Annotated in this window: 53 protein-coding genes (1 of these 53 cut by a window edge); 19 read left to right on the top strand and 34 right to left on the bottom strand. The window is 58.2% G+C overall.

What is annotated here, in order from left to right:
- Nucleotides 1–327: 327 nt before the first annotated feature.
- From nos to JZX89_RS21360, 7 genes are all read right to left on the bottom strand, one after another.
- A complete protein-coding gene (nos, locus tag JZX89_RS21330) occupies nt 328–1,566 on the bottom strand; it encodes a D-nopaline dehydrogenase (protein ID WP_045231695.1) in 1,239 nt (412 codons plus the stop codon).
- A 505-nt stretch (nt 1,567–2,071) separates the two neighbouring features.
- A complete protein-coding gene (gene ocd, locus JZX89_RS21335) occupies nt 2,072–3,136 on the bottom strand; it encodes an ornithine cyclodeaminase (protein ID WP_045231694.1) in 1,065 nt (354 codons plus the stop codon).
- 47 nt (nt 3,137–3,183) lie between these two features.
- Nucleotides 3,184–4,266 (bottom strand): NAD/NADP octopine/nopaline dehydrogenase family protein, encoded by a 1,083-nt coding sequence (locus JZX89_RS21340; RefSeq protein ID WP_045231693.1) that lies wholly within the window; start codon nt 4,264–4,266, stop codon nt 3,184–3,186.
- A gap of 75 nt (nt 4,267–4,341) precedes the next feature.
- On the bottom strand, nt 4,342–5,298 hold the full coding sequence (gene rocF / locus JZX89_RS21345; protein WP_080803215.1) for an arginase: 957 nt from the start codon (nt 5,296–5,298) through the stop codon (nt 4,342–4,344).
- Between the two features lie 47 nt (nt 5,299–5,345).
- Nucleotides 5,346–6,764 carry an FAD/NAD(P)-dependent oxidoreductase gene (locus JZX89_RS21350; protein WP_045231692.1) on the bottom strand — a complete coding sequence of 473 codons (1,419 nt, stop codon included), beginning with the start codon at nt 6,762–6,764 and terminating at the stop codon, nt 5,346–5,348.
- Complete coding sequence (locus JZX89_RS21355; RefSeq protein WP_045231691.1) at nt 6,761–7,054, bottom strand: (2Fe-2S)-binding protein; 294 nt, start codon at nt 7,052–7,054, stop codon at nt 6,761–6,763. The genes JZX89_RS21350 and JZX89_RS21355 overlap by 4 nt, the downstream gene beginning before the upstream one ends.
- Complete coding sequence (locus JZX89_RS21360) at nt 7,051–8,169, bottom strand: NAD(P)/FAD-dependent oxidoreductase (protein ID WP_045231690.1); 1,119 nt, start codon at nt 8,167–8,169, stop codon at nt 7,051–7,053. The genes JZX89_RS21355 and JZX89_RS21360 overlap by 4 nt, the downstream gene beginning before the upstream one ends.
- A gap of 602 nt (nt 8,170–8,771) precedes the next feature.
- On the opposite strand from JZX89_RS21360, the gene JZX89_RS21365 reads away from it, so the two are divergent.
- Together JZX89_RS21365 and JZX89_RS21370 are read left to right on the top strand one after the other, a co-directional pair.
- Nucleotides 8,772–10,808, top strand: coding sequence for a hydantoinase/oxoprolinase family protein (locus tag JZX89_RS21365; RefSeq protein ID WP_045231689.1), 2,037 nt, complete (start codon nt 8,772–8,774; stop codon nt 10,806–10,808).
- A 3-nt stretch (nt 10,809–10,811) separates the two neighbouring features.
- Nucleotides 10,812–12,767, top strand: coding sequence for a hydantoinase B/oxoprolinase family protein (locus tag JZX89_RS21370; protein ID WP_012654954.1), 1,956 nt, complete (start codon nt 10,812–10,814; stop codon nt 12,765–12,767).
- Between the two features lie 118 nt (nt 12,768–12,885).
- Here the strand turns inward: JZX89_RS21370 and JZX89_RS21375 are convergent, their stop codons facing one another.
- The 5 genes from JZX89_RS21375 to nocP all read right to left on the bottom strand — a co-directional run bounded on the left by JZX89_RS21375 (nt 12,886) and on the right by nocP (nt 17,121).
- On the bottom strand, nt 12,886–13,806 hold the full coding sequence (locus JZX89_RS21375) for a LysR family transcriptional regulator (protein WP_012654955.1): 921 nt from the start codon (nt 13,804–13,806) through the stop codon (nt 12,886–12,888).
- 114 nt (nt 13,807–13,920) lie between these two features.
- Nucleotides 13,921–14,646: a nopaline ABC transporter permease NocM gene (nocM, locus tag JZX89_RS21380; RefSeq protein ID WP_012654956.1), complete on the bottom strand. Its 726-nt coding sequence runs from the start codon at nt 14,644–14,646 to the stop codon at nt 13,921–13,923.
- Nucleotide 14,647: 1 nt separating this feature from the next.
- A complete protein-coding gene (gene nocQ, locus JZX89_RS21385; RefSeq protein WP_012654957.1) occupies nt 14,648–15,358 on the bottom strand; it encodes a nopaline ABC transporter permease NocQ in 711 nt (236 codons plus the stop codon).
- Nucleotides 15,359–15,430: 72 nt separating this feature from the next.
- Nucleotides 15,431–16,282, bottom strand: coding sequence for a nopaline ABC transporter substrate-binding protein NocT (nocT, locus tag JZX89_RS21390; protein WP_012654958.1), 852 nt, complete (start codon nt 16,280–16,282; stop codon nt 15,431–15,433).
- A gap of 65 nt (nt 16,283–16,347) precedes the next feature.
- Nucleotides 16,348–17,121 carry a nopaline ABC transporter ATP-binding protein NocP gene (gene nocP, locus JZX89_RS21395; protein WP_012654959.1) on the bottom strand — a complete coding sequence of 258 codons (774 nt, stop codon included), beginning with the start codon at nt 17,119–17,121 and terminating at the stop codon, nt 16,348–16,350.
- A 253-nt stretch (nt 17,122–17,374) separates the two neighbouring features.
- On the opposite strand from nocP, the gene JZX89_RS21400 reads away from it, so the two are divergent.
- Nucleotides 17,375–18,277 (top strand): LysR family transcriptional regulator, encoded by a 903-nt coding sequence (locus tag JZX89_RS21400; RefSeq protein WP_041723969.1) that lies wholly within the window; start codon nt 17,375–17,377, stop codon nt 18,275–18,277.
- A gap of 231 nt (nt 18,278–18,508) precedes the next feature.
- Here JZX89_RS21400 and trbI read toward each other — a convergent pair whose 3' ends face one another.
- From trbI to traI, 12 genes are read right to left on the bottom strand one after another with little or no spacing between them, the layout of a single operon-like run.
- Nucleotides 18,509–19,819 carry an IncP-type conjugal transfer protein TrbI gene (gene trbI / locus JZX89_RS21405; protein ID WP_012654961.1) on the bottom strand — a complete coding sequence of 437 codons (1,311 nt, stop codon included), beginning with the start codon at nt 19,817–19,819 and terminating at the stop codon, nt 18,509–18,511.
- A gap of 12 nt (nt 19,820–19,831) precedes the next feature.
- Complete coding sequence (gene trbH / locus JZX89_RS21410) at nt 19,832–20,308, bottom strand: conjugal transfer protein TrbH (protein WP_012654962.1); 477 nt, start codon at nt 20,306–20,308, stop codon at nt 19,832–19,834.
- Complete coding sequence (gene trbG / locus JZX89_RS21415) at nt 20,308–21,162, bottom strand: P-type conjugative transfer protein TrbG (RefSeq protein ID WP_041724026.1); 855 nt, start codon at nt 21,160–21,162, stop codon at nt 20,308–20,310. Before trbG ends, trbH begins: the two co-directional genes overlap by 1 nt.
- 17 nt (nt 21,163–21,179) lie before the next feature.
- Nucleotides 21,180–21,842 (bottom strand): conjugal transfer protein TrbF, encoded by a 663-nt coding sequence (locus tag JZX89_RS21420; RefSeq protein ID WP_012654964.1) that lies wholly within the window; start codon nt 21,840–21,842, stop codon nt 21,180–21,182.
- A 14-nt stretch (nt 21,843–21,856) separates the two neighbouring features.
- Nucleotides 21,857–23,053 (bottom strand): P-type conjugative transfer protein TrbL, encoded by a 1,197-nt coding sequence (gene trbL, locus JZX89_RS21425; RefSeq protein ID WP_012654965.1) that lies wholly within the window; start codon nt 23,051–23,053, stop codon nt 21,857–21,859.
- Nucleotides 23,047–23,265, bottom strand: coding sequence for an entry exclusion protein TrbK (trbK, locus tag JZX89_RS21430; RefSeq protein WP_012654966.1), 219 nt, complete (start codon nt 23,263–23,265; stop codon nt 23,047–23,049). The genes trbL and trbK overlap by 7 nt, the downstream gene beginning before the upstream one ends.
- A complete protein-coding gene (trbJ, locus tag JZX89_RS21435; RefSeq protein WP_012654967.1) occupies nt 23,262–24,071 on the bottom strand; it encodes a P-type conjugative transfer protein TrbJ in 810 nt (269 codons plus the stop codon). The genes trbK and trbJ overlap by 4 nt, the downstream gene beginning before the upstream one ends.
- Nucleotides 24,043–26,511 carry a conjugal transfer protein TrbE gene (locus JZX89_RS21440; RefSeq protein WP_207135308.1) on the bottom strand — a complete coding sequence of 823 codons (2,469 nt, stop codon included), beginning with the start codon at nt 26,509–26,511 and terminating at the stop codon, nt 24,043–24,045. The genes trbJ and JZX89_RS21440 overlap by 29 nt, the downstream gene beginning before the upstream one ends.
- 10 nt (nt 26,512–26,521) lie before the next feature.
- Nucleotides 26,522–26,821, bottom strand: coding sequence for a conjugal transfer protein TrbD (locus JZX89_RS21445; RefSeq protein ID WP_012654969.1), 300 nt, complete (start codon nt 26,819–26,821; stop codon nt 26,522–26,524).
- Nucleotides 26,814–27,221, bottom strand: coding sequence for a conjugal transfer pilin TrbC (gene trbC / locus JZX89_RS21450; RefSeq protein ID WP_012654970.1), 408 nt, complete (start codon nt 27,219–27,221; stop codon nt 26,814–26,816). Before trbC ends, JZX89_RS21445 begins: the two co-directional genes overlap by 8 nt.
- A complete protein-coding gene (trbB, locus tag JZX89_RS21455) occupies nt 27,211–28,182 on the bottom strand; it encodes a P-type conjugative transfer ATPase TrbB (RefSeq protein WP_012654971.1) in 972 nt (323 codons plus the stop codon). Before trbB ends, trbC begins: the two co-directional genes overlap by 11 nt.
- A complete protein-coding gene (traI, locus tag JZX89_RS21460) occupies nt 28,179–28,814 on the bottom strand; it encodes an acyl-homoserine-lactone synthase (protein ID WP_041723972.1) in 636 nt (211 codons plus the stop codon). Before traI ends, trbB begins: the two co-directional genes overlap by 4 nt.
- A gap of 363 nt (nt 28,815–29,177) precedes the next feature.
- On the opposite strand from traI, the gene repA reads away from it, so the two are divergent.
- The 3 genes from repA (at nt 29,178) to repC (ending at nt 33,169) form a co-directional block, all read left to right on the top strand.
- Nucleotides 29,178–30,395 (top strand): plasmid partitioning protein RepA, encoded by a 1,218-nt coding sequence (gene repA, locus JZX89_RS21465; RefSeq protein ID WP_041724029.1) that lies wholly within the window; start codon nt 29,178–29,180, stop codon nt 30,393–30,395.
- 229 nt (nt 30,396–30,624) lie between these two features.
- Entirely contained in the window at nt 30,625–31,635 is a 1,011-nt protein-coding gene (gene repB, locus JZX89_RS21470; RefSeq protein WP_012654974.1) for a plasmid partitioning protein RepB, read from the top strand.
- A gap of 214 nt (nt 31,636–31,849) precedes the next feature.
- Complete coding sequence (repC, locus tag JZX89_RS21475; RefSeq protein WP_207135309.1) at nt 31,850–33,169, top strand: plasmid replication protein RepC; 1,320 nt, start codon at nt 31,850–31,852, stop codon at nt 33,167–33,169.
- An 8-nt stretch (nt 33,170–33,177) separates the two neighbouring features.
- Here repC and JZX89_RS21480 read toward each other — a convergent pair whose 3' ends face one another.
- Nucleotides 33,178–34,119, bottom strand: a complete 942-nt coding sequence (locus JZX89_RS21480; RefSeq protein WP_045231688.1) for a recombinase family protein — start codon at nt 34,117–34,119, stop codon at nt 33,178–33,180.
- Nucleotides 34,120–34,401: 282 nt separating this feature from the next.
- On the opposite strand from JZX89_RS21480, the gene JZX89_RS21485 reads away from it, so the two are divergent.
- Complete coding sequence (locus tag JZX89_RS21485; RefSeq protein ID WP_010974841.1) at nt 34,402–35,511, top strand: RHE_PE00001 family protein; 1,110 nt, start codon at nt 34,402–34,404, stop codon at nt 35,509–35,511.
- Between the two features lie 180 nt (nt 35,512–35,691).
- Here JZX89_RS21485 and JZX89_RS21490 read toward each other — a convergent pair whose 3' ends face one another.
- Together JZX89_RS21490 and JZX89_RS21495 are read right to left on the bottom strand one after the other, a co-directional pair.
- Nucleotides 35,692–38,202, bottom strand: a complete 2,511-nt coding sequence (locus tag JZX89_RS21490) for a DEAD/DEAH box helicase (protein WP_010974842.1) — start codon at nt 38,200–38,202, stop codon at nt 35,692–35,694.
- A 202-nt stretch (nt 38,203–38,404) separates the two neighbouring features.
- Nucleotides 38,405–39,592, bottom strand: a complete 1,188-nt coding sequence (locus JZX89_RS21495; protein WP_156550877.1) for a phage exclusion protein Lit family protein — start codon at nt 39,590–39,592, stop codon at nt 38,405–38,407.
- 233 nt (nt 39,593–39,825) lie between these two features.
- Here JZX89_RS21495 and JZX89_RS21500 point away from each other — a divergent pair, with 233 nt between their 5' ends.
- The 4 genes from JZX89_RS21500 to JZX89_RS21515 all read left to right on the top strand — a co-directional run bounded on the left by JZX89_RS21500 (nt 39,826) and on the right by JZX89_RS21515 (nt 42,631).
- Nucleotides 39,826–40,542, top strand: coding sequence for an antitoxin Xre/MbcA/ParS-like domain-containing protein (locus tag JZX89_RS21500; protein ID WP_172691194.1), 717 nt, complete (start codon nt 39,826–39,828; stop codon nt 40,540–40,542).
- A gap of 92 nt (nt 40,543–40,634) precedes the next feature.
- A complete protein-coding gene (locus JZX89_RS21505; RefSeq protein WP_233279036.1) occupies nt 40,635–41,135 on the top strand; it encodes an RES family NAD+ phosphorylase in 501 nt (166 codons plus the stop codon).
- A gap of 2 nt (nt 41,136–41,137) precedes the next feature.
- On the top strand, nt 41,138–42,130 hold the full coding sequence (locus JZX89_RS21510) for a hypothetical protein (protein ID WP_046033745.1): 993 nt from the start codon (nt 41,138–41,140) through the stop codon (nt 42,128–42,130).
- A complete protein-coding gene (locus JZX89_RS21515) occupies nt 42,131–42,631 on the top strand; it encodes a hypothetical protein (RefSeq protein ID WP_233279037.1) in 501 nt (166 codons plus the stop codon).
- A 28-nt stretch (nt 42,632–42,659) separates the two neighbouring features.
- On the opposite strand, the gene JZX89_RS21520 is transcribed toward JZX89_RS21515, so the two are convergent.
- Complete coding sequence (locus tag JZX89_RS21520) at nt 42,660–43,052, bottom strand: hypothetical protein (protein ID WP_010974848.1); 393 nt, start codon at nt 43,050–43,052, stop codon at nt 42,660–42,662.
- A gap of 323 nt (nt 43,053–43,375) precedes the next feature.
- A complete protein-coding gene (locus JZX89_RS21525; RefSeq protein ID WP_172691193.1) occupies nt 43,376–44,272 on the bottom strand; it encodes a LysR substrate-binding domain-containing protein in 897 nt (298 codons plus the stop codon).
- Between the two features lie 117 nt (nt 44,273–44,389).
- Here JZX89_RS21525 and JZX89_RS21530 point away from each other — a divergent pair, with 117 nt between their 5' ends.
- The 8 genes from JZX89_RS21530 (at nt 44,390) to JZX89_RS21565 (ending at nt 53,426) form a co-directional block, all read left to right on the top strand.
- Nucleotides 44,390–45,262: a PhzF family phenazine biosynthesis protein gene (locus JZX89_RS21530; RefSeq protein WP_010974850.1), complete on the top strand. Its 873-nt coding sequence runs from the start codon at nt 44,390–44,392 to the stop codon at nt 45,260–45,262.
- A gap of 646 nt (nt 45,263–45,908) precedes the next feature.
- Nucleotides 45,909–46,634 carry an ABC transporter permease gene (locus tag JZX89_RS28655; RefSeq protein ID WP_233283095.1) on the top strand — a complete coding sequence of 242 codons (726 nt, stop codon included), beginning with the start codon at nt 45,909–45,911 and terminating at the stop codon, nt 46,632–46,634.
- Nucleotides 46,631–47,434 carry an ABC transporter ATP-binding protein gene (locus JZX89_RS21540; RefSeq protein ID WP_010974851.1) on the top strand — a complete coding sequence of 268 codons (804 nt, stop codon included), beginning with the start codon at nt 46,631–46,633 and terminating at the stop codon, nt 47,432–47,434. The genes JZX89_RS28655 and JZX89_RS21540 overlap by 4 nt, the downstream gene beginning before the upstream one ends.
- Before the next feature lie 26 nt (nt 47,435–47,460).
- Complete coding sequence (locus JZX89_RS21545; RefSeq protein WP_010974852.1) at nt 47,461–48,423, top strand: aliphatic sulfonate ABC transporter substrate-binding protein; 963 nt, start codon at nt 47,461–47,463, stop codon at nt 48,421–48,423.
- A 164-nt stretch (nt 48,424–48,587) separates the two neighbouring features.
- A complete protein-coding gene (locus JZX89_RS21550; RefSeq protein ID WP_046033746.1) occupies nt 48,588–49,469 on the top strand; it encodes an LLM class flavin-dependent oxidoreductase in 882 nt (293 codons plus the stop codon).
- On the top strand, nt 49,466–50,713 hold the full coding sequence (locus JZX89_RS21555; protein ID WP_172691192.1) for an LLM class flavin-dependent oxidoreductase: 1,248 nt from the start codon (nt 49,466–49,468) through the stop codon (nt 50,711–50,713). Before JZX89_RS21550 ends, JZX89_RS21555 begins: the two co-directional genes overlap by 4 nt.
- A gap of 157 nt (nt 50,714–50,870) precedes the next feature.
- Nucleotides 50,871–51,641, top strand: coding sequence for an SDR family NAD(P)-dependent oxidoreductase (locus JZX89_RS21560; protein ID WP_010974854.1), 771 nt, complete (start codon nt 50,871–50,873; stop codon nt 51,639–51,641).
- A gap of 159 nt (nt 51,642–51,800) precedes the next feature.
- Entirely contained in the window at nt 51,801–53,426 is a 1,626-nt protein-coding gene (locus tag JZX89_RS21565; RefSeq protein ID WP_010974855.1) for a GMC family oxidoreductase, read from the top strand.
- Between the two features lie 134 nt (nt 53,427–53,560).
- Here JZX89_RS21565 and JZX89_RS21570 read toward each other — a convergent pair whose 3' ends face one another.
- The 5 genes from JZX89_RS21570 to JZX89_RS21590 form a co-directional block, all read right to left on the bottom strand.
- Nucleotides 53,561–54,457, bottom strand: coding sequence for a haloalkane dehalogenase (locus tag JZX89_RS21570; RefSeq protein ID WP_049783284.1), 897 nt, complete (start codon nt 54,455–54,457; stop codon nt 53,561–53,563).
- 14 nt (nt 54,458–54,471) lie between these two features.
- Complete coding sequence (locus JZX89_RS21575) at nt 54,472–55,095, bottom strand: peroxidase-related enzyme (RefSeq protein WP_080868248.1); 624 nt, start codon at nt 55,093–55,095, stop codon at nt 54,472–54,474.
- 139 nt (nt 55,096–55,234) lie between these two features.
- Nucleotides 55,235–56,440, bottom strand: a complete 1,206-nt coding sequence (locus tag JZX89_RS21580) for an acyl-CoA dehydrogenase family protein (RefSeq protein ID WP_010974857.1) — start codon at nt 56,438–56,440, stop codon at nt 55,235–55,237.
- A gap of 53 nt (nt 56,441–56,493) precedes the next feature.
- The gene (locus JZX89_RS21585; RefSeq protein WP_010974858.1) at nt 56,494–57,063 is read right to left on the bottom strand and encodes a peroxidase-related enzyme; all 570 of its coding nucleotides are present in this window, start codon (nt 57,061–57,063) and stop codon (nt 56,494–56,496) included.
- A 155-nt stretch (nt 57,064–57,218) separates the two neighbouring features.
- Nucleotides 57,219–57,466 carry the end of an ABC transporter permease gene (locus tag JZX89_RS21590; protein WP_010974859.1) on the bottom strand. The gene runs 787 nt beyond the window's last position, so the window shows 248 of its 1,035 coding nt (coding positions 788–1,035); its start codon lies off the right edge, out of view; the stop codon is at nt 57,219–57,221.

The following is a 57,466-nucleotide window of genomic DNA, read 5'->3' on the forward strand; positions in this document are numbered from 1 at the left end:
GTTTTTGTATTGTAATATAAAGTAATTCCGGATTGTGATAATTAGTAGTTAAGAATGTCTGTGTGAGGGGATTTCCTCTAGGAAAAATTTGATTTTATACGAAATTAACATCCTTTATTTTGTTGCTAGATTAATATAGAAAACATAAAAATAACAAAGTCGAAAGCACAAAAAACACACTTGATAAGAAAAATACGCGTTACATTTTACATAAATATGATAATTCAACAGAAATTATATTAGATGCATCGCAATACGGTGATAGGGGTGCGGACTTATGAACTTTATTACAAGAGGTTGGAACGAACTGCGTGGCGCACGTCTTCTTTACTTCATCATCTCATCCTTAACAAGTATGGTGGCACCAAAGCGGATCAAGTCTCCTGACCTGAAGTTACCAATCACGCTGGATGTTTTGTCAGTTGGCGGAAAGTTTGCCTTTCCCGCATGAATAATATTGATGAACGCGCGGGTGAGGGGCATCTCGATTTTGGTAATAGTTGCAATTGCCGCGATATCCTCCAATGAGCATAATTCCTCAGAAAAATAACGATGTTCCATGTTGTCAGGGCATGCATAATGCACGTTATGAGGTGATGGTGCGAGGCAATATTCCCTTAGGGTCGCATAATTAGTGCCATATTCATCATTGCATTCCTGCAAGAGAGAATTGAGATGCAACCCACACGCTTTGGCAACCTTCCGGCGCTCTTGGTCTACCTGCTCTTGAACATTGCAAACGTAAGTGTTGGATCCTTCACCATAAAAGAAAAAGTCCGTCTCGGCTCGTGGGGTTCGCTCGTCTAGTTCAAGAAGCCACTGCTCAGCTCTTTTGGTAAGGGAATTGACAGGGTCGCGCAATCTTCCGATGTTCATAACAGCGGCAATCGCATGAGTGATATAGTTGGAAAAGAACAGCACCTGCAATGGTGGGATGGGGATGATCCTAGCCGTAAATAGCTGGGCGAAGATGATCTTGATATCTTCGGGTAAATCGATGACGCCAACATCATTTCGATGAATTGGGAAACACGACAGTCCGAAAGAAGCTTTCATTTCCTTGATGTTGACCTTACATTTTTTTTTATCCGATAGCTTAGACGTTGTGGGCGAATTATCCGTCTCGAGTATTCGCTTGCATTGCAGCTGCCTCTCGTACTTCATGGAAAACCCATGGCCGCAGACGACGAGAATATCCTTTTCTGCGAGTTCACCGTTGAAGTTGGCTAGTTCACTGACGAAGCTGTCGTGAACGTCCGCACGGGTGACAATAATCAGTAGATGGCTGGAGCGAATAACTGCGAGCAGATCATCAGAGGCTGAGACCGTAAATGAACCGTTGATCACTCCCTCGGTGGTGACGACTCCTTCGTTGGCTTTGATTGCTGAGATCGATCCTGGATGATCCGCTGGTGCCCACAGAGCCGTGGAAACGTGCCGAGAGGCGAACCAAGCCGCTAATGCAGTCCCAGCGTGACCAGAACCGAGGACACCTACAGTCAAGGGAAGCGGATGATGACCTGCGGCTGGGACAGGTAGAGAAGTTGAGGATGAAGCGAGAGCCATTATCGAATATTTTGGTTGAGAGAGAATATGAGATATCTGATTGAGTTCCGAAAGGAATTTATGTCAAACGTCAGTTGCGTTGTGGCAAGAAACTCTTGCTGGCTGACAGTGACCTGAGGCGACTTTTGTACGCCCAACAGTGGTTTCTGACGTACGTGCTTAGCTCATTAAAACTCTAGCAGCCGGCGGCTGAGTGGCTCCTTCAACTTTAAAGTTCAATCCATCCCAAAATTAAAACGGCTTGTCCAACGTCATCGCCCCGGTCAATAGCGTGGCTGCCTTAAATTTTGCGCTCCTGATCGGTTTGTCATTTTCCGTAATCAATTGTAAATATCCAGTGTTTGACAGGATATATTGGCGGGTAAACCTAAGAGAAAAGAGCATTTATTAGAATATTTGTATGTTTGTAAGAGCGTGAAAGACTCATTCGATCGTTCGTTTGTATGTGCAAGCCCCATAGAGCCCGTTCTAGATGCTCGACGGTCCACGCGCTATTGGCATCTCTTCAACTTCCCAAAGTTCGGAAAGCCTGACGACGCAGCAACATTCCAAAGAGATCTCGAGGCTCGTCCGGATCGGCTATTAGGTCGAGTGGGCTGCTGTGGCTTGATCCCTCAACGCGGTCGCGGACGTAGCGCAGCGCCGAAAAATCCTCGATCGCAAATCCGACGCTGTCGAAAAGCGTGATTTGCTTGTCGCTCTTTCGGCCGACGTCCTGGCCAGTCATTACGCGCCAAAGTTCCGTCACAGGATGATCTGGCGCGAGTTGCTGGATCTCGCCTTCAATCCGGGTCTGTGGCGGAAACTCCACGAAAATATCCGAACGCAGCAAGATATCGCGGTGCATCTCGGTCTTGCCTGGGCAGTCGCCGCCGACGCCGTTGATGTGGACGCCGGGCCCGATCATATTGTCGCTCAGGATCGTGGCGTTGTGCTTGTCGGCCGTCGCTGTCGTAATGATATCGGCACCTTCGACCGCCTGTTCCGCAGAGGTGCACGCCTCGATCTGAAACCCGAACCGCTGGAGATTGCGGCTGCAGCGAGCTGTTGCCTCCGGGTCGATATCGTAAAGCCGTATCCGATCGATATGGAGCAGCGCCTTGAAGGCGAGCGCCTGGAACTCGCTCTGGGCACCGTTGCCGATCAGCGCCATCGTGCGCGCATCTTTACGCGCCAGATATTTTGCCGCGATCGCGGAGGTTGCGGCCGTTCGCAAGGCCGTCAGGATTGTCATTTCCGACAGCAGCAGCGGATAGCCGCTATCGACATCGGAGAGCACGCCGAACGCGGTCACCGTCTGGCGTCCCGACTTCGTGTTTTTCGGGTGGCCGTTGACGTATTTAAAGCCGTAGAGGGTGCCGTCGCTCGTCGGCATGAGTTCAATCACGCCGTCCCGCGAATGCGAGGCGATGCGTGGAATCTTGTCGAAGCTTTCCCAGCGCCGGAAATCTTCTTCAATGTAGCCGGCCAGTTGAACAAGGAAGTTCTCGACCCCGGTGCTGACCACCAGGTCCATCATGTTCTCAACACTGATGAACGGAACGATGTTGAGGTTGGCAATTGCGGGCATCTTTTGGCCCCCTTCATTGGTTTGATAGACTGTCGGACGAGCCCGGATCACACGGGTTCGTCCGTGATCGCGTACCCGGCGATTACCCGTTTCCTGAGCGTGGGCAGATCGAGCGGGCCGAGGTCTGGAAGCAGGTCGTTTTCTTCGGAGAAGTCGCGTCCGTAGCAGGCGCTTAAGATCTGCACGCCGCTTTCATGCAAGGGTGCAGACAGGCCGGCTGCTTTTGCCAGATGCAGGGTCGGGATCAGACCGAAGGGAACGTCCTCGAGCACGTAGCGAGTATCAACGCTCTTTGGGCCTGCCGGGTCGCTTCCGCGCTCGACCAGGATCGACGATATTTCCGAAACGGATTGGCCGGATATGTCGAACGACAATCGGAAGTGATCGAAGGTGGATCGGACCGTCTTGCCGAAGGCGGAAGCGATTGCCAGCCTCTCCAGATCGAGCGCCTCAAGGAAGCGGCCGACGGCAGGCGTGACGTTGGTGTTCTGACCCCATTCCTCAGCTCGCTCGATACGTGACAGATTGCACAGCGCGATGCCCATATGGTCCTGGGGATTGAGATTGCTCAATGCGATCGTGAGGATATCGTCCTTCACGTCGAAGCGATCACCGAACAGAGCGACACAGGTTTCGTGCGCCCGTCCTGCGAAACGTGCCGGCACGGTCGCCATATCGACCTTTGCCCGGATGGCGCCGATGTTGAACGTATCCGCCTCCCGCAGCTTGCATGTCAGCACAGTTGTGCTCCATGCCGTGATTGGGATCTCGATTCCACGCTCGGCCAACCCTTTGGCGAGGTAGAGCGCCGCAAAGGAAAGATGGGCGCTGATGATCACCGAATGACGTGCGCTGAGGTGCGGCAGAAGAGCGTCGAGAACAAAGCGGTGACCATAGGCGGGCAGCGCCAGCACGATCACATCGGCTTCGGCCAATTCCTGGGCGTTCGTGCAGATATGCGGGTGGAACTCCGTGATGATCGCACCCGTGATCTTCACCGGTGCGCCGGCAGAGAAAGCAGCAGTTCTTTCGCGTGAACGCGACCAGATCAATGGCTCATGTCCATTCTGCAAGAGGAACGCCGCATACCCAATGCCGATCGATCCTGCTCCGGCGATTCCAACCTTCATCTTCTTCCTCCTGGTTTCGAAGGGTTGTCTCAATGCGAGAGGCAAACCTCGATCGCACCGGGCCACACCCGGTGGTCAAAATGCTGTTGTCACCCTGTCGAACACGCGCCGGCCGAACAGGCTCGCGGCAAGATCGGTCATCAGTCGGGCCGTGCGCCCTCGCTCGTCCAGAAACGGATTGAGCTCCGCAAGGTCGAGCGAGGTGACGAGACCGCTGTCATGGAGCATCTCCATGATGAGGTGTGCCTCTCGGAAAGTCGCCCCGCCCGGAACCGTGGTGCCCACCGCCGGCGCAATCCCGGGATCGAGGAAGTCGACGTCGAGGCTGACGTGCAATCTGCCCTTGGCCTTGCTCACGCGGTCAAGAAAGACGCCCAGCGGGCGTATGACCCCTTGCTCGTCCAGAACCCGCGTGTCGGAGACTTCGATACCGATCTCGGCAACCCGGCGCCTTTCTTCCGGGTCGACCGAGCGAATTCCCATCATGGATACGTTGCGGGGATCCACACGCGCGGCCAGCGGCGGTAGTCCTTCGAAGCCAGGCTGGCCCGTATAGTAGGCGACCGGCGTGCCATGAAGATTGCCGCTTGCAGTCGTGTGTAGGGTATGCAGGTCTGGGTGCGCGTCCAGCCAGAGGACGAATTGCTCCCTGCCGAGTTCGGCCGCTCGTTCGGCCTCCCCGGAAACGGTACCGGCAGACATTGAGTGATCGCCGCCGAGAAAAACCGGAAGATCGCAGCTGCGGGCCATCTCCAGCGCCTTTTTGGAGAGACTGCGCGTCCATCCCACCAGAGCATCGAGGTTCTTCACCGCGGAATTGGTGTGACTGATTTCGGGCTCCGCCGTCGGCGTCGCATCTCCGAGATCAGTGACGGCCCAGCCCAGTTCCGTCAAAGCTCGCGACAAGCCGGCAGTCCGAAACGCATCAGGCCCCATCAGGCATCCGGGTTGGGATGCGCCGCTTTGAACGGGGGCTCCCGGGATTTGGCACGTCTTCAACTCATTCTCCTTGCGACGCCGTGAGGCGTTCATTTCTTGACTGCAAATCTGGTCACCACGCTGTGGCGATGTCAGAACGATCACTCATGTATCGACGCTGAAACGACTTCCTCGGCCTGCTGAGCTGCAAGCATCGATACCGTTAAGGGAACGAAGGGAGGCCGCGGATTGAACAGGCCGACCTCGCCAGCGGTCAGACCGGCGACGGACTTCACCAGTTCGTGCACCGGGTAGCCGCACTGCCTTCCCTGACAGGGACCCATGCCCGCGCGTGTAAAACTCTTCAGCTGGTTAGGGCCTCGGCAAGCGCCACGGACAGCAGCTTCCCTCAACACGCCCGCGCTCAACTCCTCGCACCGGCAGACGATCGTTTCGTCGTCCGGCTGGGTCCGCGCAATATTCGGCGGGTAGGCCCCATCCAGAAATCGCCGGAACGACTTTTGCCGGCCATGCTGTGCTCTCAGCGGTTTTGTCTCGGTATTCGCCTGAGCGGCCGTCAGGGCGCCGTCACGAAGAAGGATACCGGTCGCGGCGATCTCTCCTTCGATCTCGGCATTGACGGCGCCGCCGATCCGAGCACCGTCCCCGGCTATGTACAGTCCGTCCGGACCTGCGTTCATCCACTCGTCGCGCTCAAGCCGGAACGCTGACTGGCCGACATCCCACATCAGTTGCGCGCCGACCGACACGGCCAACTGATGGCTTGGCACCAGCCCCTCGTGTACAAGAAGGGATTTGACCTCCAATCGGTCGGACCTGCCGTTTGAAGTTTCGAACCGTACAGTTTCCAGTCGTCCGCTTCCTTCGGCGCTGATTTTGACCACGTTGCGTACGTGCCGAACGCCACTGAACTGCGGTAACCAGGCAATCCCTTTCAGGATTTGGCCGGGCTCCTTTAGCGCCCCGCGAAAACCGCGCAGCGAACGGCTGATGAGACCCCGAGGGGTCGTATCGAGATAAGCGACGGGCTTTGTCCCGGCGAGCCGCATCTGCTGCATGTATAGTAGGGGAAGAGGTCCGCTCCCGACCACGGCAACTGGCCCCCGTGGCAGTTGGCCCGCCGTCTTAAGGAGAATCTGTGCGGCGCCGACCGTCATGATGCCGGGTAGCGTCCAGCCGGTGAACGGAACCGGGCGTTCCTGTGCGCCCATAGCGAGCAAGAGATGCCGTCCCATGACAGAACGAATTTCTCCACCCTTTACATATTCCACCGTCCAACCCTGGCTGAGCCTGCTTACCTGAGCCTCCGGAATGTAGTCGGCGCCGCTGGCCAGGAATGCTTCGATTTGCCGGATGCCGCGTCGATATTCCGCCCCCAGAACGTTTATGACCGGGCTCGTCGCGTTGCTGCCGGCATTACGCCAGATCTGACCTCCGGGCTGTGATTGCGAATCCAGCAAGACGACGGATAGGCCGCCGCGCACAGCTCGCCTCGCGGCGGCCATGCCAGCGGGGCCAGCTCCGACGATTAACAGGTCGGCGCTCGAATTCGGGTTCATTTCAGCCTCTTCGGATGGTCATGGCGTTCGACCCTCATGCCGGCTTGAACCGTTTGCTGACAGCTTCGGATCGTGCCGATGTCTTCGATGTACACGATACATTCGAAACAGACGCCCATCATGCAGTAGGGCGCCCTGGGCTGGGCGGAAGGAAAGGAGGTCCGCGTATGGATGTCGTCCAGACGCAGAAAGACGGCGGCCAGAGGCTCCCCATCACGAGCGGTCACAGTTCGACCGTCGATGGTGATTTCCACGCTTGGGCCGGAGGGAAAGAGAACTTCACTCGTCACGCCGCGATCCCCATCTTGAATCTGCTGCCGCGGAAAGCGTCGTAGGATGGCTCCCTTCCATCGGCTGCCAACCAATCGGCAAAAGGACCCGCATGCAGAGCGGCAAGGGTGACGCCGGAATGGCATGCGACGACATGGATGCCGGGGTATCGCCGCGACCGATCGTAGACCGGCACCCCATCCGGGGTCAGCACGCGGAGTCCCGCCCATTGCCTTATGACACGCAACGCGCCGACGTCAGGCATCACACTGATCGCGCGATTGGCGATATGACGTGCGCCGCCAGCTGTCACATCGGTAGACCGGCCCACACGTTCATTCGTAACGCCGAGCTGAAACGTGCCCGTCATAGTCTGACGAATACCGCTGGCGGCGTAAGGAAATACCGGGGCGACCCGTTCCGTGATGAGAAGCTGCCCCTTTTCCGGAACGAGCAGAAGTGGAAGGTCCAGGCTCTTGGCAAAAGCCATGGAGTCATTTCCCGCTGCAATAATCACCCGCTCCGCTTCTATCGTGAGGCCATCCGTTGCCAGTCGGAAGCCACCAAGCGTGGGCGCGATGCTGTCGACGTGTTCGCCCGTCACCAAGGTTCCACCGAGGCGCACAAATCCCTCCAGCAAAGCGCGAAGGACCAGGAGAGGATTGACGTCACCGTCCATATGACTGAACGACGCTGAACACACCTTCGGCCCGAGACGGATGTCGGGAAGCATGCGCTCAAGGCGCGAGCGCTCCAGCATCTCGAAACGATAGTCAGGATGAATGGCAGCCATCTTTTCGCCGATGGCTTTTTCTTCTTCCGCCTGAGCTTCCGACACACAAAAGAGCAAACCACCGTTGCGGCGGTACTCTACGTCGACACCGGTCAGCTCTTTCAACTCGGAGGCAAAACCTGGCCACAGCTCAGCGCTTTGCCGCGTGATGCGATGATATTCAGGATATTCGTCGCCCTTGCCTTGAACCCAGATCAGGCCGAAATTTGTTCGGGACGCACGCAGCGCATCGTCCGCGCCATCGATGATGATCACCCGGCGCCCCAACTTGGCTAACCCGTATCCAATTGCGGCGCCCACTACGCCGCCGCCAACAATGGCCGTCTCGAACTCGTGATCCATTTAACCTTCTCACAATACGAAGGCTTCCGTGCCCGGGCGAAACGTTCGATCCGTGGCCATTAGCCCCCAGTGAGCCAGACGCATCCTTCAATCCTCGTGCGGTCGGCTATACAGTGTGTCCAGCTGTCGCCGTTTGACGGCCAAGTTTTGAGGACCTTCTTTGCTTCGGTTTCATCAGTCTTGAACAGATGATCACCATGTGAAGCGGGTCGATTGCAGATCTGGCTATCTTGGAATTCTTGCCTTCCAGCTTAGGGATAAGGCGTTGCCGTCCATGCTACAAGGGTAGTAATAGGCATACGGCGATGTTCAAATGTTATGAAGGCGGCATGGTCCTAGGGCCGTCGCGAGCGACAGGACGCGATCTCAGTCACCTTCGTCGCCCTCAGTTTCTATAAAGCAGGCGAGTCTCATCCGTTCCGATTGATTGCCGTTGCCAATCAATCGGTGGGATATGCAAATTCTCCAAGCGGAGTGAGCAGCGTATTCATCGCTGAAATATCGCGATGATCATTCCAGAACGGAGACAGGTTTCATGCAGATCAGAATAGATCGAAATACCCCGCAGGCCGACCAACTGAAGAAGCGAGGGTGAGCGGCAGATGCTTAGAATCGGCGTTGATATCGGTGGGACGTTCACAGATTTTTGCGGGTGGCGTGAAGGAGAGGACAGGATCGTCACTCTGAAGGTTCCTTCGACTCCTCCCGCTTTCGAAAACGGTTTCCGCGAGGGATTTGAAAAACTACTGGAACGGCTCGCGCCCGAGCCGGGCGAGGCGGCCTTCGTCATGCACGGCACCACGGTCAGCACGAATGCCGTAATCGAGCGAAAAGGCCCGAAGATCGCGTTCTTCGTAACGAAGGGATATAGGGATCTGCTCGAACTGCAGCGGATCGGCGTCCGCAACCCTCTGAACCTGTTCGAGACCCGAACCAGGCCGCTGATCGATCGCGAGATGGTTTTCGAGGTTGAGGAACGACTGCTGCGCGGCGGCTTGGTTCGAACCTCGATCGACGAGGCAGCAGTCGAGGCACTTGCCCGTCGTGTAGCCGACGCAGGTGCTGCCGGCTATGCGGTCGCGCTGCTTCACAGCTACGCCAACCCGCAGCATGAACAAGCGGTCGCGCGGGCTATCCGTAAAGCGGTCGGCGAAGATGCCGAGGTCAGCCTGTCCAGCGAGATCTGGCCGCGGATCGGAGAATACGAAAGAGCGATCGTCAGTGTGCTCAACGCTTTCGTGAAGCGCCGGATGAACGAGTATATCGGCGCGGTCGAAACTTATGTGGCTGAACGGTTGCCAGGGTCGCAACTTTTCGTCACACGCTCGAACGGTGGTGCGATGGCCGCCAGTGAGGCGCGCAACTTCCCCATCCATACACTTCTGTCGGGTCCGGCGTCTGGCGTGACGGCTGTGCAATATCTCGGCCGCGCCTTGCGCGAACACAACATCCTCACCATGGACATGGGTGGCACCAGCACTGACATCTCGCTCGTGCGCGATGGCGAAGCTCTCACCTCGACTTCGGCCGAGGTGGGTGAGTTTCCGGTTGTCATGCCAGTTACCAGCATCGAGGCGATCGGCGCAGGCGGCGGTTCGGTCGTCACGATTGATGGCGGGGTGTTGCGTATCGGCCCGCGCAGTGCTGGGTCCTATCCTGGCCCTGCCTGCTTCAGCCGAGGCGGCACGGAACCCACGCTGACCGATGCCTTTTTACTTGCGGGCTATTTGCCTGAAGCCCTTCTTGGCGGCGATATGCAGCTCGATCGTCATGCCGCCGAACGCGCTATGGCGCCGATTGCGGAGACTCTCAAGACGGACGTGCTCAGCGCCGCGGAAATGTGCGTCACCGTCGCAAGCTCCAACATGGTGGCCGGTGTCTTGCCTTATCTCGCACGCCAGGGCGTCGATCCCGAAGATCTGACGGTGCTCGTTTACGGCGGAGCTGGCGCGATCCAGGGGCCGCTCCTTGCGGCCGAGATCGGCGTGAACCGCGTTCTTGTGCCGGCGACACCTTCCGTATTCTGTGCCCTCGGGGGCCTTGTCTCTGATTTGAGCAATGACGCGCTCGAAACCGTCCACGGCCTTGATATCGATGGTTCTCTCATCGCGAAGAAGTTTCAGGTCCTTCGCGAGCAGGGAGCCGAATGGTTATCGCGGCAGGCACCGCCGGAGCGTCTCGTGTCGAAAACGTTCGAGTGCTGGGCTGAGATGCGCTACGTCGGGCAGTCCTTCCAGGTTGACGTGCGGCTGCCGGATACGGCGATCGAAGCGCACGACATTGCCGCAATGCATGCCGCCTTCCACCAAGAGCACGAACGGATCTACAGCCATGCCGACAAAGCGGCGCCAGTCGAATTCGTCGACCTGCGCATGCGCGTGCGTGGATCGATGTCGATACCTCAGCCCACAACACCTGAAACGTTCGGGGCTGGCGGTGCGCTCAAAACGGTTCGTTCGATGCGCTTCCACAACAAACTCATTCCCGAGGTACGCGTCTTCGATCGCGCATCTCTCACCCCCAACGATGCGATCCAGGGGCCGGCCGTCATCGAGCAGCGTGATGCGACGATCGTCGTTCCGCCAGAGTTCGTTGCCCGCGTTGGAGCCTTTGGCGCAATTCTCATGACCCGGAGCTGATCAATGGATGCCGTTCGTACTGCCGTCATGAACAATCGATTCAACGCGATTGTCGAAGAAGCCTCTGCCGCGATCTACCGCACCGCCCACACGACTTTCGTTAAGATCGTGCAGGATTATCAGTGTGCGATTGCGACTGCCGAAGGCGAAATGTTCGCTTATCCGATGTTGTCTGGCGTCAATGTCTTCGTCGGCTCCCCGTTGAAGCCGACGCTGGATGCCATCGGCCGGGAGAACCTGAAGCAAGGCGATATCATCATCACCAACGATCCCTTTGCCACGGACGGTCTGGTGACGCACCTGATGGACGTTACGCTGCTTTATCCGATCTTCTACGACGAGAAGCTGATCGCGATCGGCTGGGCATTTGTCCATGCGTCCGATATCGGCGGCGCCGTTCCAGGAAGTATCTCGCCAGCCTTCACGGAAGTATTCCAGGAGGGCCTCCGTGTCAGGCCAATGAAGCTCTACGAAGGAGGGGTGTTGAACGAAGCGATCAAGTCGATCTTCCAGGACAACAGCCGAATTCCGACCGAGTTGTGGGGCGACATTCAGGCCATGATCTCGGGCCTGAAGAGCATGGACCGGCGCGTCAGCGAGCTTTGCGAGCGATATGATCGTGAGAGTGTCGAGGAGGGGATGCAGGACGTCATCAACTACGCGGAGACCAAGGCCCGCGCGGTGATCAGGACGATTCGGGACGGTGTATATACCTTCTCGGACTATCTTGAAGGGATCCATGATGGTCAGCTGGCCTATTTCAGCGTGACCATGACGGTGAAGGACAGCGAGATCGAGGTTGATTTTACCGGCACGGATCCGCAATTGGCGGCCGCCTACAACCTGGTAACGGGGGCAACCACCCACCCCTACATTATCCAGTGCCTTTACGCCTACATCCTGACCGTTGATCCGCTGACGCCGCGCAACTCCGGTATCTTGCGGGCGATCCACGGCCATGCTCCGCGCGGCACGGTTCTCAACGCGGTCTATCCCGCATCCGGCGGGTCTCGTGCTGCATCAGCGACACGCGCCTACGACGTTATCCTGGGGTGCCTCAATCAGGCACTACCGGAGGGCCTTGCCGCAGCCGGTGGCGGTATGAGCGGGGTTATCGTCGTTTCGGCTCCCGATCCTCGTACAGGCCGTGACCGTGTCAACGTGGTGGGTACGATCGACGGCGGCGGCGGTGCCCGCCGTGGCGTTGACGGCCTGGACGGATCGGAAGTACGCTACTCACAGCGCAGCGTGCCAGTCGAAGTCATCGAGATCGAAACGGTGCTGGTCATGCGGGCGCTCCGCCTCGTGCCGGACAGTCGCCGCGCGGGAAGATTCGCCAGCGGCGCCGCGCTCGAAATCGAAATGGAAAACACGTCAAATCGCGCGGTCATAACGGTCAGAAACCTGAACCGGTTTGTGTTCGCGCCGTGGGGCTTCAAGGGGGGAGAGATCGGTCTTCTGGGTAAGGCAATCGTCAATCCTGGCCGACCCGATGAGCGATCGGTCGGCAAGATCTCGGTGCTGGAGCTCGGACAGGGCGATATTCTCAGGATCACCAGTTCCACAGGCGGGGCGTTCGGCGAACCTCTTGAGCGGGATGTGGCGGCGATCGCGCGCGAGATCGAAAACGGCATGATTTCCCCGGAGCGGGCCGCCGACGTCTATGCTGTCGTCTTCGACCGGGACGGTAAGATCGACGAGGCGGCGACCGCGGAACAACGCCGCGAACGCGGGAACCGAAAGTCAGACGACTTCAATTTCTGCATCGAACGCCAGCGTCAGGACCAGGTGTGGTCGCAGCAGACACGCAGGGAACTGGCATCGCGGGCATTGACCTATGAACAGCGCATCCGCAGCCAGCTCGTCGATCGCGTTCATCACCGCCTGTTGGCGAAAGGTGAACGGGTTGATGCCGGGAAACTGGATCAAGTCATCGCCGAAGAAGCCGGCCGGTTGTAGCGGCAATGGTCCTGTGATGGTAATCAGTTAGTATGAACGGTCGTCTGAAAGTGCGGCTATTGGAAGGGATGCCTCCTCCAGGGGCTCCCTTTGTTCATTCAGAATTTCACAAGCGCCGCTATTTTCGTGCTGAAATCAGGTTTTGCGCAGCCAACGTCGCAAACTCGACGAAAGGCAGTATCCCTGGAACCGGGCAATCTGGATTCCAGCCCACGGCCATCGAAATCTCGACGGACATATCGTCCACAACTCGGGTAACAACGCCGTCGGGGGCCATCGCAGACACCCACTCCGGCAGGAACGTGATCCCGACGCCGGCAGTCACCAGGGCCAGAGCTGTATTGGTGTCGGAGACCGCTATGTCGTTCTCGATCAGCAGGCCGGCGCCGACAAGTTGTTCGTATACAGTCTCAAAACACGATAGCTCGAAGCGCTTGAGCGCGAAAACACCGTGTCCGGCGAAATCTGATAATTTCAACGCGGTTTTTCTCGCAAGTACCGATTGGCGGGGCATGACGGCAACAAATCGTTCCGACAACAGGTGCTGAAACCGTACCAGATTGCTGTTGGATGGCGGTCGCATCAACCCGACATGGAAGTCACCGCGCTCGATCCCTCGCAGAAGCTCTATGGAATCGACCTCTTTGATGACAAGCCTAGTCCTGGGAAACCTTTGCCGGAAACGGCTCAAGATCAAGGGGAGCAATTGACTGGTGGCCGGGCTGATCGCTCCGATGATCAGCTCTTCTCCGCCGGGACTGAGACCGCCGGCTTCCAGCTTGGCATTGAGGATCGCCTCGTCGATTTTCAAAAGGATCTCGCGCGCGTGATCAAGGAATGATGCTCCCGCACGCGTCAGCTCCACGCGCCGCGTAGAGCGGATGAACAGTTGCACCCCCATAAGCTCTTCAAGCCGCTTGATCTGCTGGCTGAGCGTTGGCTGCGACATGTTCAGTCGGATCGCGGCTCTGCGGAAATGTAGTTCTTCAGCGGCAACGACAAAACAGCGGATGCTTCCAATTTCTATTTGATACGACATCTCCGCTCACCAATACAAAGCGACGTAACATTCAAACCCTAAGATTTGAATGTTACGTCGACATTCGCCCGAGCGCACTCTTTCGATCGGTAACCCAACGGGGATTTCCAAGTTCTAATGCGTCTCCACGGCCTTCGGAGCCGTTCCGCCCACCCGGGCGCGCATGTGCGGATTGAGCCACCACTCCGCCAGAATGACCAGGCGGCTGACAATGAACGTGATGAACAGGTAGATCGCACCGGCGACGATGAACACTTCGACCGGGCTGTAGGTGGCCGAGATGATCTGCTTCGCCAGACCGGTCACTTCGACGATAGTGATTGTCGAAGCAAGCGACGTCGATTTGATGATGAGCATGACTTCGTTGCCATAGGCCGGCAACGCTTGCCGGATGGCGATCGGGAACACGATTCTCCTAAACTGGAGAACTGTGGACATGCCGACAGCGCGCGCCGCTTCGATCTGCCCGAGAGGAACCGCCTGTATGCCGCCCCGGATGATTTCGCTGGTATAGGCCGCGGTATTGAGGGCCAGAGCGAGGATCGCACAAAACCACGGTTCGCGGAACGACGACCACAGACCAATTTCCGTGAGAAACCCTCTGAACTGAGCCGACCCGTAGTAAATCAGGAACATCTGCACCAGAAGTGGGGTCGATCGGATCAGGTAGACGTAGCCGTATGCTACCGAAGAAACGATGCGGTTTTTCGAAAGCCGCATAAGCGCGACAGGTACCGAAACAACAAATCCGATGAGGAGCGATATGAACGCGAGCGCCAGCGTCGTGGGGACGGCAGCAATGAGTTTGGGGAACGACTCGATGATGAGTTGAATATCCATATTATTGGCTCCTCACACCGCGGTTCGCCCACTTTTCAGCTTTAAGAAAGCCCCGATTTGACACGGAGGAAAGAACAAGGAAGATCACGAAGGCGGTGATATAGAAGGTAAAGGGCTGCTTCGTCGAACCTGCCCCCATCGCCGCTGTCCGCATGATTTCGACCAGGCCGACAACGGAAATTAGCGACGTGTCCTTGAGCGTGAACTGCCAGACATTTCCAAGGCCTGGGAGGGCGAACCTAGCCGCTTGTGGGATCAGCACCCGCCGCAGCCGCAGCCACGGACCCATCCCAATGGACTTCGCCGCTTCGATCTGGCCGGGGGGAACAGCGAGAACGGCAGCGCGAATGACCTCGGTGGCATATGCTCCGGCACTCACACTGATGCAGAGTACGCCGATCACGAAGATTTGAGGCTCGATGTACCCCTCGTATCCGAACAGTCCATTGGCGATGGTGCGCAGGAGTGTGCCGCCACCGAAGAATACCAAAAAGATGATGAGCAGTTCAGGGACGCCGCGAACGACCGTCGTATAGACGTCACCGAGCAGGCGTAGTGACCAGAAACGGGATAGTTTTGCCGCAGCGAAAATCGAACCAAAGATGATTCCGAAAAGGTACGAACAGGCTGCGACGACAACAGTCATCATCGCCCCGCGCACCAATTCATCGCCCCAGCCGGCATCTCCCCATTGCAATAGTGTCAAGTCCATCGACCACGCCTCAAGCTTGCTAAACAGATAGAGCGCCGGCCACACGAGTGCCGACGCTCCTATTGAAAGTAATTACTGCTTGGGAGACGCGTCGTAACCGAACCACTGTTGAGACAGCTTCTGAACGGTCCCATCGGCAATCGCGGAATCAATTGCTTTGTCGAACAAGGCTTTGAGATCGGTATCCTCTTTGCGGATGCCAACGCCGACACCCTTGCCGAACACTCCCCCCGTCATCCTCGGACCAAACATCTTCAGGTCCTTGTTGTCAGGCTTGTCCGTTAGCGGCTTCAGGAAGCTGACCGAAGCCAGGCTCGCGTCGATACGGCCGGCCTTCAGATCCATTACGACATTGTCGATGGTGTCATAGGTGGAAATCTGCACGCTCGGCATCATTTGTTTCATGAACGCTTCATGAGATGTACCGGCTTGAACGCCAAACTTCATGCCTTCGAAAACCTTGGTGAACTTATCCAACTCGGTTTTCTGCTCGGGGGTGATATTGTCGAGCGGAAGGTTCTCGAGTGCCACCGGGGTCTTCAGAAGTGGACTGTCCGCTGTCGTCAGGAACGTCATCGGCGTGAGGAGATACGGGCGGGAGAACGAAATGACCTTTTCGCGCGCCGGCTGAATTCCCATCGCCGCCATAATGGCATCGTAACGACCCGCCGTGAGAGAAGGAATGATCCCGTCCCAAGCCTGCTCGACGAATTTACATTCGATGTTCATGCGCTTGCAAAGGTCGTTTCCGAGATCGATGTCGAAGCCGATCAGTTTTCCGCCCGCATCCTTGAAGTTGTACGGCGCATAGGATCCTTCGGTTGCAATCGTAATGCTCTTGTAGTCCTTGGCCTGTGAGGGGCCTGCCGCGACGAGGACGCCGGTCACAACTGCCGCAAGCGCATTTAAGTTGAAGAATTTCATAACGTTCACCTCTGTTGCTGTTATTTTTTTATTTCGAGTGTTGACTCTTCTGCGCGCTTGCGCGCTCACAGAACGCTGGAGAGAAAGGCCCGACACCTTGGTGACGTCGGGTTCTGGAACACTTCTTGCGGCGTTCCCTGCTCTTCGATTTGCCCCTTTTCGAGAAAGAGAACCTTGCTCGATACGTCGCGAGCAAAACCCATTTCGTGCGTCACCACGACCATCGTCCGCCCCTCCTCGGCGAGCTTCCTGATCACCTTCAGGACTTCACCCACCAATTCCGGATCGAGGGCAGAGGTTGGTTCGTCGAAGAGAAGCGCGCTCGGCTGCATAGCCAGTGCGCGTGCGATGCTGACGCGCTGTTGTTGCCCACCTGACAATTGAGACGGGTAGGCGTCGTGCTTGTCGGCAATACCGACCTTGTCCAGGAAATCCATTGCACGGTCGCGCACGTCGCCCTTGGGCTGCTTGAGAACGTGTACGGGGCCTTCCATGACGTTCTGCAGGACAGTCATATGTCCCCACAGATTGAAGCTCTGAAACACCATGCCGAGTTGCATCCGCATGCGTTCGATCTTTTTGCGATCGACGCCGATCAATCGGCCAGCCGCATCCGTTTTGACGACGACCTCTTCCTGCCCGACAGCGATACGGCCCTTGTTCGGGGTTTCGAGGAAATTCATACAGCGCAGGAAAGTACTCTTACCGGACCCGGAGCTGCCGATAATCGAAACCACATCGCCTTTATTGGCCGTGAGTGAAATGCCCTTCAGAACTTCAAGCGTTCCGAAGTTCTTATGGATATCTTCTGCCACCAGGGTGGGCTGCGTACCGTCCATTCGCGTTCCCTTGTTCTATCATTCCCTATCCCTTGCGATGCAGCGAAAAACCGTGCCGTTAGCACGGCCGAGAATGGCGCAGCCGGCACCTGTCCGGCTTTCATTCTCAAAGGTGAAACACGTGTTCACGTGGCCACCGCGGTACATTCTTCGAGAGTAGGACCCAGTTTTCTATTGTTACTAAAAGCTTGCCTTCCATATCGCAAGGGCAGTAATAGGCATGCGCCCATGTGTATTTGTTATGGAGAAAGCAATGATTCAATCGCGTCAGTTAGAAGCGTTCCGGGCAGTCATGCTGACAGGAGGTATGACGTCAGCAGCGAATCTGGTGAGGATCACGCAGCCCGCGATCAGCCGGCTGATCAGGGATCTCGAAGAGGAAATTGGGATCAGCCTCTTCGAAAGAACGGGCAACCGGTTACGTCCTACGCGGGAGGCCGGTATTCTGTTCAAGGAAGTGTCGCGACATTTCAACGGGATTCAGCACATCGACAAAGTCGCGGCTGAACTGAAGAAGTCTCACATGGGGTCTCTAAGGGTCGCCTGTTATACGGCGCCGGCTCTGAGTTTTATGTCCGGCGTCATCCAGACGTTCATCGCCGATCGGCCCGACGTGTCGGTCTACCTCGACACGGTTCCCTCCCAGACGGTCCTCGAATTGGTCTCGCTCCAGCACTACGATCTCGGAATATCGATATTGGCTGGCGACTATCCTGGTCTCACCATTGAACCTGTCCCTTCGTTTCGTGCCGTCTGCCTGCTGCCGCCGGGGCATCGTCTCGAAGACAAGGAAACTGTTCATGCGACGGACCTTGAAGGAGAGTCATTGATTTGCCTCTCTCCGGTGAGCCTTCTACGGATGCAGACAGACGCCGCACTGGACAGCTGCGGCGTCCACTGTAACCGCAGGATAGAAAGTAGTCTGGCACTGAATCTCTGCGATCTGGTAAGCAGGGGAATGGGGGTTGGCATTGTCGACCCCTTCACTGCCGACTACTACAGTGCAAATCAGGTTATTCAGCGCTCCTTTGATCCGGTTGTCCCCTACCATTTTGCTATAGTTCTTCCGACTGACAGCCCGCCGCCGCGCTTGGTTAGCGAATTCCGGGCAGCGTTGCTCGATGCTTTGAAAGCCTTACCCTATGAAACCATTTGATCGTCAGGTTCGCCGCAAGTTGTCAAAGAAATCGGGTTCAGCCCGGTGTCGTGGCCGGAAAGGCTGGCGATGATCGCGATGGCCGTGGATGGTATCGCTTTCCCGAAAGCAACGAAATTGTTTGGACTTGGCACATCTCTGGCTCCCGGGGTGTGATGCGATCGGTTGGGCACTTTTGTCACGGTGTTATTTCCCCGAACGCGGCAGGGTCGTTGAGACTGGGCACGCGTCTCATCGATATGTTCCGGGGAAAACAATGTCCTGATCGACAAGGACATTGAATTTGTAACCAGGCCGGATCTCGATCGTCGGCTGTACGTCCATGTTTCTCTCGATGGTCCGGTCAGCGACACGACCGAAGGTTTCGGCAAAGTTCCGACGCGCCGCATCGGAGGCCGTATCCTGCGTCGCCAGTGTCGAACTCTGCGGAACCGCCATGTCAATCCCCGTGCCGATCACGGCAATGAGGATGGCCGAACCAAACGTCTGGAGCCACTTCCGATCCACCTTATCGCGGAAACCGCTGTAGCCCTGCGCGTCCGTCCCGGACATGCCGCCGATCTGCAGCGTCGAGCCATTCGGGAAGATGATGTCGGTCCAGACGACCAGCACCCGGCTCTGGCCGAACGACACTTTGCTGTCGTAACGGCCGAACAGTTTCGTACCCTGCGGGATCAGGAGGCGGTGTCCCGTCGCTGAATCGTAGACGTTCTGGCTCACCTGGGCGGTGATGCGCCCGGGAAGGTCGGAATTGATCCCGGTGATCAATGTCGCGGGAATGACTGAGCCGCGCTTGAGTTCGTAGAGCGACTGTTGGGGGACGACACGGTTCGGCAGGTAGCCAAGTTCCTTGAGGTCGGCATTGAAGAAATCCTCCTTCGACTTCTGGCCGTTCGGATCAACATTTTGCCCGCCGAGACCGGCACGAAGAGCGGCCGCGTAGAGGTCGGGCGCTCCGGGTGTCACCGCAGTGGAAACCCCGTTCGTTGTCGCTGCTGCCGTGTCGTTTGTGTCCGCTCCTCGCCCAGCGAACTTGCCGCGGTCGACCGCGATCGGCGAATCATAGGCGGCGTCATTGGCCTGCAGCCGGGCCATTCTCTGGCGCTGCCGCTCACGAAGATATTGCTCTTCCTGCTCGCGCTGCAAGCGGGCGCGCCAGACCTGTTCCGATTCCAGTTGCGGTTCCGGCCGCGCGTCTTCCCGTTGACCGGGCTGCGGCGTGAATGGATTGACGGAGCGCTTCTCTTCCTGCGTCTCGACCGGCGTCGGCTGCAGCGTCGTCACCTGCTGCGGTTCGCCGATGATGCCGTCCGAGACCCCACGTTTGATCTGGTCGGCGAAGGTTGACGCCGGATTGCCGGAGCTTGTGTCCGGTCCGGTGTCGCGGAAATATAGCCCTCTCGATGTCAGACCGTAGAAGATGACACCAAGGAAGGCGACGACCAGCACGACCACGACGATGATCGGCAGACGGTTAATCCGGCGCATGCCAGAGCCTGTCTCGTCGTTGGCAGTGCCGCCGAGCTTGAGCGATTGAACCATGACCGCCCTCCCCTAACCGCGCTTCATGACTGAGAGTGCGCTCGCCGGCTGCGCACCCGTCGTTGTGACGGTGTAGGCGCGGCCAAGCTCGACGCTGTTCGTAGAAAGGCGGGCCAGGAGCTGCCCCTCGAACGGAATGACGACATAGGCGAGCGGCACGGTGCGCGCAGCACCATCCGTCTTCTGGTCGGTCACCACCGCATAACCCCAGCCCTTCAGGGCTGCCTCGAGCGCCTGCCCGAAAGGCGAGCTGTCCTGCTTTAGCGAGACAGTCGTGGTCCCGGGGCCGATCTGCTCGGCGAGCCTGCTCACCATATCGCCGGCGATCGCGCTCGCCGCCTGGCCTGAGATCTCGGCAGGGGCATTGCTGGAGGTCAATTCTTCCGTTCCGCGCGACTGGCATCCGGAAAGGAGAAGGGCGAGGGCGCAGGCGGCGGCAGGGCCGCGGAGGGTGTGCAAGGCGCGCGCGAGAAAGGGGAAGCTTCGCATCACCGCCCTCCCCGCCGGATCGTCACCTTCTCCTGTCTCCAGCCGACGCCGGAGACCAGGACCGCGCGGTCGACGTGGTAGTCGACCACCATCATGTCGCCCTTCATCCGATAGTTGACGATGCGGTTCTGACCACCGGAGACGACAAACAGCACGGGCGCATCCTGGCCGGAGATCGTGCGCGGGAACTGGACGTAAGTCTTCTCCCCGTCCGAATAGACGCGCGTCGGCCGCCACCCTGCATTGCCCGATACAGAATAGGCAAAATTCAGTTGCTCGGCGGGAACGCCGGCGCCGGGAATGGTGCTGGCTTCCATCCGCGCGTTGATGTCAGCGAGCTTGATGGACACGTCTTCCGGATATTCGAAGCCAACACGTGCCATGTATTGTGTCTGGTGCGACTTGAGCTGGATATGGTAGGTGCGACGCGAGGTGGTCACCACCATCGAGGTGACAAGGTTGGACTCCGATGGCTTGACGATCAGGTGGATCGCCTGCCCTCCTGCCGCTCCCGATGTTGCGGGCTCAACCTTCCACCTAACGGTGTCGCCGACGAGTACGTCGCGAACGACCTCGCCGCCCTGGAGCTCGATGTCGCAGACCTGCAAAGGTGAGCAGACGACGGAGGGCTGCACTTCGCCATAGAGGAAGATCACCTTCCCGTCCGGTCCTTTCGTGACAAGCCCGCGTGAGTCGCGCCACTGGGTGGAAATCCCCATCCCCTTCGCTTCATTGGCGGTGACGCCATCAGCTGCGAGCGCGCGGGAGGAAAGAGAAGTCGGCAACGGCACGATTGCGGCAACGATCGCGGCGGCAGCCAGCCTGGCCGGAAAACGTCTCAGTCGAATGTTCATGTTCGGGGCCATGCCTTTCAAAGCTGCGCGGTCCAGTCGAGATCCCTAAGATAGAGTCCGATCGGGTTAAGCCGGATGACGCCCTCGTCCTGCGGCGGTGTAAGCGTCACGGTGGCGATCCCGCGGAACCGGCGCGTGGCGGTCTCCTTGCCGCGGCGATCGCGCTCGAACTCGGTCCAGTCGATCTGGTAGGACTGGTTCGACAGCGCGACAATGTTGTTGACCTCGACGGCGACGGTGGCGTTCTTCGCCTTCTCGAAGGGTGAGGAGGAGCGGAACCAGGCATTGATTTTTTCTGTCGCAGGGTCCGAGGTCCGAAGCAGCGCATAGGTGCGGTCGATATATTGTTTCTGCACGACAGCATCCGGCGACACCGACCGGAAGTTCGAAACAAAACTGCCAAGCGTGGCGCGCACCACACGCGGATCGGCATACTCGATCTGCTGCGGGAAACCGGCGCTTGAGGCCGTGCCGAGCTTGTCGACCTCGACGATATAGGGCACCAGCTTGACCTGAGTGCTCTGGTAGAGAGCGTAGCTGAAGCCGACCACCGCCATGGTCATCCCGGTGACGCCGACCAGACGCCAGGCCGCGGCGGCCTTCACATAGGAGCCGTAGCGCTCGTTCCATTCCGTTCTCGCTGCGATATAGGGATTGTCGGGCGGGGTGCGTCCGGCCATGCGCGGTCAGCCTCTTACTTGTTTTCGTTGACGGGTGGAGGCGGAGGAGGCGCCGAGGGCCTGCCGGATTGCCGGGTCTGATCAAGCTTGGCATTGGCGAGGCCGAGCAGAGAGCCGGCATAGGCGCCGGGCGAAGCGATCGCCTTTTCTCGTGCCGCAGAGCTTGCCGCCCATCCGGCGTTGCCGATGCCGGACGCCATGCCGCGAAGGGCTGCTCCCGCCATCGACGATCCCCCTGCCCTCGCCGAGCTCGCTGATTCTGCCCCCTTCATCGCGGCGCCCGCGCCAAGGAAGGCGCCACCGGCGGCGAAGGCGGCCGTCTGACCACCATGGCGGATCGCCTCCATGCCGCCTGAGACCGATGCGCCCTGCACGACGCCCTGGATGATCGGCGGCACATACATAGCGATGATGAAAACCACAACGGAGATGCCGGCGATGCCGATCGTGGTGATGAACTGGTCGGAGGTCGCCGTCGGCGCCTCGGCCAGCCCTATCAGAATGTCGGATCCGATCTTCGCGATCATCACCAACGCCATCAGCTTCATGCCGACCGAGAAGGCATAGACAAGGTAACGGACCGCGAAATCCTTGGTATAGGAGCTGCCACCCAAGCCGAGCATGATCATGCCGGCGAGGAGGCCCACATACATCTCGACCATGACGGCGACAAAGATCGCGGCGACGAGGCTGAAAGCGACGACGACAACGATCATCGCGAAGACCGCGGCGATCGCCAGTGCGTTGTCCTCCCACAGCCCGAACTTCGCCTGTTCCGACATTTTGGAGGCTACGCGGATACCCGCATCGAAGATGTTGGCCGGCGACGCGGAGCCCCCGCCGGCGCCGATCTGGAACAGGCTGTCCACCACCGCCTTCGCGAGCGCCGGGCCGCGATCGAGGATGAAGGCGAAGAGACCGATGAACATGATCCGACGCACGAGCTCGGCGAACCACGCGTCGAGGCTTGCCGCATTGATAGCCAGCCACACGGCAGCAATACCGATCTCGATCCCCGCGAGGATCCAGAACAGGGACCGTGCCGCGTTCATGATCGTCGTCTCCCAGCCCTTGGCGGCGGTGACGACCTGGTTCTCCAACGTGGTGAGCACGGAACCTTGCTGTGCGAGCGTCGGCGCTGTCGCAAGAGCCAGGATCGCGATGACGATGAAAGCGGTTTCGAGCTTGCGGGACGGGCGGACGACTACCATCGCGGCTTCATTTCCTGCCCGCCGCGCACGTCGCGATCCGGGTCGCCGCCGAGGAAGCGCTCCCGGTGGTCGCGCTGCGCTGCGCCAGAACCGGACGTCCCGGCCGGTGTTTCAGTCGCAGCATCCGGTTGGACCACCACCCAGACGATCATGCCGGCTCCGAAGGCGACCAGACCCGCGACTGCGAGGACGATGAGGATGCGCGGGCTCACCAGCGCGGCTCCATCGTCTGGCCGCCGCGAATGTCATTGGTCGGCGCGTTGAAGAATTTTTCGCGTCGGGCCTGGGCGAGGTCTTGTCTCGCCTGTTCCGACTGAAACCATGTTCCCATCATCGTGGTCTGCTGCGACACCAACCCACGCAGCTTCTGCATCTGTGCCACCTGCTGGGTGGCGATTTGGTGCCCCACCTGCAGGGCCTTCATCTGGCCGTCGGCGCTCTCCGACATCGAGCGCAGCGAGGACATGGTGGATTCCTCGCTAGAAAACTGCTCGGCCGTGAGGTTAGCCGCCTTCAGTGTGCCCGCGATGGTGTCGCGATTGGTGTCGGACCAGTTCTGATAGGTCGTTGAGAAGCTCTGGCCGCCCGGCAGGTTGCTCTTCATGTCGGCAAAACTCTGGAAGCGCTGCTTCACGACGTCGTCGATGTTGCCCATCGAAAAGGCGACGCCCTGCCCCTGCGCGACGATGTTCTGGAGCTTGTTGAGGTCGTTCTCGACCTGGCCCCAGATATGGGCCGGCAGTTGCGCGGTGTTCTGCAGCAGATTCTTGTAGATGTTGATCTGGTTCTGAATCTGCTCGGCAAGCTGGCTGATCTGGGTAATCTGATTGTTCACCTGCTCGGCGGACTTGCCGACGAGACTAATGAGCTCCGCATTGTTGGCGAGTTGGGTCCATTCGGTGGCCTGTCCGGTAACGCCGCCGGCATATGCGGTAAACGGCAGAGCGACCGGGACGATGATGGCCGTGATCATGGCGGCGCGCGCCGCTTCAAGCGGCCTGGAAAAGTGTTTCGGCATGGGCGATCCCCCTTTGCTGGAGCCAGTGCTTGGGCCAATCCGCCCCGTGTTGGAAGTGAAGGGCGCGGATGCGCTTCAGGTCCTCCTTGCCGGACGCACCGACGAAGGAAAGCGCTACGGGACCGAGCGACATATCGAACAGCCGGCGGCCCTCCGGCGAGGCGACGTAATATTCGCGTTTCGGCAGTGCGGTGGCGACGATCTCGATCTGTCGCTCATTGAAACCGATGCGCTCATAGAACTCGCGCGTCCCTGGCTCGCGTGCCGCGCCGTTGGGCAGACATATCTTGGTCGGGCAGGATTCCTTCAGCACGTCGATGATACCGGAGCGCTCGGCGTCGGAGATCGACTGCGTGGCGAGCACGACTGCGCAGTTGGCCTTGCGCAGAACCTTCAGCCATTCACGTATCTTGTCGCGGAACGTCGGATGACCGAGCATCAGCCAGGCCTCATCGAGAATAATGAGGCTGGGCGCCCCCGTCAGCCGCTTCTCGACCCGCCGGAACATATAGAGCAGGACCGGGACGAGATTGCGCTCACCCATATTCATCAGCTCCTCGACCTCGAAGCACTGGAAAGCGCCGAGCGCCAGTCCGTCCTGTTCGGCATCAAGCAACTGGCCCATCGGTCCATCGACCGTGTAGTGGTGCAGCGCATCCTTGATCTCGCGCATCTGCACACCGGAGACGAAGTCCGAGAGCGAGCGGCCGCGCGATTCCGCCATCAGGCCCAACTGCCTGGAAATGGCGTTGCGATAGTCAGGCGTAACCGTGACGCCCTGCAGGGCGACGAGCGTCTCGATCCACTCCGCCGCCCAGGCGCGGTCGCCGTCCGACGCGAGTTCGGCGAGCGGGCAGAAGGCCAGTCGCGGCGAAGCCCCCTCCCCTTCTCCGGACGCGTCCCCGCCGATTTCGTAGTGATCGCCGCCGATGGCGAGTGTCAGCGGCAACATCGACCGCCCCTTGTCGAAAGCGAATATCTGCGCATCCGCATAGCGCCGAAACTGCGCGGCGATCAGCGACAGCAAAGTCGATTTGCCCGAGCCGGTCGGGCCGAAGACCAGCGCATGCCCGACATCATCGACATGCAGGTTCAGGCGGAACGGCGTCGAGCCGCTGGCGACCTGCATGAGCGGCGGCGATCCCGGCGGATAGAACGGGCACGGTGCGATGGGGCTTCCGGACCAGACCGAGTTCAGCGGAATGAGGTCAGCGAGATTGCGCGAATTGACGAGCGGCTCGCGGATATTGGCATAGGAGACACCCGGCAGACTGCCCAGAAAGGCGTCAGTCGCGTTCAGCGTCTCGATCCGGGCGCCGAATCCTTCGGCCTGGATCAATCGACGGATCGCCTCGCACTTTTCCTGAAGCCGTTCTTGCTGTTCATCGAACAACACGATGACCGGCGTGTAATATCCATAAGCGACGAGCTGCGACGATGCCTCGGCGATTGCGTCCTCCGTCTCGGCCACCATCATCATGGCGTCCTGATCCACCGAACGGCTCTGGGTCTGGAAAAGCTGATCGAAGAACGGCCGCACCTTCTGCTGCCATTTCTTGCGGGTGCGCTCCAGCTTCTGGCGTGCCTCCTGCTCGTCGAGAAAAACGAAGCGCGACGACCACCGATAGGTGAGCGGCATCAGGTCGAGGCTGTTGAGGATCCCCGGCCAGCTCTCCGCGGCTAAGCCGTCAATGGCGACGACGCCGAGGAAGCGGTTCTCGACCGTCGGCGTCAGACCGTGCTGCAGCTCGGCCGTGACCAGCCAGTCAAGATACATCGGGATATCCGGGAGCCGGACTGGATGGTTCTCACCGGTGATGCAGAAGCGGATGAACTGGAACAGCTCGTCATAGCGGGCTATCCGGAAACCCCCGCGCTCTTCGGTTTCGCGCGTCACCATGCGGCGGATGGAGACGACATTGGCAAGGTACTGCTCAACCTCGCGGATCGAGGTCCGGAAAGACTCTAGCGCCGTGTCGGCATAGGTGGCCGAACGGCTGGCAGTGTCGGAATAGACGTAGCGCGCCAAGCCGGAGCGCCGAGGCTCGGGCGGCCGCCAGGTCAGGATCAGCGCGTGTCGGCTCTCGAAATGCCCGCTCTCCCTCTCGAAATGCGACCTGCGCTCCTTATCGATGGCGCGGGTGACGGGATCGGGAAAGTGGCAGGCGCCCTCTGCCGGATAGTCGATCGTCGGGACCCGCAAAGCCTCGACCTGGATCATCCAGCCCGAGCCCAGACGTGAGAGGATCATATTGATCTGCCGCGACACCTCGTTGCGCTCTGAGTCTGTCGAGCTTTCGCTGTCCGGGCCGGCAAAATACCAGCCGGCCGTCAGTGAGCCGTCCTTCAGAAGGATCACGCCATTGTCGACCAGGCCCGCATAAGGAACCAGATCGGCGAATGACGGTCCGGAGTGTCGGAAGAGTTTCAGTGCCACCATGTCCGCCTCTTCAGAACTTGCGCCACGGCGTCGAGGTCGTCCTGTAGATGGATCGATAGGACACGTGCCGCAGATAGACGCGGCGCATCAGCGGATCGGCCTTCGCCATCATGCGGAGAGCAGCAACCGCAACCAGCCAGATAGCCAAGCCGAACAGCGCGGCGTACCAGGTCAGCACCACGAAGATCAGGATCACGGCGGCAAGGCCGGTGAGCAGAACCAGCTCGCGGTCGGCGCCCATTAGCAGGTTCGGGCGTGATAGCGCCCGATGTATTCGAGAGCGGGCAAGATTGGAGCCGGGTTCAGCCATGAGCCCCCTCCCCTTCCGTTCGAAGCTCCGAAGACAGTTCGACATTCCAAGATCCGGCTCGCCCCTCAAACTCGCCGATCGAAGCGCCCGTCGCACCGAAGAGAGCGACGATCTGGGTCGCGCCGAGTAACACGCCGCCAACAAGGGCGACGTAACAAAGCCTCCTGGCGAAGTCGTTCAGTTCTCCCCCGAAGATCAGCATGGCACCGGCGATCGCCACCGCTGCGAGTGCGATGAATCCAGCCACCGGTCCCGTGATCGACTGTTGGATCTGTTGCAGCGGAGATTCCCACGGCAACCCACCCCCGCCCGAAGAGGCGAACGCCGGATTGACAATGCTGATCCAGGAGAAGGCGGCTAGCGCTGCAAGCGCAAGGGTGATTTGGGTCTTACGCGACATGGCTATCCTCATCGATTTGGGCGTAGTGTTCGGTCTGGTAACGGGAGTTTGCGAAACCCTCGATGTGGATGACTTCGCGGACCCGCCTCCCCTTCCCCGTTCGTTCGATCGAGACGATCAGATCGACAGCCTCGCCAATCACCTCCTGCATGGGCTGCTGGCTCGCTTCCGCGGTCAGTTGCTCGAGCCGGCGAAGAGCCGACATCGCCGTATTCGAATGGATGGTGGTGACCCCGCCCGGGTGCCCGGTGTTCCATGCCTTGAGCAGCGTAAGCGCCGCGCCGTCGCGGACCTCGCCGACGATGATGCGATCGGGTCGCAAGCGCATCGTACTCTTGAGAAGCCGAGCCATATCGATTGTGTCGCTTGTGTGGAGCGCAACGGCGTTCTCAGCCGCGCACTGGATCTCGGCGGTGTCCTCCAGAATGACGATCCTGTCGTCCGGCGCATTGGCGACGATTTCGGCAATGACTGCATTGGCGAGCGTCGTCTTTCCCGAGCCCGTGCCACCGGAAATCACGATGTTCATGCGAGACGCAATCGCGCTGCGCAGAACCGAGGCCTGCGCCTCCGTCATGATCTTGTGCTTCACATAATCGTCGAGCGGGATCAGGCGCGACGCGCGACGCCGGATCGTGAAGCTCGGTCCGGAAACGATCGGCGGCAGCAAGCCCTCGAAGCGGTGGCCGCCGATTGGCAATTCGCCGGAGATGATCGGCTGCTCGTCGTCGGCTTCGGATTGCAGTGCGTGGGCGACGCTGCCAATGATCACTTCCGCCGCGGCGGGGCTGAGGTGGCCTGCGGGGGCAACCCCATGACCCAGGCGCTCGATGAAGAGCTTGCCATCGGGGTTCAGCATGATCTCGACCACTGTCGCATCATCGAGGGCGACGCAGAGCTGGTCGCCGAGGGCGTCCTGGAGTTTGCGTACCAGACGCGAATGGGAGCGCAGCTGGGTCACGCGGCACTCCTGATCGCTGCCACGTCGATCCGGGGGATGGAATAATAGCCTGGAGGGCAAACCTGCTCGAAGCTGGCACGATCGGCCCGCAGGCTTCCCGCAATGGCGATGGTGTTGCTGATTGCGGCCGGTTGGCCGAGCCGTTGCATAGGCCAGCCCGCCCGCTTCAGGATACGCTCGAAGCGAAGATCGGTCGCCGTGACGATCTCGTTGTAGCCATTGGCCATAGACCATTCGATGATGCCGGCGAACAGGGTGAGCGTAGCGACATGCAACTGGCTTGCATCCCTCCGCGAGACAAGCGCGGTATCGACACAGAAGCGCGAGCTCTCGACCATCCCGGAATGCGCGACGAGCGAACCCGTTTCGAGGAGCTGGGGGAAAGTCTGCTCCAGCATCGTAGGGCCGAAAGCCGGAAGAAGACGGGCGCAGCCTGCGACAAGTCCACTATCGGTAATCGCCAGAAGGTAGGTTGGCTTGTAACCATCGTACTGGTCGCGCTCTTCCCCTTCTGTAATGGAGACTTCCCATTCCAGGCGGCCGCCGAACACCGTCGCGCGAAGACGGTGCATTTGTTTGAGGAAGCTTCGATTACGTTCGTATTGGTCCGGCGAGACTGTCAGTATCCGCATCATGATCTCCGCATGAACAGGTCATGCGGACAGAAATCATCTCACGGCGCGTTTGCCTACGTGCAGATTTGCACCTCAGGTGATTCTACCGAGTCGGCGTTCCAGGGCGCGAAATGCGAGCGGGTGAGGCCGGCCAGACACCATCAAGGTTGTGCAAATCTGCACTTGGTGCCACGTCGCACAGAAGAAGAGAATCGGTCTAACTCACAGATAGCATTTGAAGAATCGGCATTTAGTGTGATTTCGATTGAAACGGGCGTAACCTTTCATTAACCAAAAACGTCTTGCAACCTCACCCGCATTAGGTAATCGTCACGGATAAATGGCAATACGCGCCAATTAACCGTGACAAGAGATTACACCGTGAGCAAAGCCGCTGCCATATCCCGAAATGATCGCCCGTCGGTAGATGTCACCATTGGTGAGCATGCTGAGCAGCTCAGCTCTCAGCTTCAAGCGATGAGCGAGGCTTTGTTTCCTCCGACATCACACAAGAGCTTGCGCAAATTTACCTCGGGTGAAGCCGCACGTTTGATGAAAATATCTGACTCGACGCTTCGCAAGATGACACTGGCTGGCGAAGGGCCGCAACCTGAACTCGCCAGCAACGGGCGGCGCTTTTACACCCTCGGTCAGATAAATGAAATCCGGCAGATGCTTGCCGGCTCGACTCGAGGACGTGAAAGCATTGATTTTGTGCCTCATCGCCGAGGTTCTGAGCATTTGCAAGTCATTGCCGTAACCAACTTCAAAGGTGGCTCTGGGAAGACGACGACGTCCGCTCATCTTGCACAGTATCTGGCGTTGCAAGGTTACAGGGTTCTCGCAGTCGATCTCGATCCGCAGGCTAGTCTTTCAGCACTCCTCGGCGTTCTGCCAGAAACTGATGTCGGTGCAAACGAAACGCTCTATGCGGCTATTCGGTATGACGAGACACGTCGTCCGTTGCGAGATGTGATCCGACCGACGTATTTTGATGGTCTTCACCTTGTTCCTGGAAATCTCGAGCTTATGGAGTTCGAGCATACCACCCCGAAAGCATTGACTGACAAAGGTACGCGCGACGGATTGTTCTTCACTCGCGTGGCCCAAGCCTTTGATGAGGTCGCCGACGATTACGATGTCGTGGTCATCGACTGCCCTCCTCAGCTTGGGTTTCTGACTCTCAGCGGGTTGTGTGCTGCAACATCAATGGTAATCACCGTACATCCTCAGATGCTGGATATCGCTTCCATGAGCCAGTTTCTCCTCATGACACGCGACCTTCTGGGTGTCGTGAAAGAGGCGGGGGGCAATCTCCAGTACGATTTCATACGCTATCTCTTGACGCGCTATGAACCCCAGGACGCGCCGCAGACGAAAGTGGCGGCACTGCTGCGCAACATGTTCGAGGATCACGTCCTTACAAATCCTATGGTCAAGTCGGCAGCGGTGTCTGATGCCGGTTTAACCAAGCAGACCCTCTATGAGATAGGGCGAGAGAACCTTACGCGCTCGACATACGACCGGGCGATGGAATCTTTGGATGCCGTGAACTCCGAGATCGAGGCTTTGATCAAGACTGCGTGGGGGCGAGCATGATGATGGGTGGCGCGCTTCCCGTGGGGCTGTTGGGAGCTCCCAACCGTGATGTGTTGAATCGCCCACTGGGAAACGGGAGCTGGAAATATCGCGTTGGTTTGAGACACCGACGTATGCCCCTAGCTAGTTGGCCAGGGCTCAGTCGCCTTTTCCTGTTGGGAGCTCCCAACCAGGCGCGTGTGCAATCAAAAATCCGACGGCACGCACCCAAAACCAAGAGGCCGACATTATGAGCCGTAAAGACGCAATCGACTCCTTGTTTCTCAAGAAGCAACCTGCGACCGATAGAACAGCAGTCGACAAGTCAGCCGTTCGTGTTCGTACCGGAGCGATTTCGGCCATGGGTTCGTCATTGCAAGAGATGGCCGAGGGAGCAAAAGCTGCAGCTCGGCTGCAGGATCAACTGGCTGCGGGCGAAGCCGTCGTGTTCCTGGATCCATCCATGATCGACGGGTCGCCGATCGCGGATCGGCTGCCCGCGGACGTCGATCCGAAGTTCGAGCAGCTTGAGGCGAGCATTTCGCAGGAGGGGCAGCAGGTGCCGATTCTTGTCAGACCGCATCCTGAGGCTGCCGGTCGATATCAAATCGTATATGGAAGGCGGCGACTGCGCGCGGCAGTAAATCTGCGCAGAGAGGTTTCTGCAATTGTCCGAAATCTCACGGACCGTGAACTGGTCGTGGCCCAGGGCCGCGAAAATCTTGACCGTGCTGACCTCTCGTTCATTGAGAAGGCTCTCTTCGCCCTGCGCCTCGAAGATGCGGGTTTTGATCGGGCCACCATCATTGCCGCGCTTTCCACTGACAAGGCCGACCTCAGCCGCTACATAACGGTAGCCAGGGGCATACCGCTGAACCTTGCCACGCAAATTGGTCCAGCGTCGAAAGCGGGTCGATCGCGTTGGGTCGCACTTGCCGAGGGGCTTGGGAAGGCCAAGGCAACGGACGCAATCGAAGCGGTGCTTGAGTCAGAGCAGTTCAAGCACTCCGATAGCGATGCCCGCTTTGCCCTCATTTTTAACGCCGTTTCAAAGCCGCCCGCTAAGGCTCCAAAAAAGGTAAGGGCCTGGAGCACGCCAAAGGGGAAAAAGGCTGCGACGATCCGACAAGAAACCGGACGAACAGCTCTGGTTTTCGACGAGAGACTGGTGCCAACTTTTGGCGAATATGTCGCTGACCAGTTGGATAGTCTGTACGCCCAATTTATTGAAACAACCGGAGGAGGCAAGCTCGACCAATAGCCAGGGTTTCATCCAATTCAAAGCTTCGCTCGATTGAGATGGACTGGCTCTCACCGCAAAAGAAAAAGGCCCCCGAAACGGCGTTCCGGAAGACCTTCTCTGTAGTCTCGCAGCTAAGAGAATCGCATTTCCAGAAATCGTAGTCAAGGGTCCCGTAAGGGAAAGCGTCATTTCGACGGGCGGATTTCTATTGCCTAACAAAAGGTAAAAGGAAATGCAGACGCATATCTCAACGACGTCCTTTGGGCGGCGGCCGATAACACTCGGCCATCTTGCAAGCCAGATGGTCGCAAAAGCGGTCGCATCAGACGCTGTCGCCAACAAATGGCAGGTCTTCCAGCACATCCGTGAATCCCGGGAACTGATCGGAGCCACGGACCGCTCGCTCTCGATCCTGAACGCGCTGTTGACGTTTTACCCGGAGACCACCTTGACTGGTGGCGCCGAACTGGTCGTATGGCCTTCTAACGAGCAGCTGATGGCTCGCGCCAACGGCATGCCCGCCACGACACTGCGCCGGCATCTTGCCGTACTGGTTGATTGCGGGCTCATCATTCGCCGCGACAGTCCCAACGGCAAGCGATTCGCTCGCAAGGGAAGGGGAGGGGAGATCGAGCAGGCCTACGGCTTCGATCTGTCGCCGATCGTAGCGCGGGCCGAAGAGTTCCGAGATTTGGCCCAGGCGGTGCAAGCTGAAAAGAAGGCCTTCCGGGTCTCCAAGGAACGGCTGACTCTGCTTCGCCGCGACATCGTCAAAATGATCGAGACTGGCGTCGAAGAAGGCGTTCCCGGAGACTGGGGAAGAGTTACACAGACCTATCAGGGGATCATCGGCCGCTTGCCGCGCTCTGCACCCCGTCAGCTTGTCGAGAGTATTGGTCACGAACTTCAGGATCTCTGCACCGAGATACGTGACGTATTGGAATCATTTGCAAAAACAATGAAACTGGACGGCAATGAGTCCCATTTCGGTCGCCACAAACAGAATTCAAAACCAGACTCTAAATCTGAATCTGAATACGGCTCTGGAAAAAATGTAGAAGCGGGCGGCAGCGTTGCGGAAACCGACAAGGTGCGGAGCTTGCCGAAACGCGAGCTGCCTTTGGGGATAGTGATGGATGCCTGCCCCGAAATTCAGGAACTGGCCCAGGGAGGGACAATCCGGCATTGGCGGGACTTGCTGGCGGCGGCTGAGCTTGCCCGGCCGATGCTGGGGATTAGTCCGAGCGCCTGGCGGGAGGCCCGCGAAACCATGGGCGAGCAACACGCTGCGATCACGCTGGCGTCAATCTATCAGCGGGCCGGTCAGATCAACAACGCCGGCGGTTATCTCCGAAGCCTGACCGACCGGGCCAAGGACGGGAAGTTTTCGACTTGGCCGATGGTTATGGCGTTGCTCCGGGCGAAGCTGGACGAGCAGAAGAATGCAGCCGGCGCTGGAAAGCCGCGAACTGATGAGGAGGTCGAGGATGACAGCCGCCTCCACGTATCGGAATCGCTGCTGAAAAACCTGCGAAAGCCGAGATCATGGTGATCCCCTCGCTATTCAGCCGCCGCGATGTCGACCTCGGTGATCAACCCGGAACGTCGGGCGCGATCGATCAGGTTCTTGACGGACGAGGGCGACCATTTGGATCCACCGCGCGGCGTACGTTCGTGCAATCTTTCAAGCTGGACAGCGATCTCACGAAGCTTGAGGTCCGGGTTCGAAGAATGAATGCCAGCCACAAGCGTCATCAGGCGGTCTTCGGGAAGACGGGGCAGAGATTTTTTCAGCAGCGCCGGATCCGCCATGCGTTCAGACACCATCCACTTCACAGCTCGGCGAAGACGTTCTGGCGTCCATTCGAGGCCGCGCTGCTTGAGCACTCGTGCGATGTCGTCCCATGTGTGATCCGGCCGCATGCGCCGAACGGTCGGAAGCCATTGGTTCGCCGAGGCCTGGATGCGATCGCCATATGCCGCTTTCTGGGCCGCGGTCATCCTGGCCAACACCTCGGGGCGTTTTTCCCGGATGCCGGGGTTGCCGGAAAGCTTTCCCTTGGACTTGGCTGCCCGGATACCCGCCTTCGTTCGTTCGGAAATGAGCGCGCGTTCGAGCTGCGCCACGGCGCCGAGAACCTGAAGGGAAAACATTCCCTGCGGCGTCGACGTGTCGATGGGATCGCGCAACGACCGGAAATGCGCGCCCTTCACCGTCAGATCCTCGATAACCTCAAGCAGATGGCTGACCGAGCGCGCCAAACGATCAAGCCGTACCACAACAAGCGTGTCGCCGGCGACGATCTCGCGAACGAGTTTGGAAAGGGCAGGCCGGGCACGGGAGGCGCCGGATCCGTGTTCTTGGACGATCATATCGCACCCCGCCGATCGCAAATCGATTTCCTGGGCTTCCGTCGCTTGCTCGTCCGTAGACACGCGTGCATAGCCGATCAGCCGGCCCTGTGGTCGACGGGAAGCCTTATTCTTGGTGTTAGCAGCCATTTGCAGTGCCTGAGGAGTGTTAAAGAGCATTTTTCCAAACGTAGAGGATAAGGATAAACGATCGTTTGTAAACGTCTCTTGGTCCTTTGGAGTCAAAGTAAACACGTCGCAAGTGGCTGGAAAACAGTGGTTTTCATCGATGTCACGTCCATCGGCGCTAATCCTGTACAGTTCGAACGCCTTGGCAGCTCTAAATAGTACGCGCGCGAGAAAAAGTATCTGCTATGATTGAAGTGTATGCTATTATAGCTTCAAGATGGTCTAAATAGATACGTTAAAACAATGAGATATGAAATTGGCGATTTGCCTTTGACAGTGCTGCTTCCGGCTATCGCAAGGGCAGAAGATCAAATCGCGCGTCTGGACGAAATTGTTCGTCGCAGCCCCGTCAGGCAGGGCTTTACCGAAAGGTCTCACTTCACCGAGGCGGCCGCAAGCATGTGGATCGCAGGCGAGCTTGTCCACATCGAGGATCTCGTTCTCCACGACGCAAATCGGGATGTGCGTACCCCGACCCACGAAATCACCATCGCACATTCGATCCTGAGAGCGCGGCGGCGCATCGAAAAAGCTGACCCTGACTGGGCGACGAGCAGGGCTGGGATCGTAAACCTGGTGGGGCGGTCAGAGGGCTCTGCGGAACGAGAGTCGGTAGGGAAGGGGAGATCGCCCTTGCCCGCCGAACTGACGCTGAACGAAGAGGACAACTGTTTCGCCGCGGAGATGGCCGAAATCGATGCAGTTCTTGATCGGTCGACCCGCGCACTCGAAGCGGTGGTAACGGTGGAGGGCAGCAAGGCGGATCCTCTGATGGTCGGTGAGCTCGTTGTCCGGGATCCGGGATGGGACGAGGAAGGGCGCCTTTCGGCTTGGAGAGCGGTTCTGGCTCAGGCTGACGCCTTGCCGACTACCTTGGCGGCCGCAGTGATATGGGACGCATGGGAAAGCATGGAGCCATTGCAGCGGCAGCATTGGCTTGGTACCCAACTCGTGAATTCATATTTCCGGGTGCGCGGAAAGGTGTCCTCGCACCTGTTTGGCATCTGCTCCGGTCTTAAAGCTGTGCCGCGGGAACGGCGGCGATCACACAATCGCGCTTCACGAATGCTTGCCGGGCTGGATGCAATGGCGAGCAGCGCTGAACTGGCCATGAAGGAAGTCATTCGGCTGGGACAGGCGAGGGAGCACCTCGAGCGAAAACTGAAGGGAAAGCGCTCGTCCAGCAGTTTGCCGCGCGTTGTGGACTTGCTGATGGCGCGACCGATCGTGTCCTCGTCGATGATAGTCAAGGAATTGAAGGTTAGCCATCGTGCGGCGCTCGATCTCGTCGCCGAACTCGGCGTTCGGGAAGTGACGGGGAGAGGAAGCTTCCGTGCATGGGGTTTGATTTGATGTGAAGGCAGCAAACATGGTTGGTGCGAGAATTGAACGAATTGAGGCGGTCGGGTCCTCGCGCGTTTAGATGTTTCTGGTCATAGAATTCCTTTTGTTTCGCGCTCGTTCGTGGCGACGCATGTCGCAAACGACAGCGCATTCGCCGCAGTCAAAATCCGCGGGAGAGGGCGGCAACGTTCATTTGAACTCAGTTAAATAGATCGTCTTGATGCCGTCCGGCGTTAGGCCAGTACGGCGCAGTTCAGCCTCACAGCGCTCTTGAAGAACGTCCCTGTCTCCGGGTTGCCCAATTAGATAGACATAGAGATTCCGGACCGCTCCGACGAGCTTTGTCACTTCCTCCAATTTAAGGGCGTACGTTCCCTGGGTGCTTGCTTTCCGATCGGCGATGGGCTCCGGAAGCGCCGAAACCCGCAAAGACTGCCTTCCGGGATAGCATCGCCTGAACCATTGCTCGGCTTCTAGGAGTTGAGCATGGTCGTTCTTGTAGAGCGGGTTGTCCTTCTCCTTGTCGCTTTTGGCTTCTATGACGAAATCGAACAAACCGCTCGTTCGCCACAATACATCAGGCCCTGTTTTGTGCACTGCTTCCGGCCGCTCGGCGTCAAAACCAAGATATGCTCCAAGGTTCTTTAACGCCTCCTCATATTGGAATGGGGAGGCGTCGGGCACTAGAGCCGAGACCGCTTCGTTATAAGCAGGAATGAGCGATCCACGACGTTGATATTCGAGGATTCGGCTAACAATCGCCATGGATTGTGGACCTGCCATTGGTCGCGGAATATAGGCGGGTCGGATGCGAGGTGGGATATGGTTGTTGTTGGTTGCGAAAGCTGACGTCTGAAGTCGCTGACCCTTGTGATCGTCATTCATATGGAAAGCGATGCGAGCTGCCAACGAGGAAAGCCATGCCCTTCTCTGACCATCCTGGACTAGGTCTGGTGAGGAAATCAGGTGTTCGAGTTCTTGAATGGCGCTTTCATACTGTCCCACTCTTTCCAGCCGGAAAGCCCTGCGCTCAGCACCGGCGACCTTCAGCGACAGTTCGTCGATCCCCGGGGGCCGGGTGGCGGCTGCCAACTCTGACGCATGGTAGGCAACCCAATCCGGATCCCTGTTCAAACACTTGAGCATCGTTTCGCCAATTTCCTGATAGCTGGCGACAGCCTCACTCACTTCCTGTCCCACGTTGAGTTGTACGCGGCTGCTCGCGGTCAGATGCTCAAGGTTCTTCTTGCGTCCGATCCATGCAACCAAGTCGCTTCCCGTCAGGACGACCACGCAGAAATCGCCGCCACCCCTGGAGCCGCGCCCTAGGCCCTGCTCGATCCGCTGGGCCAACAACGAGTTGACCGCGGAATCTGCAAGGACATTCGTCCGAAACATATCGTAGTCGGTCGTACCCTGTGGCAGGCCATCCATAATCAGCAGGCGGCAAGACTGACCAGCCAAATCAATGCCGTCGTACCGGTTAGCAAGAACGATCGGACCCTTGAACGATCCGGCCTGCATATCTTTTATGCGGTGGCTAACCGCTTCACTTGTCTCTGGATATTCCGCAGTATCCAACCATCCTTTCGCAACGGTCCCGGACGGCGCCAAAATCGCGACGCCGGCGTAACCGGCAATCCATTTCGCGATCTGTTTAACCATCGGTGTGATAGCGACATTGCCGAGCGGCATCAGCTCGGGCACCAAGATCATGCGCTCGCCTACACCCGCGAGCGATGAAGACTGAATCGGTCTGCCAACTGCAGCAGGGGAGGCACCGAATGTGCGAACAATCTCGCTGTCGTCCGAAATCGTAGCAGACATGTAGATCCGGCGTTTAGCGTCATCGAACGTCGGAAGAAGATCAACCGGCGGAAAGGTGGGGGTGATCGTCACCGATTTGCGGCTGAAGAGGCAGTGGCACATGGCCAGATTGTCACGTAGGAGAGGCCATATGTAGGGATCGACGCCCTCGACATGCTGTGAAAGAAATTCCCGAACTTCGGGGACCTTGGACAGCCAAGCCCAGCTGGGGACCTCGATCACGCCGAAGTCCTTCCCCCTCGTGATGTCAGCAAAGGCGCCGCCTCGTCCGACCTCGTCGAACGCGCCCCTGAAACGATCCGCCATCTCCTGATAGACCTCGAGGTGGTCTTTCGATGTGATCGTCAGGCTGAATGCTTTACGAACAGAGGAAAGCGCGACGTGCGCGTCGTCTAAGATGATGCCTCCGACTTTCACTGCCGGTTTGGCGGAACCTCGAACACCAAATTTGCTGCGACCACTGAAAAGGCTCTCGTAGGCCCCCACGAGAACGGCGTTACCATCAAGAAACTCGGAGGCTAAAGGCTGCCCCCTCGTGTAGGGCACCGCGCGGATTCCATATTCAGTCGCTTTGGCAATAACCTGTTCGACGAGCTGGGTAGTTGGTGCGAGATAAAGAACGGGTTCACCGAGTTCATTCATGGTTGATTGTGCCATGAGAAGCGCAACCAGGGTCTTTCCTCCCCCCGTATGCAGTTTTACAACGACATCCTTGTCGTTTCTCCGGGATGGATACCAAGCATCGAGAGCTTCGGCTTGGCTAACATAAAGGTCATTGATCCCGACGGCTTTCGGCAGGGAATGAAAGATATCTCGTGGGGCGACGGGCTTCGGCTTTGCCTTGTCCTCGCGAAGCTTTTTGAAATCGACCACCTCTTGCCCCCCATTTTACCGACAGTTCTGCTTTAACAGATGTATGCCCAAGAGAGAGGCATTGAAAATACCTACTACTTAGAAAGACGTGTTGCAGGTTATTTTTTCGGCGGGCGTTACTGACGCCTAACGATATGGCAGGAGCAGGATGACAAACCATGTTTTCTGCATCCACTAATTCACAGACGTCCAAGGTTGAAAGTCAGAAATCAATTCTGTCCTCTCGCATTTCACCACCAAGGCCAAATAAATACATGGAGCCATAAAATGACAACAGATCGCTCCGCGGCGCACCGTCGATTCGTTGTGTTAGCGCCTCGGCCACCACGCCGACGTGCTTTACGAGTGCGTCCAGATGTTGCTTTGTTGGTTGGTTCCTATCTCCAAGCGCTGCCTTCAGCGCATACAGCCGTTCAAGCGGCGCTGGATGGGTCTCGGATACCGAAAACCGAGGTATGTCGAGAAATCGGGAGCCCAAAAGTTCAATTAAGTGGAGGAAGAGAAATATGTGATAGGCGCCGTTGGAAAGGCGGAGTTTTGCATCTTTATCCGACCCGATGGCTGTAATCGCGTGGAGGTCAGCACTGAATTCTAGATCGTGGTTATAGGTTTTTAGATCCTCCAGATTTTCGGTCGAAGATGCTTCTTCCATATGACCTAGAAGCAAATGACTAAACTCATGCCCGAATGTGAATTCGAGCATGTCGTCTACATCGCGCTTGATAGCAGCGTCCACACTCGCTGGAAGTTTAGCTCGCGGATCGATGTCAAAGTCCTGGGCTTCTGACCCTATCATCGTCCGCAGGGCGATTAAGGCTGCATCAATCCGGTCGCCCATCGGAAATTCATAGTGTGCGCCATGAAAACATACAGTCATGAAATAGAGGAAGTAGCGCAACGCTTCGGAGACGATGATCACCTCGCCTACCAGGGACTTTAAGCAAGCGGCGTTCACTTCCAGGGTTGGGACGTAGCCATAGGGGATTGAGCGAGCGGATTTTCGTAAGGCCTTCGGCAGTCGCTCAAGATAGCGTCTCGGAGCCAAATTGACGGTTTCGTAGTAGGATGTCAGAGTCCAAGGGCGACCGTTCTGCTGAAATGCACGCTTCCGGTGGGCAAGCACCCTCGTAACTCGAGGAGAATCGGCAACGGAGTTAGCCCGAATTCGCAGCAAGTAGTCATGCGCGCTTCTCAACGACCTCAGCCGGAGAATCTCATTCTTAGAGCAGAAGGGCGCATAAACCAGTTCTTCATTGCTGAGATCTGGATCGAGTGGTTCGATCCCTGTGACGTAGAACTCGCCACGTTCATCGCCGATGATGAAACCATTCGCGGCGCGGCGCGCCCCGGGAAATTCCTTCAGCCATTTCTGTATTTCGTGCTCTTCCATTGCGAAACGACAACCCTCGTGCCAAGTAGAAAAATACGCAAACTAAAAAGTCCGATAGTAATACGCGAATAAGCCTAACTGCCCGTCTGTAAATCAGGTCGATAAAAAGAGGGTAAGTTCGCCATCAAATCTCTAAGGGCCTCAGTGCTGGCCGCTCCCGAATCTGAGGGCAACAATCTGGACAAATCGGACAATCCGCATTATCTTGGCTGTAGTCAAGAAGGAAGACGAAGATGGTTGCTGTCACCCGTAAATCGCAGATGCGCGCAAAGCTAGAAGTCAATCCGGCTGCGGTAGCCGATGTTCTCAAGGTTTTGGCCCGACACAATCCAGGCCTTTCAAAGCCGGCGCTTGCAGCGACTGGCAAGGTCATGGTCGTGGTCTCTGCGGTGGCAGCGCGCCTTTCTGTCGAGCAACAGCATCGGATTGCCGACGATGAAACGGAACTCGCCCATATTGTGGAAGCCGCCGTCGCCGAACTGGCTGCGAAGCCAGGTCATGTACTCGCGGAGGTATCGGTCGAAAAGCCTGTGGAGGTCAGCCGAGGTGCTGGTCTGGGGCAATCGGTAGACATGGAGGAAGGGCGCCGCAGGCTCGACGAATTTGCGACGCCAACCCGCATCGAAGACTGGGCCGGTCCGGTCGCTGGTCCGGGCGATATCGAGAAGAAGTTCGGCACGAAGCGATCGACCTTGCACGACTGGCACAAGCGCGGAGCTGTCGTCGGTCTGCTCAAGGGCGAGCGAAAGCATGTCTTTCCCCTGGCTCAGTTTGTCGATGGCCGGCCGGTCGAGGGCATGCCTCAGGTCACCAAAATCATCCGCAATCCGCGTGTGGCGTGGCAATGGCTGATCCAGCCGAAGCCGAGCATTGGCGGAACGCCGCTCGACAATCTCAAAATGGGCAATCTAGACGAAGTTCTGGATGCGGCCGAGCGCGATTTTGGTTGAGCTGAATCGTGAAACTTGATCCCCAAACGGTTCGGGAGCTCGCGCTTGCCTTTCTCCCGCAATCTTATGTCCGCATTATACCTGTAGCCCACATGTCGACCCCGCTTGGCATGGGTTTCGGCCAATCGCGATTCTCGAGCCCCAACCAGATGTTCCGACTGCTTTATGCCGCATATGATCTCGCGACCGCGATTGCGGAGACGATTGTGCGCGACCGCTTCGAGGGGACCCAGGAGCGAGTGCTGGATGAGAGCGAAATCGAGGACTGGTCGGTCACTGAGGTGACGGCCACGGATGCTCTCATTCTTCTCGACCTGCGCACGACCGGCCTCCTGAGGTTGGGCGTCAGCACGGACGCAGCCCGGGGCAAGGAACATCAGGAAGGGCAGAGACTGAGCGAGTCGATCTTTCGATCCTATGCTGTCGATGGATTGCTCTATTCCTCACGCCTCACGGCGGCAGATTGCGTGGCGGTCTACGATCGGGCTGTCGCTGCGAAACTTGTCGCCTCTCCGGCGGTCGAGCTGGTTCGTCAAGCCGACTTGATAGCCGCCCTGCGGTTTATCGGGGTGTCGATCCGGGCCGGGCGATAAGCATGTCCGTTACAGTCACTTCCGCAAACTTCTCTGGGCGATTTACGGCGTTGAATGGCACGAAAACGTTGCCAGCGACACATGCCGACATCATCCGCTCGTTGCTGACCGTCGGCTATCCCAGCCGTCGAGCCGCTGTCCGCACCGTTGGCCCCTGGCGGGAGAAAATGCTGGTCGCGATGGCGACGGGCTATCTGGATGCCTCCTTGAACACGACGGCCTATTTTCGGAGTTTGGAGCAGTCGGAGAAGGTGGGGGTTTCGTTCCTTTTCGGCGAGGCGTTCACGCACTGGTATGCTCAGAGTCAGATGAGCGTGCAGTATCTCGTGCATGTCGCCGGCCTTGCCTCCTGTCGATGGGGATCCCCAACGGCTCCGGTCGCGCCGAAAGCTGGCGCAGCGCCTCCTCCTCCAAAATCGCGTCCCGATTTTATCGGCATCAAGCGAAGGGAACGCCATGTGTTCGAGAGCAAGGGTCGCATCCGAGCGCCAGCCGCAAGCACCGTTGCGAAGGCACTGGGGCAGGTTTCGGCGCTTCACACGGTCAACGGACGGGCGCCGACCACACGCTGTGCAAACTTCTTCATGTTCAAGGCCGGTGGTGCAGAGGGCAGAGTGCTGGATCCGCCGGCAAAGGGTGACGGCATCACCGTGACGTTTGATCTCTTCGAAGCGATTACACGAGCCTACTCCATTATCCTCGATCAGCCGGTACTTGATCTATCCGATCAGGTTGGTGCGGGTTATGTCGGACGCGAGATCGATGATGGTGTGTTCTTGGGTATCGACAAGGAAATCCTTGCCTTGGTACGAGAGCGGCCCCCGACTGAAGCAACGCGTCGCAGGCGTGTCGCCCAGGTCTTCTCTGCTCTTGAAGATCGGTCGCAGAACTATGCGGGTCGGCAGGATAGAAGTGTTTCGTCCGGCCTTGACGGGGTCCTGCTTCTTGACCGCCGTTCGCCGCGCGCCCTTCGACGCTTCCGGACGCAGGGTTAAATGGCCGACTTTATGTCGGTGTGTTGGTTTCACCTTCTGACCAGCAAATCATGTGATTTACTACAACCCTATAATTCCATCAGAGATGCTGGCTCCATGACGACCCTTCTCGGCCTCACCTATATCTCAAATGAAAAAGTGCCGCTCGCGGACCTGGACGACTATGTAACCGTCCAAGTGCCGAGTGCTGGGTTTGATCAGCACCTCGGAAATTATGCACCGTGGTTTTGGTCGATCGATAGGAGAGGGGGCGGCGGCGTGGATTTCAAGCAAGGGAAATATGACTATTGGGTGCGCCGGATCGGTTCCAACCAACCAATAGGTTTTCCGGTGCTGTCACCGACCTCAAAAGAGGAGGGCTGGATCTCAGTCATGGACGGCCGACATCGCATAATGGCAATTGTCGATAGCGGTAGGCAGGCCTTTGCAGCGAGACTTCCCAGATTATTGCTGGGAACGGCGCAAATGACAATTCCAGGCCTCGAAATCTTTGATCTGTAGACTACAGACGGCGCCGAGGTGCCCCCTGTCAGACTCCTGCGTCGACGACCATCGAAGTCGGGAAGCCACCATGAGGCTTCGTAATGAACGCCAGGCGCGCTTTGCGGAGTGGCCACGTCTTATCTCGCCACCAGTAAAACTCCAGATGCGATCTGCCCTGCGCGCGGATTTCCGACTCGATATCGCGGCTCTCACGTGAACCCGGGACAGCAAGAAAAGTTCCCGTCACGATGCAACGGGTGCTGCCCCTTACAGTGGCCTCGGTGTCGAAGACGGCGTCGCTGATGCAAACGCCCATGAAATCCCTGCTGCGCTGGCCTTTAGGGGTCTCAATGATGAGATCACCAGACGTGCGGTCAAAGTAGATTTTCACTCGGCTGCCGATCTCAGGTGGCTGACGAGAGACGTGCGGTATATCCATTTTCTACTCCTCTGGAGACTGCGTTGGCACCTGTGGGACGGTCGCAAACACACCCGGGGAGCTGTCTTGCACCGCCGGTAGGTCGAAGCGCGGATCGGTGAGATCGAGCGCGCCAGACCGCATCAGAGACTTCTCGAGCCCGATCGAATATCCATTTATAGGCCTGTGGCGTGAGCTCCATATGCGGTTTTCTCATGATGGCGCGCCGCGGATTGAGATTGCCGCCACTGCCGGCGTTCAGATTGCGTTGAGTTGGCGCAAAAGAATCCGGACCAAGTTCGATCATCATATCGACCATGGACACGTCTGCCGAAAGAGGTCCGTTAATGACACATTGGCCCGAGCGATACCTGAAACCACTCCCTAAGTGCGACGATGTCAGCTCTTGTTTCTAACCCAATAGCGCAGGCAAAGTGATAGGCATCTCCGGCAAGCTCCCCGGAAAAAGGCGCTATCAGCAAGCCCGCAGCAAGCGCATCCGCTACCAGAACCCGGCTGGCTATGACCACGCCTTGTCCCGCGATAGCCGCCTGGACGGCTAGCATGCTATCGGGAAAGCGGGGTCCGACACTGGTGTCGACGTCGGCCACACCGGCCTGCGCGCACCAGCGCAACCAGTCTGGTTTCTGCGAGGGCCGGTTTCGTCCGTCGATATGAATCAGTATAGCGCGCCGCAGATCATCAAGGTGGGACAGACCGAGCCGTGCGCTACAAACGGGTGTCATCACGTCACGGCAAAGGTAGGTACTGACCACGCCGGGGAAGGGACCACGCCCGTAACGTATTGCAGTCTCGACACCACCCGCCCGCAAGTCCTCGACGGAGTTCGAAGTATGCAGCCGGAGATCGATCATCGGAACAGCCTGGCGGAGCGTGTCCATCCGCGGCACCAGCCAGTGGCTGAGAAAAGCAGTGGTGGATGAGAGGGTGACTGTCGTCGGGGTCGTATCTGCCAGCAGTCGCGTGACTGCTCTTTCGATTTCGCCGAAACCAGAGGCCGTCGCCTCGTACAGGGTCTTGCCCTGCGGCGTTAACGTCACCGCTCTCGGCGACCGGTCCAGGACGCGCAGGCCCATATGGGCTTCGAGTTGCTTGATCTGATGGCTGATGGCCGTCGGCGTCACCGAGAGTTCTTCAGCCGCCGCCTTGAAACTCGCCCGCCGTGCAGCGGCTTCGAAAGCGCGAAGGGCGGACAATGGCGGCAAGCGAGAGCGACTCATGCTGAATCCAGTTCACCTTGAAGCTGAGTAATTTGACTTTTTCTATTTGTATAAGCGGCTGTACAGTGCTGATCGTCAAACCCTATCAAAATAAACTCATTCAAGGCAGCAGGAAAAATGGTCGAACTGGTCGCAGGTCTCATTGATGTCTTCGCAGATGCGCCATTGACCGGCAATCCGCTCGCGGTGGTGCAGGACGCCGACGACCTTACCGATGATGCGATGCGGCGGATCGCCGGTGAATTCAATCAGGCCGAGACCACCTTCATACTTCGGAGCGCACGTGCCGATTGGAAACTGCGGTCGTTCACCGCCAGCGGCGCGGAAGTATTCGGTGCGGGCCACAACGCCCTCGGTGCGTGGCTTTGGCTAGGAGAACATGGAAATCTCGGTTCGCTGACGACCGCCCGAACCCTTCAGCAGGAGATCGGTCAGGATGTTCTTCCGATCGAGCTCGAATTGATCGCCGGCCGCGTCCACGGCCGCATGCTCCAGGCGCCGCTGCGCTTGTCGGACGCGCTCAGTGATGTCGCGCCTCTCGCCGACGCTCTTGGCCTCGGTCTGGGCGACATTCTGTCAGAACCGGCGCCACGTCCCGCCGACACCGGTGCGGCTCATCTGATGGTGCGCGTTCGCAATGCCGGCACGGTTGACGAGGCGCGACCCGATGCCGGCAAGCTGCTCGCCGTTCTGAGAAAGACGGCGGCGGAAGGGTGTTATGTCTATGCGTTCGATGCCGGAGCATCGAACACTGCCTACGCCCGGTTCTTCAATCCAACTGTTGGTCTGTGGGAGGATTCGGCGACCGGAACCGCCGCTGGCCCGCTGGCGGCGTATCTTGCAGCTACGGGAAACCTCAGGAACAACGAATTGGTGATCGAACAAGGTACCAAGATGGGCCGCCGCAGCATTCTGCATATCCGGCTGAAGCCCGAACCGGAACTCTCCGGGACAGGCATTGTCGTGTTGAGAGGCGTGATCCGGCTTTAATGCTTGCACCCGGTCCTGCGCACGTACCGATCCTTCAAACTTCAGCAAGCCGGCGCTGCGACGTCTCTTGGTTCTGGGGCGACGACTTTATCGTGCTGCCGCCCTTCATGCGAGCCAACGGCGCTCTCTTCCTCGAACACGTGATGCCAATTCTTTAGGATCGCGGCATTTTCCATAACGACTGTACCGGCGGCCCCGACGCGAGACTTTTGCCCTGCCGCTCCCCAAAGCCAGTACGTGATGGCCCGCGGCAAAAATTTTGCATTTGAATGACTTAGAAACTCACTTTGCTTCCTCGCGCCCATAAAAGAGAACAAGATTTCATGACTTTATACATAGATTTTATAGACTGGCAGTCTCAGGCTCGTTTCAAGTCCATACCGTAAGGCACGCGGAAAACGAGGTTCATCCTACAATTGCGACGAGGAGGTTGGATGACAGCCAACGGTCTGTCCATTCTGGTGCGTTCAATTCGAGAGACGCCCCTCGGCTCTCATTTCCTGGATGCCAAACGCAACGTCGTGGCAGCCGGGAGGACGGAGGAATCGTGAGTAAGCAAGCTGTCTCTACCACCATTGGTCATTCAGTTCCGTCGTATCGCCCGTTAGCGCTCCTCTCTGCGTTCGCCGTTCGAGTGGGGCCGCTTGTGGCGCTCGTCACCGTTTGGCAGGTGGCATGTGATTTTGGAGCCGTGCGACCCGTGTTGCTGCCGGCCCCATCAACCATCGTTCGCACCATATGGAACATGACATTGAGTGGGGAGCTTGCCGAGCATGTGGCGGTAAGCAGCGCCCGTGTGCTCCAAGGGTTCGGCATCGCCGCTGTGCTCGCCCTCGCGCTTGGCATCGTTATGGGGCTCATCGGGCCCTTGAACCGGCTGGCTGATCTAATGGTGCAGGTGTTAAAACCCATCCCGCCTATTGCCTGGATCCCGCTGTCCATCCTGTGGTTCGGTATTGGGGAGGAGGCCAAAATTTTCATCATCGTCCTCGGCGCCTTTTTTCCCATTTTAGTAAGCACTCTTGACGCTGTCCATCAGACTGATGTCCGCTATGTGGAACTAGCTCGGGTGCTGGAAGTGCCACGGCTCAACTTCATCCGTCAGGTGATGATCCCCGGCGCCCTGCCGCAGATCATGTCGGGGCTCAGGCTCGGCATCACCATGTCTTGGATGTGTGTTGTGGCAGCCGAGCTGATCGCAGCTTCGAGTGGCATCGGATTCCTCATCATGGACGGCCGCGTAATGTCGAATGCCAGCGTTGTGCTTGCGGGAATGATTACCCTCGGCGTCCTTGGCAAGCTGACCGACGATGCCTTACGCTTCGCTGAGCGACGTCTGGTGCGCTGGCGCGCCGGCTTTAGCGGGTTATGAGGGGTGATATGACCGCTGCCGCATTCCCTGCAACACCCCCCGCCGCTACCGATCATACGCTGCTGGTCCAGGGCGTCTCCAAAAGCTTCAGTCGGCCTGACGGGTCGGAAGTGCGTGCTCTGGACCATGTGGATCTCGTTGTACGGGACGGCAGCGTCACCTGCATCATCGGTGCAAGCGGCTGCGGCAAGAGTACCCTGTTGCGCATCGTCGCTGGCTTGGAACCACAGTTCGGCGGGACGGTGCTGCTGGGCGGTCGGCCGCTGAAGGGACCGGGCCTTGACCGAGGCATCGTGTTCCAGGACCACCGCCTCGTTCCCTGGATGACGGTGGAGGCTAACATCGCCTTCAGTCTCCACCGTTTGCCCAAGGCGGAGCAGCGGCGAGTCGTGACTGAGAAGTTGAAGCTGGTGGGCCTTGAAGGATTTGGGCGGTCCTATCCGCACCAACTGTCCGGTGGTATGGCGCAGCGCGTCGCCATCGCGCGCGCGCTTGCGCACCAGCCGGAGTTACTGCTGCTGGACGAGCCCTTCGGTGCGCTCGATGCGCTGACCCGCCTCCAGATGCAGGACGAGGTGCTGCGCATCCGCCATACTGACAATCTGACCACCGTGCTCATCACTCATGACATCGAGGAGGCCATCTATCTCGCAGACGAGATCGTGGTGTTCTCTGATCGTCCCGGCCGTGTACGGGCGCGGTTTACCGTGGAGCTGCCCCATCCGCGCGACCGCGGCGATCCCGCCTTCGCCCGTCTGCGCCATGAGTTGCATGCCCAGTTTTTCCACCACCGCAATTAGCTCATTTTGAAAGAAAGTCGTCCAAGATGCTAAAAAAAAACATTGCCAAAACTGCCACTGCCTTGGTCGCCGCCGCACTTCTCTGGGCCGGTTCCGCTGCAGCGGAGACCGTAAACATTGGATTCATGCCGTTCGTGCCTTATTCCGCCATCCTCCTGGCCAAACAAAAAGGTTGGGTAGATGAGGAGTTTACCAAGGCCGGCTTGAAGGACGTGGAGATAAAGTGGCACCAGTTCGCGGGCGGTCCGCCGGTGAACGAGGCCTTCGCCTCGGGCGCTCTCGACATTGCCGCGCTGGGCGACACGCCCTCCCTCATCGCCTTCGCCAATGGCATCGATACTCGCTTTGTGGGCCTCGCCTGCAAGGGGGCCAAGGCTGAGGCGCTGATAGTGCTCAAGGACAGTTCGGTGAAGACAGTGAAGGACTTGAAGGGCAAGAAGGTCGCTACCCTGCGCGGCGGCAATGTACATGAGCTGCTGGTACTGGTGCTGGCCGAGGCCGGCCTGAAGATTTCCGACGTTGAGTTTCTCAATCTTGGCCTGCAGGACATGGGCATTGCCCTCACCAAGGGCGACGTCGATGCCGTCCTGGTGTGGGAACCGCTACTTACCAAATTGGACAGCGAGGGTGTCTCGCGTACCCTGCGAGACGGCGCCGGCCTGAAGAGTAACCTCAACCCGATAGTCGCCTTAGGCAGCTTCGCCGCCAAGCATCCGGATGTGCTGAAGGCCTATTTGCAGGCGGTAAAGCGCGGGGCCGAGGCATTGCGCTCTGATCCGGCCGGTTCAGCCCAGGTCCTCGCGCCGGTAGTAGGCCTGACGCCAAAGCAGACTGAGCTCGCCTTCTCCCGTTTCGAGTGGAAACCGACCGTAACCGAGGCGGACCAGGCAGAGCTGGCGGATTCCGTGAAGTTCCTCCTGGACAACCACTTCATCAGGCAAACGTTCGAAGTCTCCAGCTTCGCGGATCAGGCCTTTTTCAATTTCTAACGCGAGGCAGAGGATGCCCGAGACCTCGCTCCGAGGCTTTGGCGGCATCCGGAGGATCAGACCCGGAACTATTTCGATCTTGATTTTTCGACCAAAAACGCACGTTCACGCAACTTGGGTCTGGCTCAGCAACACGAACACGCGTTCAACAAAATGAGAAGGGTATGTTGATGGGCGTTCGCCAAGTATTCGGGCTTGGGCTGATGATATCAGACCCAATCACTACGGCAGATCTTGTTACGGTCGCCCGAACGGCTGAGAAGGCGGGATTCACGACACTGACTATCGGGGGCAGGGAAACCATCCTGGATCCAACAACAATCCTGGCCGCGCTGGCGGCCAGGACCGAGCAGATCGGGCTGGTTGCGGCGGTGAACGTCGATACGGCTCTGCCTTATGATTTTGCACGCCGTCTGGCGTCTCTTGATCACCTCTCGAGTGGACGGGCAGGCTGGAAGCCATATTCGACTGCCGATGAGCCTGAAGAAGCCCGGATCGCGGAGTTCGTGCATGCCGTCAGCCACCTCCTGGACAGCTGGGATGACGATGCCGCCCTTTACGACAAGGAGAGTGGAATTTATGTCGACATCAGCAAGGTTCATCGGCTCGATCACATCGGGGAATATTATAGGGTAGCTGGCCCGCTCGATATACCACGCGCCCCTCAAGGTCGACCGGTCCTGGTTCGAGAGGTCCTCGCTGCCGATCTTGCCGAAGGCGCATGGCCCACGGCGGACATCATTGAAATCGTTCCGGTCCCCGGTCAGAGCACGAACAAGCCCCTCGCACCTCGTGCCGAGGGAAATACCACCCTTCTAAGTATCGTTGCAGACACTAACGATCTCGCGTCGATGCATGCACTGCTCAACGATGGGGACGTTGATGGAGCAACTGTCCGTGTAGCGCCACGGATCGATGCCGTCGCGCGGGCAGCGAGAGATATTGGGTTATGGTCAAAGCCGCGCGGAAGCAATTTGCGTGACACGCTTGGGTTATCTCGTCCGGAAAGCCTGTTTGCCCTTAGAAGAAATGGAGTTTCCGCATGACCAGCCGTCCTCTCGCTCTTCTGGTCAATCCCCTGCTGTGCGGCCACCACGAGGCAGCCTGGCGGACGGAACGCGCACAGCCCGAGCGGATTCACAGTCTCGATTACTTCCAGCAACTCGCCCGGACTGCCGAACGTGGACGATTCGACGCCGTGTTCATGGCCGACTTTTTCATCTTCAATCCTGCGGTCATGTACAGCCCGCGTTGGGAAGTCGAGCCCGTCACGCTCTTGTCTGCGGTCGCTCAAGCAACCGAGAATCTCGGTTTCATCGCCACGGGCTCGGCGATCTTCTCCGATCCGGTTGAGATCGCCCGGGTCTTTTCGACCTTCGACCATGCCACGGGAGGCCGCGCTGCCTGGAACATCGTGACCTCGGGCGAGCCAGCGGCCGGTGCCAACTACGGCCTCGATAAGCCGATCCCCCATGCCGAGCGCTATGAATTGGGCGCGCGCAACACAGAACAGGTGCTCGCATACTGGGACGGCGCACCGGTCCCCGACGATGTTGCACCGATTGCCCGTCCGGTCCAGGGCCGCCCGGTTCTGGTGCAGGCCGGGTCTTCCGCCACGGGGCGAGATTTCGCGGCCCGTTTCGCCGAACTGGTGTTTAGCGCCCAATGGAATTTCGAAGCTGGCAGGGACTTCAGAAATGACCTTAGGCGCCGCGCCGTGACGCATGGCCGAAACCCCGATGATGTGCGTCTTATCCTGGGCCTCAGCTTTGTCATCGGCTCCACCGAGGCAGAGGCCCGCAGCAAGAAGAAGGCGCTTGACGACCTGATCCTGCCACACGCCTCTCATAGCTGGCTACAGAGTTTCGGTATCGAACTGACCGCGTTCGATTTCGACGAGCCCCTGCCGCGGACACTCGGGAACATCGATCTGTATGAGGGCATCAAGAGCCGCTTTTCGGTCATTTCATCCCTGGTTGACAGCACATCGCCACTAACCATCCGGCAACTGGCCAGCGCCTTGGCCGGAAGCCGCGGCCATCATCTTGTTATCGGCACGCCGGAACAAATCGCTGATGCGGCAGAAACCTGGTTTCTGGGAGGGGCGACGGACGGATTTATGGTGATGCCCCATGAATTGCCTGCGGAATTCGAGTTGTTTGTGGACGAGGTCATCCCGATCCTGCGTCGTCGAGGCCTCGTGGATCGCGATTATCGTGGACATACGCTTCGCGAGAACCTTGGGCTGCCCATCAGCCCGTCCGCGCCGTCATGGGCATTCCAGACATGAATATCGAACAGGGTTCCACCGGACAGCGGCGGCAAGATAGCTGTCGCAATTCCGAGCATGTTCGGGATACGCACGTCTTTAAAGACCTGTCCGTCGATTACGGACTTGCAAGCGGCGTGCAGGGCCCGCGTTCGCATCCCATGATGGTGGGCCTGTCATGACATATCCTTCGCAAATCCCCAACATCTCGAAGCTGTTTGACCTTTCCGGTCGGAGGGCCGTCATCACGGGCGGCGCTCGGGGGATCGGGCGCGCTATCGCTGACGGCTTCTTAGAAGTGGGAGCTGATGTCGTCTGCATCGACCGTGGATGGGAAAGCTCTGACCTCCCGGCCGATAACCGGCAGATTGTCACGGCCGATCTTAGCGACCGCAGCGACCTGAAGCGCGGATTCGATGAAGCTGTGGAGCGACTGGGGGGCCAGATCGATGTCCTTGTCAACAACGCAGGCATCTGGGACGACACGCCGTCGCTCCATATGGAGCTTGAGATGTGGGACAGGATCATCGAGGTCAATCTGACTGCGGCCTTCGCGCTGAGCAGGCATGCAGCCAGGCTGATGCTTCCCCGAGGCCGCGGACGAATAATAAACATTGGCTCCATCCGCAGTCTGAGGGGAGGCCACAATGCGGCTGCCTATGCAGCCAGCAAGGGAGGGATCGCCTTGCTCACTCAGACCTTGTCGAATGAATGGGCACCTTCAGGACTAAGGGTCAATGCCATAGCGCCCGGCGCTATGGTCACCGTCCTGACTGAAAAGCTGCGCCACGATCCTGAAGTGGTCACCCGCTTCATCGAGCGCATCCCTGCCAGAAGATGGGGATCGCCCGCCGATGTGGCGGGCCTGGCGATCTTCCTGGCCAGCGACGCCTCCGATTATGTCACTGGTGCAATCATCCCCTGCGACGGGGGGTTCCTTGCCGGTTAATCGAGCGAAACACGTTTTTCTGGAAAAGCAGAGACCGGACCAAAGGAAAACAGGAACTGATGAAGTGGTCTCAATCCACGCAGCGCTGGCTCGTTCGAGGCGAAACGGTTCAACAGGAACGCCGGTAAAGTTTCATTCTCAACACGTGGGAAGAAAATCTTGAAGCAAGTAGAAGCTGATGAATTCGATTTCATCGTCGTCGGAGGAGGATCCGCTGGCGCTGCCGTCGCTGCAAGATTGGCTGAGCGTGCGGACTTGCGGGTTCTGCTCCTGGAAGCTGGTCGACAGCAGTCCGGCATCCGGTTCCGGCTGCCGATATTGACTCCGTTCGCGCTTGCGAAAGAGGATGCAGTCTGGAACTTCACGACATTGCCTGAACCCGGCCTCAATGGCAGGGAACTTGTCTGGCCGCGCGGCAGGGGACTTGGGGGTTCCTCTCTCATCAATGGCATGCTCTGGGTACGGGGAGACCCGGTGGAGTATGACCTCTGGGCTGCCTCAGGCTGTACCGGCTGGTCTTATGGCGATCTGCTGGATTTCTTCAAGCGCAGCGAAACATACATTCCCGGTGATCCGGCGAGCAGAGGGCAGCGCGGGGCTGTGACGGTTACCAGGCACCGTCCAGCAGATCCTCTCTCTGATGCCTTCCTGAAGGCTTGCGGTAACATGCAGGTATCACAGCAGGATGATTACAATGCGGGTATTTCGGAAGGCGCAGGCTATCTCCAGTTCAACCAGCGCCGGGGATTGCGTCATGGCACAGACCGTGCCTATCTCTCGCCCGCCAGCAGGTGTGCTAACCTGACCATTCGCGAAGGCGCTGTTGCAAACCGCATCCTCTTCGAAGGGAAGAGAGCGATCGGGGTGGAGTATCGCGCGGCTGATGGCCTGAGATGTGCCATCGCACGGCGGGAGGTCGTTCTATCCTGCGGCACCGTCCAATCCCCGAAGCTGCTTGAGCTTTCGGGTATAGGGGACGGTGAGGTGCTTGGCCGGGCAGGTATCGTGCCACTGGTGCACCTCCCGGGCGTCGGAGAAAATCTGCGCGATCACCTTAATGTGCGCGTCGGATTTCGTACCCGTTTCCGCGGCACCCTGAATGATGTCCAACACAGCTACGTCTGGAAGGTACGCGCCATGCTTTGCTGGCTTGCGCGAGGCGGCGGTCCCCTATCTACCATAGGGGCGACAGCCCATGCATTTGTGAGAACCCGGTCGGACCTCGAACGGGCGGACGTGAAAATCCAGATGCTGCATTTCAGTGCACCCCACAATACCGGAAATATCAGCGGACGTCTGGATGAGTTTCCCGGCTTCAGCATCTCGACGTTCGTCCTGAGGCCGAATTCGACGGGTTCCAGCCACATCCGGTCGGGCGCCGCCGCGGAGCCGCCGGCGATCGTTGCGAACTACCTTTCACACGAGGAGGATCTCCGCTCGATGCTCGGTGCCTTTCGATTCATCAACAGAATTGCCTCGGATTCGGTCTTTGATGATCTTATGGTCTCACGGGACAACGACCTCGCGGGTCTGCAGAGCGATCAGGACATCCTGGAATGGGCAAAAACAACCGGTCTGACGTCCTACCATCCCATCGGAACGTGCAAGATGGGTACGGATTCCGCAAGCGTCGTCGATCCGAGACTGAGAGTGATCGGTGTTGACGGACTGAGAGTCGTTGATGCGTCCGTCATGCCGACAATGCCATCCTCCAACACGCACGGACCCACCGTCATGATTGGGGAGAAGGGGGCGGCAATGATCCTGGAGGATAGTTTGTCGTGATAGTCGTTCGACATTGACAGGTTCAGCGTCTGTGGGTGCCGCCCAAATTCAGAAGGAGAATATTTTGATCCGAGACCTGGACCTGGTTCGCAATGACTTTTCTGTTTGATTAGGGATGATTGGTAACGTTCTGCCTAATTTCCTGCAATGCGTGTTAGCCATGCATCCAGGAGGCGTGCGATCGTCTCGGGTTGCTCTTCTTGTACGAAATGGATCCCAGCGCCTGCTGCTTCTATTTCCAAATTACGGATGGTAACCTGACTCCACTTCAATATGGCATCGGTGAGTAGAAAACCAGGTTTGAATGTCAGCAGTAGCTTGGGAGTATCGCTCGTATTGAGCCAGTTTACCGCCTGTTCCAGGAATGCCACAGTGCTTGCTGGCTCGCCATCCACAGGAAGATTGCGTGGTCCTGCGAGTATCGCCTTGCGCGAGTGCGGCGTCGGAAACGGCGTTTGGTATTGCCTTAGGTCCTCCGGCGCCAAAGGGGTAAGGAAAAACCAGGGGAAAAGCTCAGTCAGGAAGCGGTTTTCCTGCTGAACGAAGATTTCACCTTCGCCCGGTTGGCGCAGCTTCGCCCGGCGGGTGACGAATTCCGGTGACAGATCCACCGAATCAATGTTCCGTAACACTGGCTCGAAAAAGGCCACGGCTCGGACGCGGTCTGGATTCCGGCTGGCCCAGTTTAGTCCAAACGCTGCGCCATAATCCTGCAGAACCAGCGTCACATTCCTTAGGTCGAGGGCGTCGAACCAAGCGTCAACGTAACGCTGCTGATTCTCCAATGTGTATTCGATATCAGGCTTGCTAGATTGGCCGTACCCGATCAGATCGACGGCCAATAGCCGACCGTGTCCATGGAGACGGCGGAATATGTGGCGCCACAGATAGGAACTCGTGGGATTGCCGTGGAGAAAGACGATTGGCGCACCTGAACCATGTTCAACCGTGTGGATTTGCAGGCCGAATGCCGGCACATCATACGCTTTCGCGCCGTCACCAAAGGCGGAATGTGGTGATTTCTCAGTCATGTGACGGTGTTCCTTCAAGCCGAAACGAAGAACTGAGGGTCGGGAAGCACGTTCAATGCTATGGTCAAACGATTGCCGTAGGAGAAGAAAGCAGAGACTTCCAGCACCTCCAGAATCGCGGGTTCGCTGAAGCCAATCGCTCGGAGCCGGGCGAAGTCGTCACTGCCCACACTATGGGGCGTAGCGGCCAGCTTCTGCGCCAAATCGGCCAGCGCTCGCTCGCGTGGTGCCAACGTCACATCATTATGGTTTCGAGCAATCCGGTCCGCCAACACACGATCTCCAAGGGCGGCTGCCAACGCCGGGCGGTGGTTGAACACGCAATAGCTGCAGCCTGTCGCTACAGACGTCACGACTGCGATCAACTCACGCTCGGATGCGCTGAGATGGCTGTTGCTCTGGTCGAACAGGTGCTCATAGAAGGCCATAATACGCAGAGCGGTACCCGGATTGGCAGACAGCGCCGTCAGGAAATTCGGGACAAAACCGAACTTCTTTCGAATCCTCATATGGATGTCGCGCAATTTCTGGGGCAGTTCGTCCTCTGTCGGAACGCGAAGACGCGAAACGGGCTCTTCCAACTGCCCGGTCGATACGGGAGATGAAGTGACGGAATGGGGCGCTGTTGCCTGGCTCATAATGGAAAGTCTCCCGATTGTGGGGTTGAAGTCGAGATCGCTGTTAAAATCCCTTTGCGGCGACTACGTCCCCGATCGCCACGATGCGTCGAGTAGCAATGAGTCCGCCACGCCAACGAATCTTGCAAAGATCGCCATGTCATTCGGCGGCTTGCGCTGCCGGAGGAAAGACGCCGAGATGGATCTGGCCAATGAGGTCGTGGGTCGCGTCGCTGTTCGGCGGATGGAAGGGGCCGGAACGGACGTCGCGCGTCAGCCGCTCCAGTTCGTTTCGACGGAGCAACGAGCTAGCGCCGGCAACCTTGCTGGCGCGATCAACGATCCGGAGTGCCCCATCGACAGCGTGCTGTTTGGCGCCAAGCAATTTGGTTGGCCAGAGTAGCCCGTGATCCACGCCCTCGGTCCATTCCGCCGCTACGCGGCTGAGAAAAGCCCAAATACTATCGAGTTCTATAGAAGCCTTGGCGATTTCGACCTGTGTTTGCGGATGATGGGCATAGGTCCGACCGGAGAGTGCCGGAGAAACGCGGGATTTAGCCGTTTCCACCGCGATGTCGAACGCGCGATTGGCAATGCCGTAGTACACAGCACCGATCGGAAGAACAGCCGAAGCAATGATGCCGTCAACAAAAGGATCGTTCGGCGGGCCGGCTGGAAGCACGCGCGTTACATAAGGTTTTGCCGCGATCACTCCCTCCAGGATTGTATCATCACTCCGCGTCGCGCGCACGCCATGCGAATCCCAGGTTTCTCGTGTGTGGTGCCCGGGATCCTGCCGGCGAATAAAAGCATGGACAATTTTTGGTGTGGCTGGATCGCTTGCATCGAGTGCATGGATTCCGAGCCAGTCCCAGACGGGTGAAAGAGAGGTAAAAATCTTCCGTCCGTGAAAGCGGTAGCCACCGTCGGCGAGTGGTTCGGCCACCACGTTGGAGCCTGCGAGGCCAAGATCGTTGCCTGGCTCGCCATGGCCGGCTGCAAAGATCCGACCCGCTGCCGCCTCTTCGAGGATCCAGTCGGTTGAGTGATCGCCACGGCGCCAGAGATAAGCAGCAGTACCGATCCAATAGAGGTGCATGTTGATTGCCAGTGCCGTGGCGGGTGCATGATAAGAAAGCCGCGCCTGTTCGGCCAGTACCTGTGACAGGGTCAGCCCCCGGCCCCCGAATTCCACCGGCAGTGCTGCCTGTAGGTACCCGACTGCTTTGAGATCGGCGAGATCCTCAAAAAAGAAGCGGTTTTCCCGGTCATAATCCGCAGCGCGACTTTGAAAAGTGTGAAGCAAGACTTCATCAAGGAGATGTTGGCCTGCCTCCAATTTTGTATCAAGGGAATAAGTGCCCATACTGATCCTTTAGTCCTCCTTAAGTCTTAAACGGACTATTGGAAAATCGGTTATTATGAGAAGAATTTATCATCCGGAAGGATCCCCAAAGATATAGTGACCCTGTTGGTGTGATTGAACCAGGAAGCTGTTTCAACAGCCTCCAATAATTCTTCATCGGAAAGCTCAAGATCCCTGAGCTTCTCGAAGTCGGCTTGCGAGATAGTTTTGGGGCTTAGAGTCACCTTGACCGCCAAATCAGCTAAAGCCCGCTGTCGCTTTGACAAGTCGGCGAGGTGGTAGTCGAGCGCGACCCGACGAGCAAAACCCGGATCATTGAGCAGGTCGCCAAAGGCGCGCGTGTGATGAATCTCGCAAACGCCACATCCGTTCGTCGCTGAGACAACCACGGCGATTAACTCGCGATCCTGTAGCGGCAACCGCCTGCCCGTCGCCGCGAACAGATGCTCGAAATGACCGGTGAAGCGGCGAGCTGTGTCAGGATTGAGCGAAAGCGCCCGAACCCAGTTCTCATGGTGGTGACGATCAACTAAAGCCTGAATATCTTCAGGCAGTTCGGATTCGTCCGGAATGCGCAAACGGGAAATCCGCTGGCTCCGAGCCAGCCCGTCGATCGTTGTCATGCCATTCTCCGTCGATATTGAGGGGGCGACTGAATAAACGGAAGTCAGTTCTCTATTAATATTGTCTATTAAAATATAGACGAACTAGACGAATCTAATTTCGCACGCGTGGGGAGAAAAACTTTCTCATCGCCGTTGCTTGGGGCACTGTGTCGTCATTTCACGATGTCTTGAAGGCTGACGCGGTCGATCGTCGTGAGCACGGCAATCACAATAACAACGCCCTTGACGATTTCCTGGGTGAACGTGCTGACGCCAGAAACGTTCAGGCCGTTGCTCAGGATAGTGATAAGCGCGACCCCGAGCAGGGTGCGCTGTGCGCCGCCGACCCCGCCTGTAAGTGCCGTGCCGCCAACGACGATTGCAGCGACTGTGTCGAGAAGATACCCGTCCCCGATTGAGG

It is taken from the genome of Agrobacterium burrii (genome assembly GCF_017313405.1).
GTDB classification, from domain to species: domain Bacteria; phylum Pseudomonadota; class Alphaproteobacteria; order Rhizobiales; family Rhizobiaceae; genus Agrobacterium; species Agrobacterium burrii.

What these genes read in the sequence shown, in the direction of transcription:
- rocF (WP_080803215.1), bottom strand. Translation starts at nt 5,298, where the DNA reads ATGAACGCCTCACGGCGTCGCAAGGAGAATGAGTTGAAGACGTGCCAA.
- JZX89_RS21540 (WP_010974851.1), top strand. Translation starts at nt 46,631, where the DNA reads ATGAGGGGTGATATGACCGCTGCCGCATTCCCTGCAACACCCCCCGCC.
- JZX89_RS21545 (WP_010974852.1), top strand. Translation starts at nt 47,461, where the DNA reads ATGCTAAAAAAAAACATTGCCAAAACTGCCACTGCCTTGGTCGCCGCC.
- trbH (WP_012654962.1), bottom strand. Translation starts at nt 20,308, where the DNA reads ATGCGAAGCTTCCCCTTTCTCGCGCGCGCCTTGCACACCCTCCGCGGC.
- trbJ (WP_012654967.1), bottom strand. Translation starts at nt 24,071, where the DNA reads ATGCCGAAACACTTTTCCAGGCCGCTTGAAGCGGCGCGCGCCGCCATG.
- JZX89_RS21440 (WP_207135308.1), bottom strand. Translation starts at nt 26,511, where the DNA reads ATGGTGGCACTGAAACTCTTCCGACACTCCGGACCGTCATTCGCCGAT.
- JZX89_RS21525 (WP_172691193.1), bottom strand. Translation starts at nt 44,272, where the DNA reads ATGAGTCGCTCTCGCTTGCCGCCATTGTCCGCCCTTCGCGCTTTCGAA.
- JZX89_RS21580 (WP_010974857.1), bottom strand. Translation starts at nt 56,440, where the DNA reads ATGGGCACTTATTCCCTTGATACAAAATTGGAGGCAGGCCAACATCTC.
- JZX89_RS21570 (WP_049783284.1), bottom strand. Translation starts at nt 54,457, where the DNA reads ATGACTGAGAAATCACCACATTCCGCCTTTGGTGACGGCGCGAAAGCG.
- repB (WP_012654974.1), top strand. Translation starts at nt 30,625, where the DNA reads ATGAGCCGTAAAGACGCAATCGACTCCTTGTTTCTCAAGAAGCAACCT.
- nocM (WP_012654956.1), bottom strand. Translation starts at nt 14,646, where the DNA reads ATGGATATTCAACTCATCATCGAGTCGTTCCCCAAACTCATTGCTGCC.
- JZX89_RS21555 (WP_172691192.1), top strand. Translation starts at nt 49,466, where the DNA reads ATGACCAGCCGTCCTCTCGCTCTTCTGGTCAATCCCCTGCTGTGCGGC.
- JZX89_RS21530 (WP_010974850.1), top strand. Translation starts at nt 44,390, where the DNA reads ATGGTCGAACTGGTCGCAGGTCTCATTGATGTCTTCGCAGATGCGCCA.
- JZX89_RS21495 (WP_156550877.1), bottom strand. Translation starts at nt 39,592, where the DNA reads ATGGAAGAGCACGAAATACAGAAATGGCTGAAGGAATTTCCCGGGGCG.
- trbC (WP_012654970.1), bottom strand. Translation starts at nt 27,221, where the DNA reads ATGTCGCGTAAGACCCAAATCACCCTTGCGCTTGCAGCGCTAGCCGCC.
- JZX89_RS21485 (WP_010974841.1), top strand. Translation starts at nt 34,402, where the DNA reads ATGAGATATGAAATTGGCGATTTGCCTTTGACAGTGCTGCTTCCGGCT.
- JZX89_RS21520 (WP_010974848.1), bottom strand. Translation starts at nt 43,052, where the DNA reads ATGGATATACCGCACGTCTCTCGTCAGCCACCTGAGATCGGCAGCCGA.
- JZX89_RS21585 (WP_010974858.1), bottom strand. Translation starts at nt 57,063, where the DNA reads ATGACAACGATCGACGGGCTGGCTCGGAGCCAGCGGATTTCCCGTTTG.
- JZX89_RS21550 (WP_046033746.1), top strand. Translation starts at nt 48,588, where the DNA reads ATGTTGATGGGCGTTCGCCAAGTATTCGGGCTTGGGCTGATGATATCA.
- trbL (WP_012654965.1), bottom strand. Translation starts at nt 23,053, where the DNA reads ATGGTAGTCGTCCGCCCGTCCCGCAAGCTCGAAACCGCTTTCATCGTC.
- nocQ (WP_012654957.1), bottom strand. Translation starts at nt 15,358, where the DNA reads ATGGACTTGACACTATTGCAATGGGGAGATGCCGGCTGGGGCGATGAA.
- JZX89_RS21515 (WP_233279037.1), top strand. Translation starts at nt 42,131, where the DNA reads ATGGCCGACTTTATGTCGGTGTGTTGGTTTCACCTTCTGACCAGCAAA.
- JZX89_RS21505 (WP_233279036.1), top strand. Translation starts at nt 40,635, where the DNA reads ATGTCGACCCCGCTTGGCATGGGTTTCGGCCAATCGCGATTCTCGAGC.
- JZX89_RS21560 (WP_010974854.1), top strand. Translation starts at nt 50,871, where the DNA reads ATGACATATCCTTCGCAAATCCCCAACATCTCGAAGCTGTTTGACCTT.
- JZX89_RS21575 (WP_080868248.1), bottom strand. Translation starts at nt 55,095, where the DNA reads ATGAGCCAGGCAACAGCGCCCCATTCCGTCACTTCATCTCCCGTATCG.
- nocT (WP_012654958.1), bottom strand. Translation starts at nt 16,282, where the DNA reads ATGAAATTCTTCAACTTAAATGCGCTTGCGGCAGTTGTGACCGGCGTC.
- trbG (WP_041724026.1), bottom strand. Translation starts at nt 21,162, where the DNA reads ATGAACATTCGACTGAGACGTTTTCCGGCCAGGCTGGCTGCCGCCGCG.
- nos (WP_045231695.1), bottom strand. Translation starts at nt 1,566, where the DNA reads ATGGCTCTCGCTTCATCCTCAACTTCTCTACCTGTCCCAGCCGCAGGT.
- JZX89_RS21500 (WP_172691194.1), top strand. Translation starts at nt 39,826, where the DNA reads ATGGTTGCTGTCACCCGTAAATCGCAGATGCGCGCAAAGCTAGAAGTC.
- JZX89_RS21480 (WP_045231688.1), bottom strand. Translation starts at nt 34,119, where the DNA reads ATGGCTGCTAACACCAAGAATAAGGCTTCCCGTCGACCACAGGGCCGG.
- JZX89_RS21445 (WP_012654969.1), bottom strand. Translation starts at nt 26,821, where the DNA reads ATGGCTGAACCCGGCTCCAATCTTGCCCGCTCTCGAATACATCGGGCG.
- JZX89_RS21350 (WP_045231692.1), bottom strand. Translation starts at nt 6,764, where the DNA reads ATGAACCCGAATTCGAGCGCCGACCTGTTAATCGTCGGAGCTGGCCCC.
- traI (WP_041723972.1), bottom strand. Translation starts at nt 28,814, where the DNA reads ATGCGGATACTGACAGTCTCGCCGGACCAATACGAACGTAATCGAAGC.
- JZX89_RS21340 (WP_045231693.1), bottom strand. Translation starts at nt 4,266, where the DNA reads ATGAAGGTTGGAATCGCCGGAGCAGGATCGATCGGCATTGGGTATGCG.
- JZX89_RS21360 (WP_045231690.1), bottom strand. Translation starts at nt 8,169, where the DNA reads ATGGATCACGAGTTCGAGACGGCCATTGTTGGCGGCGGCGTAGTGGGC.
- JZX89_RS21420 (WP_012654964.1), bottom strand. Translation starts at nt 21,842, where the DNA reads ATGGCCGGACGCACCCCGCCCGACAATCCCTATATCGCAGCGAGAACG.
- nocP (WP_012654959.1), bottom strand. Translation starts at nt 17,121, where the DNA reads ATGGACGGTACGCAGCCCACCCTGGTGGCAGAAGATATCCATAAGAAC.
- JZX89_RS21370 (WP_012654954.1), top strand. Translation starts at nt 10,812, where the DNA reads ATGGATGCCGTTCGTACTGCCGTCATGAACAATCGATTCAACGCGATT.
- repC (WP_207135309.1), top strand. Translation starts at nt 31,850, where the DNA reads ATGCAGACGCATATCTCAACGACGTCCTTTGGGCGGCGGCCGATAACA.
- ocd (WP_045231694.1), bottom strand. Translation starts at nt 3,136, where the DNA reads ATGCCCGCAATTGCCAACCTCAACATCGTTCCGTTCATCAGTGTTGAG.
- JZX89_RS21375 (WP_012654955.1), bottom strand. Translation starts at nt 13,806, where the DNA reads ATGTCGTATCAAATAGAAATTGGAAGCATCCGCTGTTTTGTCGTTGCC.
- JZX89_RS21400 (WP_041723969.1), top strand. Translation starts at nt 17,375, where the DNA reads ATGATTCAATCGCGTCAGTTAGAAGCGTTCCGGGCAGTCATGCTGACA.
- JZX89_RS21365 (WP_045231689.1), top strand. Translation starts at nt 8,772, where the DNA reads ATGCTTAGAATCGGCGTTGATATCGGTGGGACGTTCACAGATTTTTGC.
- JZX89_RS21510 (WP_046033745.1), top strand. Translation starts at nt 41,138, where the DNA reads ATGTCCGTTACAGTCACTTCCGCAAACTTCTCTGGGCGATTTACGGCG.
- trbI (WP_012654961.1), bottom strand. Translation starts at nt 19,819, where the DNA reads ATGGTTCAATCGCTCAAGCTCGGCGGCACTGCCAACGACGAGACAGGC.